The following is a 54,429-nucleotide window of genomic DNA, read 5'->3' as shown; positions in this document are numbered from 1 at the left end:
GGATGTTACGGCTGGGTGACGCGATCGCGCCTGTCGCGGTGGGTGAACAGGCCCTTGAATGGAAGCGTGTTTCCGGCCCACCCCCACGAGCCCCCATGCCTGCTGCCCACGCCCCTGTGCTGAACACTCTCGCCGTCCTGATCGCCAGCGTTCTGGCCGCATCGCCTGGCCATGCGGCTGACGCCGATGCGGATCCTGCTGCCACCGCTGCAACGGCCAACGTGGCAGCGTCCACGCTGGATGCGGTGGTCGTTACCGGGTCGCGCACCAGCACGCGCACGGTGAAGAACAGTTCCACCCCGATCGATGTGATTTCCGCAGAGGACCTTGCTGCGACCGGCCAGGCCAACCTGCTGGAAGCGTTGCAGCGCAGCCTGCCGTCGCTGAGCCAGATCGGTGGCTACCAGAGCGACCAGGAGAGCCTGATCCGTGGCTACCAGCTGCGCAATCTCTCGCCGGGTTACACGCTGGTGCTGGTGAACGGCAAGCGCCGCAATGCCAGTGCCTATGTGAGCGGTGCCAACGGCGGCGGTTTCCCCGGCCATGCCTGGGCTGACCTGGCGTTGATTCCAGTCTCGGCGATCGACCATGTGGAAGTGCTGCGCGATGGCGCGTCGGCCATCTATGGTTCGGACGCGATCACCGGCGTGGTCAACGTGATCCTGAAATCGCAGGCACACGGTGGCGAGCTTTCCGTGGAAAGCGGGCAGAGCATTGATGGCGATGGCGCGCGCACCAGCGTGCGTGCCAACGTGGGCCTGCCGTGGGGCGCCGATGGCTTCGTCAACCTGTCGGGCGAAACCACGCGGCAGCACCACGCGATCCGTACCCGCCGCTACATCGATGGCTATCTGAGCTATCCGGCGGTAGATGCCAACGGCAATCTGGTCGCGCTGCGACCGAACAACCGGTTGCCGGCCGGCGCATCGCCGAACCCGGCCGAGGCCAACCGCGATGCCGAGGCCAACACCATCCTCAGTTCGCCATCGTATGCGCTGAAGGCGTTTGCGGTGAACGTGGGCCATGGCCTGGGCGAGAGCGCCCAGTTCTACGCCAATGCCACCGCCAGTGATCGAACCGCGCAGGCGATCCAGAATTTCCGCCTGCCGGCGACCATCTTCACCACCTACAAGGCGCCGGGTGTGCTGAGCGTGTTTCCCGATGGCTTCCTGCCGGTGCTGGAAACCAAGGAGAAGCAGTACACCGGCACCGCAGGTGTCAAAGGCCAGATCGCGGGCTGGGATTACGACGCCAGCCTGACCGGCAATCGCAGCACGGTACGCACCTATACCCGCAACTCGGTGAACTACTCGCTGCCGTACCCCGGTTCGCCCACTGATTTCTATGATGGCAAGCTTGATTACCAGCAGGGCATCGCCAACCTCGACCTGCGCCGTGGCTTCGAGGTGGCGGCATTCGCTTCGCCGCTGGAAGTGAGCGCAGGTGCCGAGTACCAGCATGAACAGTACGAGCGCGGGGCGGGGCAGTGGGAGTCGTACACCGGCTTTGGTGCTGCAGCGTTCGTCGGCTATTCCACTGCGGACGCGGTGAAGGCCACCCGCAACAGCAAGGCGGTGTACGTGGGTGCGGCCGCCAACATCACCTCACGCTGGTATCTGGATGCGGCCGCGCGCTGGGAGGACCATTCCGACTTCGGCAGTGTCTCGACCGGCCGCCTGACCACCCGCTTCGATTTCACCGATGCGCTGGGTGTGCGCGCTACGGTCAGCAATGGCTTCCATGCCCCCAGCCTGGGCGCGCAGTTCTACCAGGCCACCGGCAGCTGCCCGTGCGGTACCACGCTGGTGGCGCAGGTGTCTTCGCCGGCGGCGGTCGCACTGGGTGCCACACCGCTGAAGCCTGAGAAGGCCACCAACTACAGCCTCGGCGTGACCTGGGATCCGAGCCCGGCCTTCCACCTGGCCGTGGATGCGTACCAGATCGATATCCGTGGCCAGCTCGGGCAGTCCAGCCAGATCGGCTACAACGCACAGGATCCGGCGCGCATCACCGACAACAGCGGCACGGTGCTGAGCGCAGCGCAGAAGAACACCATCGATGCGCTGCTGGGGTCGGCCGGCATCAGCATCCTGCCGGGTGATGCGTTCTACGCCAGCTACTTCACCAATGTGGGCAATACCCGCACACGCGGTGTCGAGCTGACCCTGGAAGCGAACCAGGAAACGGCGTGGGGCAAGCTGCGCTGGAGCTATGCGGCCAACGTCGGCCGCACCACGATCCGGAAGGTCAGTGATATTCCGGCGGCGCTGCAGGGGCTGCCCAATATCAACCTGCTGACCAAATCCAGCGAGTACGCACTGCGCTTCCGCACGCCCAGCTACACCCAGGTGGCGGGCTTGGGCTGGCAGAACGGGCGCTGGCGCTCGAATGTCGACTTCACCTACTACGGCCCGATCAAGCGCCTGAACAACGGCGTGGAATACAGGCAGCCGCCGGTGCTGGTGACCAACCTTTCAGGTGCGGTGGAGCTGGGTGCGGGCTGGAGTGCGGCGCTGGGCATCAACAACGTGTTCGACAAGCGCACGCGCAAGGTGCCGGCGTACGCGCGCAGTGCTACCGATGTGGCCAGCATCGAGACGACGTGGGATTCGGGCGATGTGCTGAGCCGGATCGGGACGTTCTGGTACGGGCGGATCAATTACCGGTTCTGATCTGGAGCAGTCGAGCATGGCTCGACTCCACAAAGGCGAAAGCAGCCGAGCATGGCTCGGCTCTACACAAGGCGAAAGGCGGCCGGCGGTAGTTCGGCATCATCGAGGAGCAGTTCATGTCTTCTGCATTTAGGGTGGTTGCAGTGGTGGGGTCGCCGACCAGTTCGGCGACGTCGCGTACGTTGCTACTGGTGCGGCACCTGTTGGCGTCGCTGCAGCAGCGGGTGCACGCCAGCGTGGAGGTGGTGGAGCTGGCGCCGATCGCGCGCTCGCTGGGGCAGTCGTTGTCGCGCGATGAGGCGGAGCCTGCGGTGGAGCAGGCGCTGCAGACGATCGAGGCGGCCGAGCTGCTGGTGGTGGCCGCGCCGGTGTATCGGGGGTCGTATCCGGGGCTGTTCAAGCACCTGGTCGACTTCATCGGGCTGGAGGCGCTGGTGGATACACCGGTGCTGCTGGCGGCGACCGGTGGCAGCGAGCGCCATGCACTGGTGATCGACCACCAGTTGCGGCCGTTGTTCAGCTTCCTGCAGGCGCACACGCTGCCGATCGGGGTGTATGCCACGCCGGCCGACTTTGATGGCGAGCACCTCAACAGTGCAGCGTTGCAGGCCCGCATCGCGCTGGCGACCGAGCGTGCGGCCGGGCATCTGGCTACGCAGGCGCTGGCGGTAGCGGCGCCACTGCGACGCATCGCCTGATGCCATAACCGGCGGCGCTTTGCATATGGCCAAGGCGCATCTGCGTGGCCGGATCTGACCGCCGATTGTCGCCTGGCACCGCCACCGCAAGCACCGGCATCCCTAGCATCGAAATCGAAGCGGCATCGCATTGCCGGCCCTGATGAGGACACTCCCGTGGCGTTGGACGCAGCAAGCAAACCCATCCTGTTCCTGCTCGACCGCGAGTTCGAGGATGGCCAGATTCCTGGCCAGCGCTTCTTCTGCCGGCACAGCCTGCTGCTGGAAGGGGCGCTGTCGAGCATCGACGGCCTCGACGCGCAGCTGGACGTACGTCGCATTGGTTTCGCGCGGCCACGCCGCGAGGTGATCGCCGAGATCGGCGAGCAGGACCAGTCGTTGCCCAAGCTGGTGCTGCCGCAGGGCGTGCGCAGCGAGCTGGCCAGTGGCGCGCATCAGGACCGCCAGTACATCTCCGGTGCCGAGCCGATCCTGGCTGCGCTGAACGGATTGCTTGGCATTCCCGTGGCCCACCCCTGAGCGAGGACACGACCTTGAGCTATCTGATCAGCGTCTTGGACAAGAGCCCGGTGGCCGAAGGCGCCTCGCCAGAGCAGGCGCTGCGCAACAGCCTGCAGTTGGCGCAGCGTGCCGAGCAGCTGGGCTATCACCGGTACTGGTTTGCCGAGCATCATGCCGCGCCGGCGCTTGCCAGCCCGGCGCCGGAAGTGCTGGCCGCCTGGGTGCTGGCGCAGACCCGTCGCATCCGCATCGGCAGTGGCGGAGTGATGCTGCGCCACTATGCGCCGTACAAGGTGGCCGAGAGCTTCAACCTGCTGGCGGCGTTGGCACCGGGGCGCGTGGATCTGGGCGTGGGCAAGGCGCCCGGTGGCCTGCCAGCATCGACCGCCGCGCTGGCGGCGGGACGCCCGGCATTCGCCGATTTCGACCAGCAGCTGCGCGACCTGGAGGGCTATCTGTCCGGTGCCGCAACCGAGGCGCTGGCGCGCCCGATTCCACAGCAGGCGCCGGAGCGCTTCCTGCTCGGTGCCAGCCCGCAGAGTGCGCAGCAGGCGGCCGAGCTCGGCTGGCGCTTCGTGTATGCCGCGCACTTTGATGGCGACCCGAAACACATCGAGGCCGCGTTCGACGCCTACCGCGGTGTCTCCACGCAACCGCCGTTGCTGGCCACGGTGGCCTTCGCCGCGCCGACTGCCGAAGCAGCCGCACGCCATATCGGTGCGCTGCGCGTCTACAAGCTGCATCTTGGCCCGGGGCAGACAGTGAACCTGCCCAGCCCCGAGGCAGCTGCCGAGTATGCACGCCAGGTAGGTGTGGCGGACTTCCGCATCGAGGAAACACGGCCAAGCGTGCTGTCCGGCGATGCGCAACAGGTACGCGGCGAACTGGATGCGCTGCACCGACGCTTCGGCGTGGGTGAGTTCATCCTCGACGCGCCGGTGGCCGACCTCGACGCACGCCTGACATCCCTCGAACTGCTGTCGCCCGCGCCGCGCGCGGCGGTGGCCTGACCTGCAGGAGCGATCCCCAATGAGCACGACCGCGCGCCACATTCCGTTCGGCATCATGCTGCAGGGCCCCGGCAGCCACATGCATGCCTGGAAGCATCCGTCCAATCCGGCTGATGCCAGCGTCAACCTGCAGTTCTACATCGACATCGCGCGCACCGCCGAGGACAACGGCATCGCCTTCGGCTTCGTGGCCGACGGCCTGTACATCAACGAGAAGTCGATCCCGCACTTCCTCAACCGCTTCGAGCCGATCTCGCTGCTGTCGGCACTGGCCACGGCAACGAAGAAGATCGGCCTGGCCGGCACGCTGTCGACCTCCTACAGCGACCCGTTCACCGTGGCCCGCCAGTTCGCCTCGCTGGATCTGCTCAGCGGCGGCCGCGCCGGCTGGAACGTGGTGACCTCGCCGTTGGAGGGTTCGGGCCGCAACTATGGCCGGCCACACCCGGAACATGCGCTGCGCTACCAGATCGCCGATGAGTACCTGGACGTCGTGCAGGGGCTGTGGGATTCGTGGGACGACGACGCCTTCGTGCGCGAGCGCGACAGCGGTACATTCTTCGCGCCGGAAAAGTTCCGCCGCCTCGACCACAAGGGCCGCTTCTTCCAGGTGGAAGGGCCGCTCAACATCCAGCGTTCGCCACAGGGCCAGCCGGTGATCTTCCAGGCCGGTTCGTCCGACGACGGCATCGCGCTGGCCGGCAAGTATGCCGACGCGGTGTTCACTCATTCGCCGTCGCTGGAAGAAACCCGCGCGTTCACCCAGAAGGTGAAGAACTCGGCGATCGCGCATGGCCGCAGCGCCAACGATGTGAAAATCTTCCCGGGCATCGGCCCCATCGTCGGCCGCACGGCCGAAGAGGCCGAAGCCAAGTACCAGGCGATTGCCGCACTGGCCACGCTTGAGGATGCGCTGGCGTACCTGGGGCGCTTCTTCGATCACCATGATTTCAGCCAGTACGATCCGGACGCGCCCTTCCCGGAGTTGGGTGACATTGGCAGCAACTCGTTCCGTTCCACCACCGATCGCATCAAGCAGGATGCGCGAGAAAAGGGGCTGAGCCTGCGCCAGGTGGCACTGGAAGCAGTGAGCCCACGGCCGAACTTCATCGGCACACCGGAGCACGTGGCCGATGAGCTGATCCGCTGGTTCGATGCCGGTGCCAGCGATGGCTTCATTCTCGGCTTCGCCGCGCAGCGCGAGGGCCTGGACGATTTCGTGACCCAGGTGCTGCCGATCCTGCAGGCGCGCGGCTACCACCAGCGCGGGCTGGAAGGACAGACCCTGCGCGAGCATCTGGGTCTGCCGTACAAGGCCAGCCGCTATTCGACCGACGCCGAACCGGCGCGGAAGGTGGGGTAGGGCGATGAGCGGAGAAACTGCGGCAGCACCGGGCCACGCCCGGCGGAATCCCGCGTCCATCGGCGTGCTGCCGGAAATTGCAGCACGCGCCGAGGCCGCCATCGCGATCCGCCATGACCTGCACCAGCACCCGGAGCTGGCCTTCGAGGAGCACCGCACCAGTGCCCGCGTGGCCGAGCTGCTGCAGCAATGGGGCTATGAGGTGACCACCGGCCTCGGTGGCACCGGCGTAGTCGGCACGCTGCAGCGCGGGCAGGGAAGCCGTCGCCTGGGCCTGCGTGCCGACATCGATGCGCTGCCGATCCGCGAGGACTCCGGCCTGGCCTACGCCAGCCAGACCGAGGGCCTGATGCATGCCTGCGGCCACGATGGGCATACCGCGATCCTGCTGTCCGCTGCGCACTATCTGGCCCATCACGGCAATATCGACGGCACCCTGCAGCTGGTGTTCCAGCCTGCGGAAGAAACCGGTTCGGGTGCATCGAAGATGCTTGCCGACGGCCTGTTCGAGCGCTTCCCGGTGGATGCGATCTATGGGCTGCACAATTGGCCCGGCGTACCAGTCGGCCACTTCGGCTTCGTCGATGGCCCGGCGATGGCGTCGGTGGACTGGGCGCGGCTGAAGGTGATCGGCAAGGGCGGCCACGGTGCCGAGCCGCAGGGCAGCGTGGATCCGATCCTGGCGGCAGCGCACATCGTCACCGCGCTGCAGAGCGTGGTGTCGCGCAATGTCGATCCGCGGCAGATGGGCGTGGTCACCGTCGGCTCAATCCACGGTGGGCAGGCTGCCAATGTGATTCCGGATGTGGTCGAGCTGAAGCTGACCGTGCGCGCCTACCTGCCCGAGGTGCGCGACACGCTGCGACGCCGGGTCACGGAACTTGCCGAGCAGACCGCCGCCGCGTTCGGCGCGCGCGCCGAGATCGAGTTCCCGCGCGGCTTCCCCAGCGTGATCAACCACCCGCAACAGACGGCCTATGTCCGCAAGGTGGCGGTGCAGTGCTTCGGCGCCGAACAGGTGGTGCCCGGCTTCGCACCGCGCACCGCCAGCGAGGACTTTGCCTTCCTGCTGCAGGCGCGGCCCGGCAGCTTCGTGTTCGTCGGCAACGGCGACAGTCCACCGTTGCACAGCCCGCGCTATGTGTTCAACGACGCCGCCATTGCACCCGCTGCCAGCCTGTGGGCGCGGCTGGCCGAAGACTACCTGGTGAAGGACGTGGCATGAGCAACAACGAACGCTTCCTCTATACCTCGGTCGATGACCCGCTGGCGCGGCCGCTGTTCGCTGGCCTGGAACAGGAGTACGACCGCCGTTACGCCGACGTGCGCCGACGCATCGGTGGCAGCGCCCGCGAGGAGCTGCAGCGCTATCCGGCGCAGGCCTTCGCGGCGCCGGTAGGGGCCTTCGTACTGTTGCTGCGCGACGGTGTGGCGATCTCTGGCGGCGCCTTCATGCCGCACCGCGATCCAGACACCGCCGAATTCAAGCGCATCTGGACGCTGCCGGGGTTGCGACGCCAGGGCATCGCGCGGCGCGTGCTGCAGGAACTGGAAGAACAGGCGGCACGCCAAGGCTATCGGCGTGTGTTCCTGACCACCGGCTTCCGCCAGCCCGAAGCTGTCGGCCTGTACCTCAGCCATGGCTACACCGCGCTGTTCGATCTGGATGCAGATCCGGAAACCGTCGCGCACCTGCCCTTCGAGAAGCACCTGCGGGCGACGACGCCTGTCGTTACCCCTGCACAGGCACTGCTGCACGGAGCCCACGCATGAGCACACCGTCGACCGCGCTGGAGGGCATCGCCGCTCGTCCGGCGCCCGGACAGGCACTGAAGATCGTGCCGGCCCGGCATCCGCTGCAGGTCTTCGGCACGGTGCTGGCACTGGCGCTGATCCTGATCGGGCTGCAGTCCGTGCTGGGCAATCCGCGCTGGGGTTGGGGCACCTTCGCCGAGTGGTTCTTCGCACGCCCGGTGCTGGAAGGCCTGGGTCGCACGCTGCTGCTGACCGCGCTTGGCACCGGCCTCGGTTTCGCGCTGGGTACGCTGCTCGCGCTGGCACGCGTCTCCGGTTCGCCGCTGCTGTCGGCGGTGTCGTGGGGCTATGTGTGGCTGTTCCGCTCGATCCCGCTGCTGGTGCTGTTGCTGCTGCTGAACAACCTGGGCTATCTATACAGCACCATCGAGCTGGGCGTGCCGTTCACCGGCATCAGCCTGTTCTCGTACCCGACCACGCAGCTGATCGGCGTGTTCACCGCCGCGGTGCTGGGCCTGACCCTGAACCAGGCAGCGTTCTCGGCCGAGGTGATCCGCGGTGGCATCCTCTCGGTCGACCACGGCCAGTACGAGGCCGCGGCCGCGCTCGGCCTGCCGCGTGGCCGCCAGGTGCGCCGCATCATCCTGCCGCAGGCGATGCGTTCGATCCTGCCGGCGGCGTTCAACGATGTGATCGGCCTGGCCAAGAGCACCTCGGTGGTCTACGTGCTGGCGCTGCCGGAGCTGTTCTACACCGTGCAGGTGATCTATCGGCGCAACCTGGAAGTGGTGCCGCTGCTGATGGTGGCCACGGTCTGGTACCTGGTGATCCTGACCGTGTTGTCGCTGCTGCAGCGGCGCGTGGAACAACGCTTCGCGCGCGGCCAGCTGCAGCGCGAGCGCTCGGTGTCGCAGGTGTCGTCACCGGTGCGGACACCCAGTGATGCTGCGCCGCGCGTGGCCAACCGCCCGCGCATCGCCGCGCAGGTGGATGCCGGCGAGGGCGCGGCGGTGTCGCTGCACGGCGTAGGCAAGGTGTTTGGCGACCAGCCGGTGCTGGAGGATGTGAACCTGGACCTGCGCGCCGGCAGCGTGACGGTGCTGATCGGCCCATCGGGCGCCGGCAAGTCCACGCTGCTGCGGCTGATCAACCACCTGGAGCGTGCCGACAGCGGCTACGTGACCGTCGGCGGCCAGTTGATCGGCTACCGCCGTGACGGTGACACCCTGTACGAACTGCCCGAGCGTGAGATCCGCCGTCGGCGTGCCGAGGTGGCCATGGTGTTCCAGGGCTTCAATCTGTTCCCGCACCTGACCGCGCTGGAGAACATCATCGAGGCACCGATCGCGGTACGTGGCGTGCCACGTGCGAAGGCCGAACAACAGGCGCGCACGCTGCTGGAGCGGGTCGGCCTGGCCGACAGGGCCGATGCCTTCCCGCGCCAGCTGTCCGGTGGCCAGCAGCAGCGCATCGCGATTGCCCGCGCGCTGGCGCTGCAGCCGAAGGTGCTGCTGTTCGACGAACCCACGTCGGCGCTGGATCCGGAACTGGTGGCCGAGGTGCTGAGCGTGATCGAAGAACTGGCCCGTTCCGGTACCACGCTGGTGATCGTCACCCATGAGCTGAGCTTCGCCCGCCGCGTGGCCGACCACGTGGTGATGATGGACCAGGGCCGGGTGATCGAGCAGGGCACGCCCGACGCAGTGTTCGAGCAGCCGCGCCAGCAACGCACGGCCGATTTCCTGGCCAAGACCCTGTAACCCCGGAAGGAGCACCATGAGTCGTGCAGCATCGCGTCGTCCCTCGCGCAGCACCCTGTTGATCGTGGCGGTGCTGGTCATCGGCATTGCCGGTATCGTCTACTCGCGCGTGCGCCAGGCACCGGATGCAGGCACCGTGGTAGCGACCAGCCTGGCCGGCGCGAACACGGCCGTCCTGAAGGGCACCTTCGACTCGAAGGCGAAGGCGTTGATCCCCGCCGGTTATCAGTTCGTCACCCCTGGGGCGTTTACCGTGGCCACCCATCCGGGGCAGCTGCCGCTGGCCGACTACGGCGCCGACAGCAAGGACGTGGTCGGCATCGAGCCGGACATCGCGCGGCTGATCGCCGATGCGTTGGGCCTGAAGCTGGTGATCGTGCCGGTCGCGTGGGCGGACTGGCCGCTGGGGCTGGAATCGGGCAAGTACGATGCGGTGCTGTCGAACGTGACGGTGACCGAAGAGCGCAAGAAGAAGTTCGACTTCTCCAGCTACCGCTACGATCTTCTGGGCATCTATACGCGCAGCGACGGGCCCATCCAGAAGATCGAAAAGCCCGCTGATGTGGCCGGGCTGAAAGTGGTGGTGGGTGCCAGCACCAACCAGGACCAGATCCTGCGGCAGTGGGACCGGCAGAACATTGCGGCCGGGCTGAAGCCGGTGGAGTACCAGTACTTCGACGACGCCGTGGTCGGCCGCTTGGCGGTGATCACTGGCCGCGCCGATGTCTCGTTCGAGCCCAATGCCACCGGCGCCTACTCGGCACGCGATGGCAAGGTGCGGCGCGTGGGCCTGTTCCCCGGTGGCTGGCCGAACGCTGCGGCGATCTCGGTGACCACGCGCAAGGGCAGCGGCCTGGCCGATGCGGTGACGCAGGCGTTGAACACCCAGATCGGCAGCGGCACCTATGCGCAGGCATTGGCGCGCTGGAACCTGGCCGAGGAGGCGGTGCCGCAATCGCAGACCAATCCGCCGGGGTTGCCGACGCTGCAATGACACCGGGCGTGGCCCGGCGCTACCGCTGCTTCTGTAAAGCCGAGCCATGCTCGGCTGCAGTTCGCGCGGTGCGCGATGAGTCGAGCATGGCTCGACTCTGCAGGAGCATCCACCCATCGCGTGGATCTACTGGTGGAGTCTGCTTTCCGTAGAGCCGAGCCATGCTCGGCTGCTCTACCAACGCGCCTCCAGCGTTCTGAATGGTCTTGCCAGGCGCACGCCCTCCGCATCGAACGCGGTAACGTCGCGCCCATCCACACGCACGGTCTTCGGCATCGTCCGCGCCGGCCACCAGACCTTCACCGCCGTCCCACTGCGCAGGCCCTTGCCCAGCGTGATCGATAGCGTGCCGTCGCGTTGCCGTGCCTGCATCTGCAACGTGCCATACGCGGTGGGCAGGCGTTCCACCGCCAATCCATCGCCCGCCACCCACGAGGGGGGCGTGCCCGGCAGCAGTGAGAGCGCATCATCGTCTTCGCGCATCAGCATGCCGAACAGCGTGCGGCCGTATTCGGCACCGATCCAGGTGTGCGGCATGTCGCCCAGGTAGCGAGGAAAGCGCAGGCGTGAGTGCACGACCTCGGCCAGCACCTGCCACTGAAGCGGGCGCCGGTCATGCAGCAGCCCCTGCAGCAGCTCATCGGCGACCTGCGGCTGGCCCAGGTGTACGTAACTCAGCACGTTGCGGATCTCGTACGGTGTGTACGCGTACAGCGCACCGGGCTGGCTGCGCTTGCGCACGTCCTCCAGATAGCGCGCAAAGGTTGTCCGCAGCGCGTCGGCGGGCAACACGCTCTGTGCGCCGGTCGGGTCCAGTGCGATCGAAACGCCGGTGGGATCGCCATCGCCCAGGTCGGCCGAAGAGGGAATGAAGTCGATGCCCTTCCACGCCATCGTCGCCCGGATCGAGGCATGCAGTGCGTCGTAGAGCAGCTTGTATTGTTCGCGCGCCCAGGCTGCGGTCTCGTGGTCGCCCAGCGATTCGGCCAGCCAGGCACCGTCGTGCCAGCCCTTCAGGCCCCAATAGTCATCCCAATAGCTGTGGGTGGGTGACGGGTAGCCCTCATGGCTGATCGACGGCGCAAGAATGCCCGCGAACCGTTCCGGCGAAGGCTGGTCAGCCTTGTAACCGGGCACCAGCGTGCGTTCGCGCAGTTCCTGCAGGAAGCGCAGCGCTGCTTTCACTTTCGGCAGATAGCCACGCACAGACTCGGGGCCGCCGTCCAGGCGCGCGACATCGGCCACCAGCGCGACGTACTGGCCCTGACTGTCGTACTCGATGTCTGATCCAAAGCCGGTGTTGACGCTGCCATCGTCGTTGAGGATCGGTGAGACCAGGCCGTTGGGATGCACGCCGTGCTCGCTGTACCAGGCTAGGTAGTCGCGCGCCACGCGGGCTTCCCCCATGCGCAGCAGCACCGCCGAGGTGGCCATGCCGTCGCGGATGAAGGAACGGTTGTAGTTGCGCGGGCCGGGCTGCATGGCTGGACCGGTCTGGTTGATCAGCATGTAGGCGGCCTGCGCGCGCAGCATGTCCACCAGCGACGGATCGGGCAGGCGCAGGCCGACCTGGCCCAGCCGTGCCTGCCAGTCCGCAGACGCCTGCGTGGCCAGTGAATCAAACGCCGCACTGGCATCGTGGGGCAGCGTGGCCAGATCCAGCGCAGGCGCTTCGGGCAGCACGCCATTGGCATCGGCGGCGGCGGTGCCCAACGGGAACGCGACCACGACGGCATCACTGGTTCCCGGCGCCAACGAGACGCGGTAGTTCAATGCAGCCGAGGCAAGCCCCTGATCATCACGCACCTGTTGCGTGGAAGGCAGCTGGCCGGCAGCGAGGGTCGCGGTGATCTCCGTTGCGCCATCCTTGCCGAATGGCGCCGCACCCGACGCAGCCACCGGCGTGAGCGACTGCAGCAGCGTGCGGCCATTGATACGCAGGGCTTGCCCGTCGATGGTGACCTCGCGGATCGGGGACAGCCCGCCGTTCTGCCACGGTGGATTCATCTGCATCGGGCGCACCACCAGGCTGAGCGTGCCTTCGATCTTGGTGCTTCCCGTGTTCTGCAGCCGATGCCGCAGGAAGGTCACCGGCTGGCCATCGCGCTCGATGGCAAATACTTCACTGCGCAGCTGCAGGCCGGGTTGCGGTGACCAGGTGGCAGAGGGCATCGGCTTCCAGCCGTCGCGCAGGGCATGCTGCATTGCCTGCCCGGCGGCACCTGCGGCGCGCCCGTCAGCGCTACGCCAGATCGGCTGCACCAGTGGCGCGCCCTTGAAGGCTTCCAGGTTGCCGTACTCGTCGAAGATCGATTTCTGTCGTCCTGCATGCACACCCACGGCCGTCCAGTAGGTCTGCTGCATCTGCAGCGAGGCCGGGAACAACGCGCGCTGGGCGCCGCTGGCAACGATCTGATACTGCTTCATCGGCGTCATCACGGCTTTAGGACCGAGCAGGCGCAGGCGTGCGATCCGTGGCGCAGCGCCGTCCACGCTCAGGCGGAAAGCACGCAATGGCTGTGCTGCAGTGGCGGCCAGCCAGCTTTGCCGGTGACTGGCCGCCTGTGCATCGTGTGCGAGGTCCTGCCAACGGCCCTGTGCATCCTGCGCCTGTAGTCGGGCGGCGCCTCGTGCGCCATCGGCCCAGTCGACCACCAGGCCAGCCGTTGATTGGGCCTGCGGCAGCGTGATCTCGAACGTATGGGATCCATTTGCCCCGGCCGGCATCGCGACGGTGCCGCCGCCTTGCCAGAGCGCCGCCGCCTGCGCTGCATCGATACCGCTGACGCGTGCGCTGAGCGTGCTGTCCAGCGGCTCCATATCGAAGATCGACACGCCCCAGTCGGAAGTGCGCTGCGGGCTGGCCAGCCGCAGGTAGCGCGCCTGCCGTGGCGCGAAGTACAGCGTTTCCACGTCGCCAAGCGAATCGGCCATCGTGTACGCGGTCTGCCACTGCCTGCCATCCATTGAGGTCTGCAGTGAATAGCCTTCCGGGTTCGATACGTCCCAGGTGAGGCGTGCGCCGGCCAGCAGGGTGGGCGCGCCCAGGTCGATCTGGAACCAGTGGCCCGGACTGAACGCGCCGCCGGTAACGGTCTTCGGGTTGCCGTCGATCAGGTGGCTGATCGCCATCGCCGGCACTTGCTGCGAGGAACTGCTGGCCTGCCATTGGCTGCGCGGGGGAAGGGTCTGTGCCTGTGCGCTGGAGGCCAGGGCGGCCAACAGCAGGGCAGCGGCAGGGCGCAATGGGAAGAACGGTGTGGAAACCTTGTAGCGTTCGGCGCGCAATGTCATTACGGACAGCCTCGCAGGTTCGACCGGAATCGGGCGAGCGCTACGCTAGCAAGGGATGTAAACGGTTACATGACGCACTGCAGCGCCGCTGGACGCTGGCGCTGCCATCACGGGAGGGCTGACGGATGTGGCTCTGGACGTGTAGCGCGGATTGGCTAGGGCACGTCGAAAGTCCGTCCACGTGGTTGTCATTTGACAACCAACGTGAGCCGTGTGCAGACTATGGAGAACAAGGAATGTCTCGAGCGCGTCATCCAGACAAGGACATCGAAGCGGCGTTGCAGTTCGCGGAGGATCGTGGGTGGAGGCTCCGTATGGCGGGCGGCCATGCGTGGGGCCGGATGTATTGCCCTTACAACGACACCGATTGCCGATGCGGGGAGTTCTGCATCGTCAGCATCTGGAGCACACCGCGTAGCGGCAGCCATCATGCAAGGGCCTTGCGGCGTGTGGTCGAGAACTGCAGTCGTGAGCAATGAGATCTCGCTTCGTCAGAAGCGAAGGGGTCAATCATGGAATTCAACTTCACCCTGAAGTACCGCTTGCCGGACACAGGTATTGAAATCGGTGTCCTCGAGCAGCGCCTGGCCGAAGGCGGCTGTGACGACGCGCTTGTGGGCCTTGGGCTGCCGGGACGGCTGGCCTTGGCGTTCTGCCGCGAAGCAGATAGCGCAGGGGCTGCCCTGCGTTCGGCGCTGGACGATGTGCAGCGGGCCGTGCCCGGTGCCGAACTGGTTGAAGTGAGCCCCGATCTGGTTGGGCTCACTGACGTCGCAGACCTGCTCGGAATGTCGCGCCAGAACATGCGGAAGCTCATGCTGGCCAACCCGCAGTCGTTTCCATCCCCCGTGCATGACGGCTCGACCTCGATCTGGCATCTCGTCGACATTCTCGGTTGGCTGCGAGCGCGCGGCAGCGGGAAAGTCACGACGGAAATGACCGAGCTCGCCGCCGCTGCGCTACAGATCAATCTGGCCCGGGAAGGGCGCAGGCTTCACCCGAAGACGTAGCGGCGGCCAGAATTGTAGCCCACCGCATTACAGCTCCACCGTCTCCCACCAGCGCGTACCTGCCTGCGGCGCCTGCATGTCCAGTGCTTCGCCCATCATCGGCGTAGCCACTGCAACATTGTTTGCAGCGGCCAGCGCGGTGATGCGTTCGAATGGCTGCTGCCATGCGTGCAGGGCCAGGTCGAAGGTGCCGTTGTGGATCGGCAGCAGCCACTTGCCGCGCAGGTCCAGGTGCGCCTGCAGGGTCTGTTCCGGCTGCATGTGCACGAATGCCCAGCGTCGATCATAGGCGCCGGTCTCGATCATGGTCAGGTCGAACGGACCGTATTTCTCGCCGATGGCCTTGAAGCCGTCGAAGTAGCCGGTGTCGCCGCTGAAGAAAATGCGGAAGTCACCGTCCTGGATCACCCATGAAGCCCACAGGCTGCGGTCGCTGTCACCCAGCCCGCGGCCGGAGAAGTGCTGGCCCGGGGTCGCGGTCAGGCGCAGGCCGTTGGCTTCGGTGGATTGCCACCAGTCCAGCTGCTCGACTTTGCGCGCATCCACCCCCCACGCGATCAGCTGGTCGCCGACGCCGAGCGGTGCAATGAAGCGCGCGGTCTTGCCGGCCAGCTGCATGACCGCGGCATGGTCCAGGTGGTCATAGTGGTTGTGCGAGAGGATCACACCGGCGATCGGCGGCAGCGCGTCGATGCTGATCGGCGGTGCATGGAAGCGTGCGGGCCCCATCCACTGCACCGGCGAGGCGCGCTCGGAGAACACCGGATCGGTCAGCCAGTACTGGCCACGCAGCTTCAGCAGGATCGTGGAGTGCCCCAGCCGGAACAGGCTGCGATCCGGTGCGGCGTCCAGCGTGGCGCGGTCCAGCGGCTTCACCGGAATCGGGTGCGCGGGCACGGTGCCCTTGGGCTTGTTGAACAGGAACGTCCACCAGATCTCCGCGCCGTCGCGCAGGCCCATCGCCGGACGGGGCAGGGCATTGCGGAACTTGCCATCACGGTACCGCGGCGAATCGGGGAAGTCGGGAAGGGACCAGGATTTGCAGAAGGTGTAGGCGGTCACGGCGAGGATTCCGAGCAGGAGGACAAGGAGCAGGCGCTTCATGGGTGACGTCCGCTGGGTACACTGAACAGTGTAGTTTCGTGTTGTTCAAAAGTACACTGTCGAGTGTAAAATGGAGGCATCCGTTCAGTTATCCGGTTCCCGCCATGTCCCGTCCCCCGCAACGCCTGACCGACCGCAAACGTGACGCCATCGTGCGCGCGGCGGTGGAGGAGTTCCGTGCATCGGGCTACGAGGCGACCAGCATGGACCGCATCGCCGAGGCGGCGGGGGTCTCCAAGCGCACCGTCTACAACCATTTCCCGAGCAAGGAAGCGCTGTTCTCGATGATCCTGGAGGAGCTGTGGGAGCGCAGCGTGGCCAGCGACGCACTGCCATACCGCGCCGACCAGCCGCTGCAGACGCAGTTGCTGCAGTTGCTGGGCCAGAAGCTGGACCTGCTCAGCGATGGGAATTTCATCGATCTGGCGCGGGTCGCGATGGCCGAGATCATCCATTCACCGGAGCGCGCGCAGGCCATCGTCTGCCGCATGGGCGAGAAGGAAAGTGGCGAGAGTGCCTGGATCCGCGCAGCAATTGCCGATGGCCGTCTGCGCGAGGTGGATCCGGACTTTGCCGGCCACCAGTTGCATGGGCTGGTGAAGAGCTTCGCGTTCTGGCCGCAGGTCACGATGGGGCAGCCACCGTTGACCGCGCAGGAACGTGCGCGCGTGGCCGAATCGGCGGTGGCGATGTTCCTGGGGTTCTACGCGGTCTAGCTGGCTGCGAAGCGACGGAACTCGTCGGCCGGCAGTGCCGCCGAGTACAGGTAGCCCTGGCCGACATCCACCCCGAGTGCGCGCAGCTTCTGTTCCTGGGCGAGGGTCTCGGTACCCTCGGCCACCACGATCGCGCCGCAGCGGTGCGCGACCTCGACGATGAAGCGAACGATCGACTGTGACTTGGCGTCGGACAGCGTGGCGATCAGTGCCTGCTCGATCTTGACCTCGGCGATGGCCAGCTGCGAAAGCAGGATCAGGGTTGAATAGCCGGCGCCGAAATCATCCAGCGACAGGGTGACCCCGGCTGCCAGAAGCTGTGCGATGTTGGCATCGACCACGTCGCGCTCGACGATTTCGGTCCATTCGACGATCTCCAGGCGCAGCATCGCACCGGGGATGTCATGCAGCTGCAGCAGCTCCTGCAGGCGCAGGCCGAAGTCGTGCAGGCGCAGCGATTCGGCTGAAACATTGACTGCAATTGTCAGCGCCGCGCCGTCCCGCCGGCAGTGCTGCAGGAAGTGCACCGCCGACCGCAGCGTGGCCCATTCCAGGTCTGCCAGCCGCCCCTGCCGGCGCAGCAGCGAGATCACCCGCATCGGGGCAATCGGCCGGCCTTCGCCGTCGCGCATGCGCAGCAGTGCTTCGGCGCCGACCAGTTGGCGGTCCTGCAGACGATGCTTGGGCTGGTAGCACAGCGGCGCATTGCCCTGCTGCAGCCAGTGCTCGAGCGCAGCCTCGATCAGGGCGTCGATCTCGCTGTCGCGCTGGATCGGGTCATCGAAGAACACCACGCCCGACTCGATCGCGCTCAGTGCCAGGGTTATGGCGCGGAATGGAAGATGTCCTTCGTCGGCATCAGCGGGGGGCTTCAATTCAACCACTGCACAGCGGAACAGTGGCCGGAAGCCCGGCCAATCGCGGCCGACCCGATCGGCCAGGTTGCTGGCCAGCTCGGTGATCTGCGGTTGCGTGCGCAGTGTGGACAAGGTCAGGCCGCGCACCAGGATCGCCAGCGCGGCATCACCGAACTGATAGATCTCCAGCTGCGCAGCCGACAGCGAGGGCAGCAACCGATGCACTTCTTCGGTGCTGTCGCGCTGCCACAGGCCGTTGTCCTGCAACGGCCCGTAGCGCAGGCGCAGATCGCGCAGGTTGCCCATCTCGGCCACGATCAGGCAGGCCTTGCCGGTGCCGTCGTTATCCCGCCAGTACTGTTGCAGGCGTTCACCGAGCGCACGCATGTTGGGCAGCCCGCTGATCGGATCGATGCGGAGCCAGGCCTGTTCGCGCTGGCGTTGCGCATCGATCTGGGCATCGTTGTAGACCAGCGCGAACACAGCGCCGAGCACGAGCAGCGAGACCGGCAGTGCCAGCACGCGCTGGATCGCCAGCTCGGCCACCGGCAGTTGATCGGCGCCAATGATCGCCACACCCAGCGCCAAACCCAGAGCGGTTACCCCGATACGCACGCCCCAGGCCTGCAGGATCATGCGCGGCGAGAGCTCGTTGAGCATGCGCGGGTACAGGTGCCTGCGCAGCCAGACGCCGGCCACCATCTGCAACACGGCCTCAAGGCTGGCAGGCAGGAAGAACGGGATGCCGACGAACTGGTAGCGGGCCAGCAGGGCGGCGGTCAGGCAGGCCAAGCCCCCGCGCCAGCCGCCCAGCAGGCCACTGACCAGCAGGATGTCGAAGCCGAGGTGCAGCTTGACCACACCCTGGGAATAACGGGCCACGAACCAGGAATTGAACAGGTAGATCAGGCCCAGCGCTACGCCGACATACAGGCGACGGCCTTCAATGGCGTGCCCGGCGCGACGGGTGGCGATCAGCAGCACGCCGATCATGCCGATCACTGCCGTGGCCTGCAGCAGATACAGCGGCAGGCTGGGCAGGGCGCTGTCCAGGACCTGGGTCGAGACCCGTGAAAGCGCATCCATAGCAGGTTCCCGCCTGTGACCGACGGCCAGTGACGAGCAGGGTAAACCACGACCGCGCGCGCGGCCACTGAGCGTGCTCTGCGGCGGCCGGCAAGGTCAGTAGCGCGGGTCGGCGATGGCGGGCAGCACCAGTTCGCGCACGAAGCCGGAGGATGACAGCTGCAACAGGGCGCTTACCATGGCCACGACATCGTGGACCGGCACCTGCTCACCGTCGCCGCGCGCTGCGGCCTCGGCCACCGGCACCGACAAGGCGTCGTCGGTGTTGAGGTAGCCCAACTGCAGGCTGGTCACCGCCAGCCGGCGATCGCGGAAGCCTTCGCGCAGCGCATCGGCGATGCCGTTGAGGGCGAACTTCGAGGCGCCGAACGCCACTTCCGGGCGGCCACTGCGAGGCAGGGCCGAGGTCGAACCGGTCAGCACCAGCTGCGGGCGCGCTGCGCCCAGTACGCGGGGCAGCAGGCGTTGCAGCAGTAAAAGGGTCGCGGTGATGTTGACGTCGACCAGCTTCGTGAGTGCAGCATCGCTTTCATCGAGGAAGGCGTACTCGTCGCTGAAGGCCTTGTCTTCCCAGATGCCCAGGTTGTGGATCAGCACATCGATATCGGTCGGTGCCTGCGCTGCGATGTGGTCGGCAGCCACGGTCGGCCGGGACAGGTCTGCTTCGATCCATTGCAGGGTGACGCCGTCAGCGCAGGCGATGCCGCACGGGCGGTTGCGCGAGACACCAATCACAGTGTCACCCATGGCACAGAGGCCTTCCACGAACGCGCGCCCCAGGCCCTTGCTGGCGCCGATGACCATCAATTTCATGTTGCTTCCTCGTTGTACTGCGGCAGCCACGATCGGCTGCCAGAACGGTGCTCCACTTGGCGAACGCGCGCAGGCCGCCGCGTTCGGCGGTAAGGGTCGAGGCCGTGTCGTCGAACTGGCACCGGTACCGTGGCAGCAGCCGTCGCTGCTGCAGGCGCTGGGACGCGGTGGCCGCCGACCGCCCGGTCAGCGCGCACATCGCCTCCCGCACGGGGGGCGATGTGCGCCAGGATGAGCGAGAATGCGTAGGGTCACCGGCAACAGGAATCTCCTGGCATGGACGAGCACAACGCCACCACTGATGGCATGCCGCTGCCGTTGGCGTGGCAGAAAGCGTTGGCCGACGCGCGCATCGAGCGGCAGTCGATGGGTGTTTCGCGGGCCGACGTTGCCCGCGTGCTGCGGCCAGGTAGACCCGACGCCTTCCTCAAGTCGGAACTGATCGATGCCTTCAGTGAGCTGGGCGATGAGATCGCGCGCCTGCGCTGGCTCCAGGCACAGGGACAACCGGCGCCAACGGTGATTGCCACGGCCGAAGAAGCGGGCCGGCACTGGTTGCTGATGAGCGCGCTGCCTGGCCGCGATCTGGCTTCGTCGCCGGAACTCGCGCCGCAGCAACGGGTGGAGATACTGGCCGACGCGCTGCGCGGGCTGCATGCGTTGCCGGTAGCAGCCTGTCCGTTCGATCAGCGGCTGGCCTCGCGCCTGCCGGCCGCGCAGGCACGGGTCGAGGCGGGGCGCGTGGACGCCGATGACTTCGATGACGAACGCCTGGGACAGAGTCCACAGCAGGTCTTCGCCCAACTGTGCAGCAATCGTCCCGATCATGAAGATCTGGTGGTCAGTCATGGCGATGCCTGCCTTCCGAATCTGATGGTGGCCGAGGGGCGTTTCAGCGGTTTCATCGACTGTGGGCGGCTGGGCGTGGCCGACCGTTACCAGGACCTGGCGCTGGCCGCGCACAGCCTGGTCCACAACTTCGGTGATACGCGTTGGGTCACGCCGTTGTTCCAACGCTACGGCGCTGTAGCGGACGAGCGCCGGTTGGCGTTCTACCGGCTGCTCGACGAGTTCTTCTGAGCCCGCGCGCGGCTGGCGATGGCCGCGCAGATCAGCCCACCGATCACGCTCAGGTGTTCCAGTGCGAAGAACAGGGCCAGCTGCTGTTCCGCGCCGTGCTTGGTCCAGAAGGCATGCACGATGGCGATGGTCAGCAGCATGAACACCGCCAGCGCGCCGCTGCCCAGCCAGAGCAGGCGATCAAGTAGCAGGCACAGTGAGCCACCCAGCAGCACCACGGCGCTGGCGAGGTTGAACAGCACAGGCGGTTGCAGCCCGGCCGCCTGCATTTCGGCCACGCTGTTGTCCCACGCCAGCAGCTTGGCCAGACCCGATGACAGGAACACCACGGCCAGCAGCAGTCGGGCCAGGAACCACAGCACGCGGCTGTCGAGCAGGGCGGTGATCATCCGCGGCATGAAGTCTCTCCGGGTTGGGCTTGGAACGGGCCGCGCAGCATCGGGCCTCAACCGCAGTTGAGGTCAAGGGCCGGCTGAACGGAACTCGCTGGTTGGCCGGGTTGCCATCTTCCATGTGGACGAACGTTCGTTCATTATTGGCGCCATGAACCGAGCCGACCGCAACGCGCAACGCAACGCGCAGATCCTGCAGGCCGCCCTGCAGTGCTTCCTCGCCAAGGGATTCCACCAGACCAGCATGCGTGACATCGCGCAGGCGGCCGACGTCAGCCTGGGCAATCTCTACAACCACTTCCCTGGCAAGGAAGCGATCATCCTTGCAGTGGCCGTGGCCGAGAGCGAGGAATTGGCGCCGTTGCTGCAGCGGCTGGCCGTGGCCGACGGTGATCGCACGCAGGTGCTGGCGTTCCTGCAGGACTTCCACACGCTGTGCAGCCATCCGGAATGGGCGACGCTCGCCGTCGAAGTGCTGGCCGAGAGCGCACGCAATCGGGCCGTGGCCGAGGCATTTGCGGCCAATCGCAGGCAGTTGCAGGCTGTGCTGGCCGAAGCGCTGCAGCAGGTGGCACAGCGTGAACGTCGGCGTCCCGTGCTGGCCCCGGCACTGCAGGCGCAGGTGCTGCTGGATGCCATCGAAAGCGATGCGCTGCGTCGCGGGCTGGGCGAAGCCGGTGGCACCGATGAGGCTCCGCTGGACCCTGGCCTGCTCGCGCTGCTGCTCGGTGCACGCGCATGAGCGCGGTTGAGCGGCGATTGCACGGCCTCGATCTGGCACGGTATCTGGCGCTGGCAGGCATGGTGCTGGTCAATTTCCGCCTGGCGATGGCCGTGCCGGCAGAGGGTCAGGGTTGGCTGGCCGGCTTCTTCCATCTGCTGGAAGGCAAGGCCTCTGCGACCTTCGTCACCCTGGCCGGACTTGGCCTGGTACTGGCCACACAGCGCCTTGGCTGGATGCCGGCCGGCGCGCAGACCTGGCGGCGCGCGCTGTTCCTGCTGGTACTGGGCCTGCTCAACCTGACCCTGTTCCCGGCCGACATCCTGCACTACTACGCGGTGTATTTCGCGCTGGCGGTGCTGTGGCTGCGTGCGTCGTCACGGGTGCTGCTGGCCAGCATCGCCGGCCTGGCGGCCGGGTCGTTCTGGGCACTGCTGCACTGGAATTACAGCCAGGGCTGGAACTGGCAGACGCTGGAGTATGCCGGTCTCTGGCAGTGGCCGGGTGCCGCGCGCAACCTGCTGTTCAACGGCTTCCATCCCTTGCTGCCCTGGATGTGCTTCTTCCTGCTGGGCATGCTGCTGGCGCGCCTGCCGTTGTCACAACCGCGGGTGCAGCGTGCGTTGCTGCTGGTGGGCCTGCTGCTGATCGGCGCAGGCCAGGCCGTGCAGCACCTTGCGCAGGGAACGCCCTGGCAGCCGTGGCTGGGAACGCAGCCGATGCCGCCGGGACCGGCCTACGTGTTGACCGGTGCGGGCGCAGCCTGCAGCGCGATTGCCGCGTGCCTCTGGATCAGCCGCCGGTATCCGGGGGATTGGCTGGAACCGCTGACTGCAGCAGGGCGAATGACCCTGACCCTCTACGTCGGCCACATCCTGCTGGGCATGGGTACGCTGGAATGGTTGGGGCTGCTCGATGGCAGCGCGTCGCTACCGACCGTGCTGCTGTGGGCGCTGTTGTTCTTGATGCTGGCCACGGGCGCAGCGTGGCTGTGGTCGTGGCGGTTCACGCGGGGGCCATTGGAAGCGGTGATGCGTCGCGTCGCCGGCTAGCACGTTGGTCGCGCAGGCACGATGTTGTGACGGACATGTCTGTGTCATGGCGGGCACATCTGCGATAGTTGTCGCAGATAACACTTTCCGCTTGCATCCATGTCATCCGCTTCGGCGCAGCATCTCGGCGAAGTCCTCCAGCAATCCTATGGCATCACCGCGACCGCCGTGGTGCCACGCCCGGTTGGCGCCGATGCCAACGCCAGCGTGTATCGCATCGATGCACGGCGCGGGCAGTGGTGGTTGAAATGCCGCAGTTATCAGGTGGCCCCTGCCGTCTGGGACACCCTGCATTGGCTGCGCGGCACGCTGGGTATCGAGGAGATCGTTGCGCCCTGGCCGGCGTTGACCGGCGGGGCATCGGTGCAGCGCTGGGGCCTGCAGTTCACCCTGTTCCCGTATGTGGAAGGCCAGTCCGGTTTCGAGGCGGCATTGAGCCGCACGCAATGGCAACGGTTGGGCGAGGTGCTGCGGCGCCTGCACGAGGCGTGCCCGCCACCGGCGCTGCAGGAAGCGCTGCCAAGCATCCGGATGGAAACCGCGGCGCTTGATACCGTCGGGCAGTGGCTGGCCGGCGAAGGCCTGGCGGCTGCCAAGGATGGGCTGGGCCGTGCCTTCGTTTCCGTCTGGGACCAGCAGCACGCGCGCATCGCGGCGCTGCACGCGCAGGCACTGCAGCTGCACGCGGCGTTGCAGGATGTGCCGGTGCGGCTGCACCTGTGCCACACCGACCTTCATGCCGGCAATCTGCTGATGGGCAATGACGGCGGCCTGCACCTGATCGACTGGGATGGCCTGTCGCTGGCACCGCGCGAGCGCGACCTGATGTTCATCGGTGGCGCTGTCGGCGGGCGCTGGGGCCGCGAGAACCCGTTGGGATTCGAGGAAGGCTATGGCAGTGACCGCGGCGACCCTCGCTGGATCGCCTGGTACCGTCACTGGCGCATCCTGCAGGACCTGACCGAGTTCCAGCAGGTCCTGCTGGGCAGCGATGGAGAGGACCGGTCGCCGCAGCTGCGCCGGCAGTCGCTGCATTTCCTCAGCGAACAGTTCGCACCGGGCAATGTGTTCGACGCGGCCGAGCGGGTGTATCGCGCGCTGTAGATCCACGCCATGCGTGGATGAACCCTGCGCGCTCAGTCAACGGTGGAGGCGCGAAGAGCAGCCGAGCGTAGGCTCGGCTCTACAGAGGAGTGCAGCGTCATCCACGCGTGGCGCGGATTTACTCGGCGGGCTTCGCCGCTGATGAGGCGGCTGCGCTGGCGGCGCGGCGCGACAGCACGGCCTCGCGGTGGGCAATGTAGGCGTTGGCGGCGAGGATGATGCCGGCGCCGATGATCGTCCAGCGGTCCACGCTTTCGTTGAACAGCAGCCAGCCGAACAGCGTCACCAGCGGCAGCTGCAGGAAGCTGATCGGGGTCAGCGCCGAGACTTCACCCAGGCGCAGCGCCCGCGTCCACAACAGCTGGCCGATGGTGCCGAGCACGCCGGTGGCCAGCAGCCACAGCCAGGCCATGCCGCTCGGCCAGACCCAGACGAACAGCGCCGGAACCAGCGACAGCGGCACCCAGAACACGTAGGTGTAGAGCACCACGGTATCGGCGCTGTCGACGCGGGTGAGCTGCTTGATCTGGATCGCCACCAGCGAACTGAGCACTGCGGCGGCCACGGCGACCAGGCTGCCCGCGGTGAAGCCGGCGGTACCGGGTCGCACGATCACCAGCACACCGATGAAGCCGACCACGACCGCGGCCCAGCGGCGCACGCGCACGGTTTCACCCAGCCACAGCACGGCGGCGATGGTGACGAACAGCGGCGTGGAGTATGAGAGCGACACCGCCTGCGCCAACGGCAGGTGGCCCAGTGCCCAGAACGCGCACAGCATCGAGCCCAGGCCAATCGCACTGCGCACGAAATAGCGCGGCAGCTGTTGCGTCTTCAGCGGAGCACGGCCCGGCCGCAGCAGCATCGGCAGCAACGCCAGCAAGCCGAAGGCATTGCGGAAGAACGCGACTTCCTGGGTTGGCACGTACCGGGTGGCGTAGCGGATCGCGACCGCCATCAGGCCGAACGCCATCGTACTGCCGAGCATCAACAGCGCCGCCCGCATCGGGGCGGCGCTGGGGGAGAGGGCGGGAGTGTTCACCACTGTGCGCCGAGCAGGCGGGGCTCCGGTTCGATCGGCACGCCGAACTTCTCCAGCACCGAGGCCGAAATGCGGCGCGCCAGCGCCAGCAGCTCAGCACCGCTGGCATTGCCGTGGTTGACCAGTACCAGCGCGTGGCTGGGGGCCACGCCGGCATCGCCTTCGCGGAAGCCCTTCCAGCCGCAGGACTCGATCATCCATGCCGCCGAGACCTTGCGCTTGCCGTCCTGCTCGGCCGGGAACACCGGCAGGTCGGGGAAGTGCTGCAGCAGCACGTCGACCTGTTCCAGCGGCAGCACCGGGTTCTTGAAGAAGCTGCCGGCGTTGCCCAGTACATCCGGGTCGGGCAGCTTGCGGCGGCGGATCGCGATCACGGCATTGGCAACGTCCACTGCGCTCGGCAGCTCCACGCCCTGTGCCTGCAGTTCCTCGCGGATGCCGGCGTAGTCCATGCGCAGATCGTGCAGCAGTGGCAGCTTCAGTTCGATGGCGGTGATCAGGTAGCGATCCGGTTGCTGCTTGAACACGCTGTCGCGGTAGGCGAAGCCACACTGTTCGTTGTCCAGCCGTACCCAGGCCTGTTGCTGGCAGTCCCAGGCCTCGACGGCCTGGATGAACTCGCCGACCTGCGCGCCATAGGCGCCGATGTTCTGGATCGGCGCGGCACCGGCGGTGCCGGGAATCAGCGCCAGGTTCTCCAGCCCGGACAGGCCTTCCTGCAGCGACCACATCACCAGGCCATGCCACGGCACGCCGGCGCCGGCACGGATCACGGCATGGTCGGCGCGGTGTTCAAGGAAACTGATGTCACGGTTGCCGAACACCAGTACGGTGCCCGGCAGGTCCTCGGCGATCAGAACGTTGCTGCCGCTGCCCAGCACCAGCAGTGGGTCGCTGGCCACCTCGGGCAATGCCAGCACCTCCGGCAGCAGCGCGGCATCGTGCAGTTCCAGCAGCTGCGCGGCGCTGGCCTGCACGTGGAAGGTATTCAGCGCCTGCAGCGGCGCATTGCGGGTGAGCGTCCAGCGCAGCGGGGCGTTGCCGTCGATGGTATCCATAGGCGCGCTCACAGCGGGGCCACCGCGCCGCGGCTCGGCGCTTCGCGGCGGCGACGGATCGCCTCGACGCATTCGGAAACCAGCGCCGGTCCACGGAAGATCAGGCCGCTGTAACACTGCACCAGTGCGGCACCGGCCGCCATCTTGGCTACCGCATCGGCGCCGGACAGGATGCCGCCGACGCCGACCAGCGGCACCGATTCGGGCAGGCGCGCGCGCAGGCGGCGCAGCACCAGCGTGGACTGCTCCAGCACCGGTGCACCGGACAGGCCGCCAGCCTCATTGGCCAGCGGATCGCCGGCCACCCTGCTGTGGTCGATGGTGGTGTTGGTGGCGATCACGCCGTCCACCTGCAGTTCGCCCAGCACGCGGGCGGCGGCGTCGATATCGCGTTCGCTGAGGTCCGGCGCCACCTTCACCAGCATCGGCACGCGTCGGCCGTGGCGGGCAGCAAGGTCTTCCTGGCGGTCGCGCAGCTGGCTGACCAGCTGGCGCAGCGCGGTCTCTTCCTGCAGCTCACGCAGGCCTGCGGTGTTGGGCGAGGAGATGTTGACGGTGATGTAATCGGCCAGCGGGTACACCTTGTCCAGGCAGGCAATGTAATCGTCCACGGCCTGTTCGTTGGGGGTGTCCTTGTTCTTGCCGATGTTGATGCCGAGCAGGCCGCGGCGGTTGCGCGCGCGCTCGACGTTGCGCACCAGCGCGTCCACGCCCGCATTGTTGAAGCCCATGCGGTTGATGATCGCGTTGTGTTCCGGCAGGCGGAACAGGCGCGGTTGCGGATTGCCGGCCTGCGGGCGCGGGGTGATGGTGCCGATTTCGACGAAGCCGAAGCCGAGCGCGAACAGTGCATCGATGTGCTCGCCGTTCTTGTCCAGGCCGGCGGCCAGGCCGACCGGATTGGGGAAGGTCAGCCCGAACACCGTGCTGGGCATCGGCGCGATGCGTGCGGCCAGCAGCGGCGTGGTGCCGGTGCGATAGGCCAGGTCCAGTGCGGACAGGCCGAGGCCGTGGGCGCGCTCGGCGTCGAGCGAGAACAGGAAGGGGCGGGCAAGCGAATACATGCGTCGGTTCAGTCCAGCGTGCCGAGGAAGGCTCGGGTTCGATATTCAAAAGCGACCTGGCCGTCCACCGCATGGGCGGCGAACAGGTCCTGCAGAGCGTCGATCATCGCCGCGTGGCGGGGATGACCGGATTGGGGTGCGTAGGAGGAGGACAGCAGGCGCCCGCGCAGGGCGTCGAAGTCCAGATGCTGCACGTTTGGCAGCTCTACCCTGCCGCGCAGGCCGGGGCCGAACCAGGCCTGCATGGTGGCATCGTCCTGGTAGCGCTCGGCCACAGCGGTGTAGTCGGTGCCATAGTCCAGCAGCAACTGTTCGTAGCCGATCAGGAACGGGCTGGCATCGAGCAGGCGCGAATTCCAGTAGATCAGTGCCTGGCCACCGGGGCGCAGGATGCGCTGCCACTCGGCGCGCACCGCCACGGTGTCGAACCAGTGAAAGGCCTGCGCGACGCTGACCAGATCGATGCTGGCGTCCTCCAAGCCGGTGGCCTCGGCACGGCCATCGACAGCGGAGAAGTCCGGATACTGCGGCGCCAGCCACTGTTCGGCGGCGGCGCGCATGGCAGCGTTGGGCTCGACCGCCACCAGCGGATGACCGCTGGCCAGAAACAGGCGACTGGAAATACCGGTGCCGGCGCCGATGTCGGCGACCACGGCCTCGCGGCTGACGCCCATCGGGCCATGCAGCCACTCCAACAGGGCGGGCGGATAATCGGGCCGGTAGCGGACGTAGTCGGCGACGCGGCTGCTGAAGCGTTCAGTGCTGTCGGAGGCGGTCATGGCGTCAGTTCGACACTGCCGCCAGCCATGCCAGGCCGCCGAAGAACAGGATGAAGACCAGGATGGCGGCAAGCACGGCGCCGACCATGACCCAGCCCAGCACCAGGCCGGTAACGGCCAGGCCGTCGCCTTCCAGTTCATGCGGGCGGCGGCGGATCTCGGCGCGGGCCATGTGGCCGGTGATGATGGCGACGATGCTGGCCACGAAGGGCAGGACGGTCCAGCTGGCGATGCCCATGACCAGGCTGACCACGGCCAGGGCGCTTGTCTGTCGGGGTGCCACGCTCATCGGGTCCTCCTTGGCAGTGTGCACATGATAGTGCCTCTGCCCGGGCAATCCCATGGGCAGTGCCCTGTAGAGCCGAGCCCATGCTCGGCTGCCCCCTTGGGCTGATGCGGGATCGACCGCGTCTTGCGTGCAAGCCGAGCATGGGCTCGGCTTTACAAATTCAGCCCATCAACACCTGGCCGCCATCCACGTTGAGCACGCTGCCGGTAACCCAGCGCGCCAGTGGCGAGCACAGGAACAGGGCGGCGTCGGCGATCTCACGCGGGTGGCCAAAGCGACCGAACGGGATCTTCGCCAGGGTGCCGTGGTACAGCGCTGGATCCTCGACGCGGCGACGGTCCCAGAGCCCGGCATCGAACTCGATCGAGCCCGGTGCGATGGCGTTGACCCGGATCCGGTCCTTGGCCAGCGCCAGCGCCTGCGAGGTGGTGTAGTGCGAAAGCGCGGCCTTGGCAGCGGCGTAGGGCGCGCCACCGGGGCGCGGCTGCTGCGCGGCAATCGACGACAGATTGAGGATGCAGGCATCGCTGGATGCGCGCAGCCAGGGCAGGGCCAGGCGTGAGGCACGCACCGCCGCCATCAGGTCGATCTGCAGGCTCGCGGCCCAGCCCTCCTCATTGTCGGCCATGCCGTAGCCGGTGGCATTGTTGACCAGCACATCGATGCCGCCGAAGGCATCGGCGGCGGCCTGCAGCCAGGCCTGGATCTGGCCGGGATCGGCCAGATCGGTGGAAAACGCATGCAATGGCGTGCCCTGCGCCTGTGCATCGGTGCGCAGGGCCTCCAGGCCGGCCTGGCCGCGCGCGCAGACCGAGACCTGCGCACCGGCACCAGCAAAGGCCAGTGCCATTTCACGACCAATGCCCTTGCTGCCGCCGGCAATGAGCACGCGGCGGCCGCTGAAATCGAGGATCGGAGCCCCTGCGGGGATCCGACCCTGGGCATGGCTCAGATCCCCGGAGGGGCTCTGACCCACAGACGTGTCTGCGTCGCTTGCCATCACAGGTCGAACTTGATGCCCTGCGCCAGCGGCAGCGAATCCGAATAGTTGATGGTGTTGGTCTGGCGGCGCATGTAGACCTTCCAGGCATCCGAACCGGACTCGCGGCCACCGCCGGTGTCCTTCTCGCCACCGAAGGCGCCGCCGATCTCCGCACCGGACGTGCCGATGTTGATGTTGGCGATGCCGCAGTCGCTGCCGGCGGCCGACAGAAACTTCTCGGCGGTCTTCAGGTTCTGGGTGAAGATCGAGGACGACAGGCCCTGGGGCACGCCGTTCTGCATGTCGATGGCTTCGTCGAGGGTGTCGTACGGCATCACGTACAGGATCGGTGCGAAGGTCTCGTGCTGGACCACGGCGTCGCTGTTCTTCAGGCCCGTGACGATTGCAGGCAGCACGAAGTTGCCGGCGCGGTCGATGCGGGTGCCGCCGGTCTCGATGGTGCCGCCGGCCGCCTTGGCCTGGGCAATGGCATCGAGGAACTGCTGCACGGCGCCTTCGCTGTTCAGCGGGCCCATCAGGTTGGCGGCATCGGTCGGATCGCCGATCTTGCCTTCCACCTGCTTGTAGGCCTTGACCAGGGTGGCCAGCACGTCGGCGTAGATCGAGCGGTGCACGATCAGGCGGCGGGTGGTGGTGCAACGCTGGCCGGCAGTGCCGACCGCACCGAACACGATGCCCGGCACGGCCAGCTTCAGGTCGGCGGTTTCGTCCAGGATGATCGCGTTGTTGCCGCCCAGTTCCAGCAGGCAGCGGCCGAGGCGGCGTGCGACCTTCTCGTTGACGGTGCGGCCGACCTGGGTCGAGCCGGTGAAGCTGATCAGCGGCACGCGGCGGTCATCGACCATCTTTTCCGACAGCGCGGTGCCGGCATCGTTGATCAGGAAGAAGATGTCCGGGAAGCCCGCTTCGCGCAGGGCATCGTTGCAGATCTTCAGCGAGGCGATGGCGGTCAGCGGCGTCTTGTTGGACGGCTTCCAGATGCACACGTCGCCACAGATCGCCGCCAGGAACGAATTCCAGCTCCACACCGCGACCGGGAAGTTGAAGGCCGAGATGATGCCGACCAGGCCCAGCGGATGGTACTGCTCGTACATGCGGTGGCCGGGGCGCTCGGAATGCATGGTGTAGCCGTACAGCATGCGGCTCTGGCCCACGGCGAAATCGGCGATGTCGATCATCTCCTGCACCTCGCCATCGCCTTCCGGCTTGCTCTTGCCCATTTCCAGGGCAACCAGCGAACCCAGGGCGTCCTTGTGCCTGCGCAGTGCTTCACCGCACAGGCGCACGGCTTCACCTCGGCGCGGCGCCGGCGTGGTACGCCAGACCTTGAAGGCTTCCTGGGCGCGGGCGACGACGGTCTCGTACTCGGCCTCAGTGGTGGCGCGGACCTGCGCGATCGGCTCGCCGGTGGTCGGGTTGACCGGGGTGATCAGCTCACCGCTGGTCGCGCTCGACCACTCCCCGTTGCCCAGGTACGTGCCAGCGTTGATCGCGTCCAGGCCAAGGGACTTGAGCAGCTCGGAAGACATGCAGACTCCTGTGTTTCGTTACGTTGTTTGGCGCCATCGCGGGCAGGTGGGGGACGCGATGAACTGAATCGCCGATGGTAGCAGAGCGGCCCGACCGGCCATGGTGCAACGCGCCAGGGGAACCGGGTGGAACATGAATGCTTGGAGGGCAGGGCACGTTGCCTGTAAACTTCCGGGCTGCATGGCCCCGTAGCTCAGCTGGATAGAGCGTCCCCCTCCTAAGGGGAAGGTCGCCCGTTCGAATCGGGCCGGGGTCACCAGAATCAACGACTTGCGAAGCGCTCTAGATCGCAATAGGACATATAAGGCCATCAGAAAGCACCACTTGGTCACAGTGGTCACAACGGCGGATCAATAGGTGAGCTTGGCCGTCGCGCCATCATCACCCTCAGGGATGAGGTGTGCGTGGTACTTCTCTCTACCGGCGGTGTCGCCGGGCCCAGGCTTCGAGCTGCACACACCCGCGCACTACCGCTACATCCGGCATCAGGCGTTCGCGTGGATGCGCGCCGAGGCAGTAGAGCGCGGCTACGACAGCATCGGGTCGTGCGCCAGCTACTACACAGCGGCGTGGAGCGGTATCGCCTGGAGGCGCGCGCGATGGTGGCGTGGCGCGATGCTGTGAACCAGGCGCTGGAGCAGCTGGTGCTGGCGCCGCCGGAAGGCATCGAGTCCTGGGAGCAGGTGCGCGCGCTGTTGCCCCAATCGGAGACGTTCGCTTGGCCGGAGAAGGCGGAGCTACCGCTGGATGGACTGGCCCCGGTGCACGCGCGTTCAACGGCGCCTGCTGCCAGATTGCGCCCATGTGCTATTCCGCCCAGAACACCGCCGCCTATCAGGAGCTGGTCCGCATGACCGGCGCTACCCTGTCGCTGCAGGAGTTCGCCGTCCCGCATTGTCCCTGACCCGAGAATGTGGTTCCAAGGACGTGGTTACTATACGGTTGAAGAACGGGTCAGATGGACAGAGAGAGGCGCCTGCGAGCGTAGTGACCGTCAGGCGCCTGGGCGGTAGGCAAGAGGAAAGCTACCTCTTGTTCTGCCTGCTTTTCGTCACTTGGTTGAGTATGCCTCGCCAGGCGAAGGGCGCGGAGCAGACTGCAATTGCACCTGAAACGACTATCCCGTTGTACATCCAGGGAGTCAGCCTGGGGGTCCCGTTCGCAGGTGCCCACAAGTGTGGAAGGATGAAACCCAAAAGTACAACGGTCAGAAGGGATACGGCGAAAACAATTGCACTGCCTAGCCCAGGAGTGAACTTCATTGTCATAGTCATAGCCATCCGCATGAAACAGTAACCTTGCCGCCGATGATTGAGCTAGAGCAAATCATGATCTTCGGATCGGTCGGCGCACTGCCGCCGCTACCTCCGCTCACCGAAATACCAAGATTGTTTAGCTGGTTGATCAGGGATGCGATGTCAGCCGGATCCGCTCCCCCTGGGAACTCAAACTTGGTCGTTACGCCTCCCCTGTTCTCCGAGAGTTGCTCAACGCTCACTGGAACCAAGTTCCCGAAGCGATCTTTGTAGGAGACCGCAATTGGTACATATTTTTGTGTTGCGGCATTCCAATTGTACTGAGACTCTCCTCCGTCCGCGTATTTGATGATGAAGGGGGCCCAGACGGAGAACCCCAGTGCTGCGGCGCCATTTGCAGCATATGTGTATATTTCGAAACGCGCCTTCAGGTATTCGTCAACCTTATCTCGCTTTTGAGGGTTTTGGATGTCGTCATAAGGCGTGGTCGGATAGCCGGGCTCTGTAACCCAAAGAGGGCCGGCTGCCATGAGGGCAGGTAGAGAGCAGCTGTCCCGACCTCGAATCTGATCCCCCGTTCAGGGGAGGCGGTCGACGTTACTTGCTCGTCGGACTTGCCCTTTCACCAGAGAGAGCAACGATGAGCGCCAGCAATCGCAAGACCGCCAGCTTCGGAGTCCCGTGGGAGTCCGCTTACGGGTACGTTCAAGCGGTCCGCGTCAACAACACGATTTTCGTGTCCGGACAGCTGTCCCATACACCGGAGCGGCAGTTGGTCGCACCCGCAGAGCTGGGGGCGAATGGCAAGCCCGCCAACTTCGACACCATGGAAGCCCAGATGAGGCGCACCTACGAGAACGCGCAGGTGCTGCTGGCAGAGTTGGGTGGGTCGCTGGCTGACGTGGTCGAGGAAACGCGGTTCGTTATCGACGTTCCGGCCGCGTTCGCGGCCAGCGGCAAGGTCCGGCCGGCCATGTACGGTCAGCCGGTGCCGCAGGTTGCCAGCAACCTGATTGGGGTCTCGGCGCTGGCGTTCCCGGAGCAGCTCATTGAGATTGCGTTCCGGGCCGAAGTGCAGAGCTGAACACACGGGCGGGGTCGAGTCCGCCCGCTGGTGTCGCAACGCCCAAGTCGAAGCGACTGATGACGCGCCGGGAATGTGGGCCCCGCGCGGCCCTTCCAAGGGCGTAAGCGCCTGCCGCAGGCCCTGTTTTGGCACACGATTGGCACGGATGCCACCGGACCCCTTGATACTCTTGGCCCCGTCGCCCCCTCCTAAGGCAAGGTCGCCCGTCCGAATCGGGCCGGGGTCACCCTGTATGCGGCGCCACGTCCGCACGCTGCCCGCGAGGCCACTCGGATATGCTGGCGCCTCGCCACGCGATCCGCCCGCCATGGACCACCGCCTGCAGCCCGTGCAACCCCAGGACTACGCGCTCATCGCCGGGTGGCTGGATTCGGCCGCAGCCACGCGGCGCTGGGCCGGACCGGGCGTGCCCTATCCACTGCGACCCGAGCAGTTCGAGCAGGTATTGCAGCTGCGCGAACGCCCGGGATGGCTGCTGCTGGCAGAAAACGGCCAGCGCGTGGGTTTCGGCCAGACCTGGTGCACCGAGCCGGGTGCGATGCATCTGGGCCGTCTGCTGGTTGCCCCGCAGGCGCGGGGCTGCGGCCTCGGGCGGAGGTTGGTACACGCGCTGATCGAGCAGGCGTTCCAGTCTGATGCTGTCCAACGGCTGACCCTGCGCGTCTACCGGAACAACGCCGCCGCGCTTGCGTTGTACCGGACCCTCGGCTTCGAGCCGGTGGACACTGCATCCACGCCGGCGCTGCTGTTCATGCAGCGGGCCCGGCGCTGAGCATGGCCACGCAGGCCGGTACGCCTTCAGTCCTGCTTGAGCAGTTCAACCAGCTGGCGCAAGCGATAGGGCTTGGGCAGGAACTCCACCTGCTCAGGAAGCGGCGGCAGCTGCGAACGCGCATAGCCGGAGGACAGGATCATGCGTGCATGCGGCTGCTCACGCGCGACGTGCTCGCTGAGCTCGATGCCGGACATGCCATTGGGCATGCTGACATCGCTGAACACCACGTCGAAGCGTGCGTCGCCCTTCAGCAACGCAGCGGCTTCATGCCCGTCGGCGGTGGTGGACACCTCGATGCCGAAATCGCGCAGGGCCATGCCGATCATCTCGCGCAGATCGTTCTGGTCCTCCACCATCAGTACGCGGATCGGGTCATCGGTCATGGGTTGCATCCTCGGTTGCGGGGAGCAGCAGGCTGACCGTGGTGCCGACACCGGGCGTGGTGGACACATCGACGAAGCCGCCGCTCTGGGTAGTGAATCCGAACACCTGGCTCAGGCCCAGGCCGCTGCCCTTGCCGATGTCCTTGGTGGTGAAGAAGGGCTCGCTGGCCCGCTCGGCGATGTCGGCGGCCATGCCGTGGCCTTCGTCGCAGACGCTGAGGGTGACATAGCCGCGTTGCAGCGTGGTGTCCGCATCCGGGTCGAGGCGATGTTCCAACGCGGTGCCGATCAGGATGCGGCCGCCATCGGCGGTGGCCTCCACGGCATTGGCCACCAGGTTCGCCAGGGCGGTCTGGAGCTGCATCGCATCGGTGCTCACCAGCGGCAGGCCCGGGGTGAGATGGGCTTCCAGTACCACCGTGGGCGGGCAGGCGCGTTGCAGGTCCGGCAGCCACTGTCGTACCAGCGCATTGATGTCCACCGATTCCCGGATCAGGGTCTGGCCGGTGCTGAAGGCCAGCAGCTGGCGGGTCAGCAGCGCGCCGCGGTCGGTGGCTGCCTGCGCGGCATCCAGCAGCTCGGCTGCGCGTGCATCGTCACTGCTGACACGCAGCGAAAGCAGGTCAAGGGCGTTGCCGATGGTGGTCAGCAGGTTGTTGAACTCATGTGAGAGGCCGCGAGTGAGCCGGCCGACCGTCTCGAACTGCTGCGTATTGCGCAGCGCACGCTGGGCATCGCGCAGCAGCCGCTGCGCCTGCCACTGCTCGGTGATGTCACGGGTGATCTTGACGAAGCCGAGCAGTTCGCCGGCTTCCACGACCGGTTCGATGACCACGCTGGCGCGGAACGACGAGCCATCGCGGCGAACGCGCCAGCCCTCACTGGCGGCATGACCCTGCTGCGCTGCCACGCGAAGCAGGCGCTTCGGTTCACCGGCCTCGCGGTCGGCGGCCAGGTAGAAGCGGCTGAAGTGCGTTCCCACCACTTCATCGGCTGAATAGCCTTTGATACGTTCGGCGCCCGGGTTCCAGCTGCACACGATGCCTTCAGGATCAAGCAGGTACAGCGCATGGTCGCGCACGCTGTCGATCAGCAGTCGCAGTTGTCGGGAAGGGTCCGTCAGCACGGACGTCGTAGAGGCGGCTGCGTCCACGTGTAAATAAGTGTTACCCCTGTGAGGGACGTGAAGCTAGGCACTCAAGTGTGAAGGATGCGTGCACACCTGACACGTGCCATTTGTCCTGTGCGGCTGAATGCGACACGGAGTACCATCTTCCACCCTTTGCCTTCTGGAACCGACCTGCATGCGTCCTGGTGCGACTACGCGTGACCGCTGGATCTGGATGACGTCCGCCGTGCTGCTGGCCGCGACCATCGCGTTGGAACTGGTCGTCCCGCTCGGCTACGCGGTATGGCTGGCCTACTTCCTCGCGGTCGGCGTGACGGTGTTCCAGCGCAGTGCACGCGCGCCGTTCGTGGTCGCGGTGATCGCCTGTGTCCTGCTGGTGATCGGCTTCAACGTTGCGCCAGCCAGCAACAATTCGTCCTTCTCGCTTGTCAACCGTACCGTCGGTGGCTGCGCCTTCCTGATGATCGCACTGATCGTGTCGCGCGCGATCCAGGCCCGGCGCCAGGCGATGCGCGCGCTCTGGCTGCAGGAGGCCGAGAACGCGGTGGCGATGAGCCTGCGCGGTGACCTCGGGCCGGAGCAGATCGCCGAGGCGGCAGCAGTAAGCCTGGCCGGGCAGCTGGATGCAGAGGTCGGTGCGGTCTATCGCCTGGACGGCGGCCGGCTGCAGCTGACCGGTGGCGTGGCGCTGCCCTCTGGGACGCCGGCCTCGCTGGCCCTGCACGAAGGACTGGCCGGGCAGGTTGCCCGGGACGAACGCATCCGCCACCTGCACGGCGAAGATGCTGCCGTGCTCGAACTGCAGACCAGCCTGGGCCGGCTGCCGGTGCGCGAGCGCATCCTGGCGCCGATCAGCAGCGATGGTGCGGTGGTCGGTGTCATCGAGCTGGGCCGCGCGCGGGCGGGTGAACAGCGTGACCTGGATCGCGAGCTGCTGGAGCGCTGCGCCGACACCATCGGCATGGCACTGCGCGCATCGCTGCTGCGTGCGCAGCTGGTGGTTCTGCTGGAAGAGTCGCAGCGCCAGGGCGAGGAGCTGCAGGCCCAGCAGGAAGAGCTGCGCGTGGCCAACGAGGAACTGGAAGAGCAGAGCCGCAGCCTGTTGCAGTCGCAGAGCCACCTGGAAGAACAGCAGGCTGAGCTGGAACAGAGCAACGTGCAGCTGGAAGAGCGCACCCACGAGCTGGAGGCGCAGAAGCAGGCACTGCTGGTTGCGCAGAGCCAGCTGGTGCGCAACAGCAACGAGCTGGCGGCGACCTCGCGCTACAAGTCCGAGTTCCTGGCCAACATGTCGCATGAGCTGCGCACGCCGCTGAACAGCTCGCTGATCCTGGCCAAGCTGCTGGCCGACAACAAGGACGGCACGCTGACCGAGGAACAGGTGAAGTACGCGCGAGCGATCCTGTCGTCCAACAACGACCTGCTGGCGCTGATCAACGACATCCTCGACCTGTCGCGCATCGAGGCCGGCCATGTCGAACTGTCCGATGAAGTGGTGGTGGTCGAGAGCGCGCTGCAGCGCCTGCGCGAGACCTTCGAGCCGATGGCGCGGCAGAAGGGCCTGGCCCTGCAGATCGAAGCCGACGCCCTGGCACCGACCCAGATGGTGGTTGACAGCCAGCGGCTGCAGCAGATCCTGAAGAACCTGCTGGCCAACGCGGTGAAGTTCACCGAGCATGGCAAGGTCAGCCTGCACGTGCGTGCCGGCGGCAACGGCCGCATCCGGTTCGAGGTCTGTGACACCGGCATCGGCATTGCCCGCGAGCAGCTGGATGTCATCTTCGAAGCGTTCCGCCAGGCCGATGGCAGCACCCGCCGTCGCTACGGCGGTACCGGCCTGGGCCTGTCGATCTCGCGCGATCTGGCCGAGCGCATGGGCGGCGGCATCCAGGTCGACAGTGAGCCCGGGCGCGGCAGCTGCTTCATCCTGGAGCTGCCGCTGCAGGGAGCGCCCACGGCGAGCGCAGCCGTCGCTGCCGATGTCCCCGTGGCAGCGCCGCCGACGGCGCCGGCCGTGCTGCCGGCCGCGCCCGTACGCGCTGCGACCGCAGCAGCGCCGGTTACTGCGATGGCCGGCGTAGCCGACGACCGCGGTCGCCGCCAGCGCGCCGGGCGCCTGATCCTGGCGGTCGAGGACGATGCCACGTTCGCCGAAGCACTGGTGGCGCTGGCCCATGAACTGGACTTCGACTGCGTGGTAGCGGGCACGGCGGAAGAGGCGCTGGCCCTGGCCAGTGAACTGCGCCCGAACGGCATCCTGCTCGATATCGGCCTGCCGGACGTGTCGGGCCTGAGCGTGCTGGAACGCCTGAAGCGCAACCCGGACACCCGCCACATCCCGGTGCATGTGGTCTCGGCCACGGACCGCAGCCAGGTGGCGCGCGAGCTGGGCGCGATCGGTTTTGCGATCAAGCCGACCACGCGCGAGCGGCTGGTGACGGCGATCGAACAGCTGGAACAGACCAGCCAGCGCGACATGCGGCGGCTGCTGATCGTGGAAGACGACAACGAGCTGCGCCACAACCTGGAACTGTTGCTGGGCCGCGACCAGCTGCAGATCGTCGCTGTAGGCACCCTGGCCAGCGCACTGGAACAGCTCAGTACGGTCACGTTCGACTGCATGGTGATGGACCTGTCGCTGCCCGACGGGAGCGGCTACGACCTGCTCGAGCACATGGCCGGCAACGACGATGTCGGTTTCCCGCCGGTGATCGTCTATACCGGCCGCGCACTCAGTCGCGAGGAAGAGCAGCGACTGCGCCGCTATTCCAAGAGCATCATCATCAAGGGCGCGCGTTCGCCCGAGCGCCTGCTGGACGAGGTGACCCTGTTCCTGCACAGCGTGGAGGCCAGCCTGCCCAGCGACCAGCAGCGCCTGCTGCGCGAGGCCCGCCGTCGCGACACCGTGCTCGACGGTCGGACGGTGCTGCTGGCCGAGGACGACGTTCGCAACATCTTCGCACTGTCCAGCGTGCTCGAACCCCTCGGCGTCACGCTGGAGATCGCGCGCAATGGCCAGGAAGCGGTGGATCGCCTGGCCGAGCGCGAGGTCGACCTGGTGCTGATGGACATCATGATGCCGGAGAAGGATGGCCTTGCTGCGATGCGCGAAATCCGCGCGCAGCGCCACCTGCAGGACCTGCCGATCATCGCGCTGACCGCCAAGGCCATGCCGGACGACCGTGAGCGCTGCCTGCAGGCCGGCGCCAACGACTACATCGCCAAACCCATCGACGTCGACAAGCTGGTCTCGCTGTGCCGGGTCTGGTGCTCGCGGCAATGAACGAGCAGGCCCTGTTCGACCTGGAGCTGAAGGTGCTGCTGGAAGCGCTTTACCAGCGCTACCACTACGATTTCCGCAGTTATGCGGTGTCGTCGCTGCGCCGGCGGATCCGCCAGGCCATGCAGCGCTATGAGTGCGAGCGGCTGGCCGACCTGCAGCACCGCCTGCTGCACGAGCCGGACCTGTTCGCGCAGGCGATGCAGTTCTTCACCGTGCAGGTCTCGGAGATGTTCCGTGACCCGGCCTATTTCCGCGAGCTGCGCGAGCAGGTGGTGCCGGTGCTGCGCACCTACCCGTCGGTGAAGCTGTGGGTGGCCGGTTGCAGTACCGGCGAGGAAGTGTGGTCGCTGGCGATCCTGTTGCACGAGGAAGGCCTGCTGGAGCGCAGCATCGTCTACGCCACCGACATCAATCCGGCAGCCCTGGCCACCGCCGAGGCCGGCGCCTATGGCATCGACCGAATGGCCCAGTTCAGCCGGAACTACCTGGCGGCCGGTGGCACCGCCTCGCTGTCCGACTACTACGCCACGGCCTACGATGGCGCGGTGTTCGATCGCCAGCTGCGCCGCAACGTGGTGTTCGCCGACCACAGCCTGGCCACCGACACCGTGTTCTCCGAGGTGCATCTGGTGTCGTGCCGCAATGTGCTGATCTATTTCAACCGCGATCTGCAGGACCGCGCGGTGGGCCTGTTCCGTGAAGCGCTGGTGCATCGCGGCTTCCTTGGCCTGGGCAGCAAGGAGTCGCTGCAGTTCGGGCGCCACCACGGCGCATTCGAGACCTGCTCGCGGGAGCATCGCCTGTACCGGAAGGTTGCCTGATGGCAGTGCCGACACGACCGGCCGTGCTGGTGATCGGGGCCTCTGCGGGTGGGGTTGCGGCGCTGCAGGCGGTGCTCGGCGCGCTGCCCGCGGCTCTACCGGCGCCGGTGCTGGCGGTGCTGCACCTTCCGCGCGACCGCAGCAGCCGCATCGCCGAAGTGCTGGCGCCGTACTGCGCGCTGCCGGTGCGCGAGGCCGAAGACAAGCAGCCGCTGCAGCCAGGCACGGTGACCTTTGCGCCACCGGACTATCACCTGCTGGTGGAAGACGCCGGTTCGCTGGCGTTGTCGGTGGACGCGCCGGTGCTGTTTTCGCGCCCGGCCATCGATCCATTGTTCGAGTCGGCTGCGGCCGTGTTCGGCGCGCAGGTGCTGGCCCTGCTGCTGACCGGTGCCAGCAGCGATGGTAGTGAAGGGGTGGCCGCGGTGCGCGCCGCCGGTGGCCGCGCCTGGCTGCAATGTCCCGAGGAGGCCGAGGCATCGATGATGCCGGCCTCCGCCCTGCAGCACGCCGGCGCCGATGCCGTGCTGCCCCTCGAACTGATGTGCCGTCGCCTGAAGGAGTTGTTTGCATGAACCTGCTGCCACCGGACCCTGCGCAGTCGCAGACCCCGGTCAACCTGCTGATCGTCGATGACGTGCCGCAGAACCTGGTGGCCATGCAGGCGCTGCTGCAGCGCGAAGGCGTGAACCTGCTGCTGGCGGGCTCGGGCGCGCAGGCGCTGGAACTGCTGCTCGAGCATGAGGTGGCGCTGGCGCTGCTGGACGTGCACATGCCGGAGATCGATGGCTTCACCCTGGCCGAGCTGATGCGCGGATCACACCGCAGCCGGGATGTGCCGATCATCTTCCTGACCGCCTCGCCGGACGACCCGCTGCGCGCGTTCAAGGGCTACGAAACCGGCGCGGTCGACTTCCTGCACAAGCCGGTGGCGCCGCAGGTGATCCTGAGCAAGGTCAATGTCTTCATCGAGCTGTACCAGCAGCGGCAGCTGCTGAAGGCGCGCAACGAGGCGCTGGAGCGCTCGCTCAAGCTCAACGAGACGATGGCGGCGGTGCTCACCCATGATCTGCGCACGCCGCTGTCGGCGATCCTGCTGTGTGCCGACAAGCTGGCGCTGGAGCTTCCTGCGGGCAATGACGGCGCGCAGCAGACCCTGAAGCACCTGGAGGCCAGCACGCTGCGCATGGCGCGCATGGTCGAGCAGCTGCTGGACTTTTCGCGGATCCGCAGCGGCGGGCTGCGCCTGCAGGCCAGCGCCTGTGATCTTGCCGAGGTCACGCGTGCGGTGGTGGCCGAAGCGGGCAGCGCCCACGGCCACGCACGGGTGCATCTGGATATGCTGGGCGATACCCGCCTGCAGGGTGATCTGGATCGGCTGGGACAGGTTGCCGCCAACCTGATCGGCAATGCGCTCACCCATGGCGGTGAGGCGAGGGTGGAGGTGGACGGCCGTGATCCGCGCAGCGTGCTGCTGCGGGTGAGCAACGCGGGACGGATCGACGACGCGCTGCTGCCGCGCCTGTTCGAGCCGTTCAAGGCCAGCTTCCATCCCAGCAATGGCCTGGGGTTGGGCCTGTATATCGTCGATCAGTTCGTGCGCGCGCACGGCGGGCACATCGCAGCGCGCAATGAAGCCGGTCAGGTGGTGTTCGAAGCCCGGTTGCCGAGGCGCACAGAGGGGCTGCCGGCGGCCGCTACCTGAATTCTTCAGGGAACACCTGCGGGCACCGAGACGGACTCGTCCGCAGCTGCTACCGTGGGTGTACATCTTGTCAAGGAAGCGCCATGCCACTGCGTGCCATCGCCTACGTCAGCCAGGCGCTGCCGGATCTTTCCGCTGAACGGCTGCGGGCGCTGGTCGATGATGCAGCCCGTTTCAACAAGATGGCGGGCGTGACCGGTGTGCTGCTGCATGACGGCGGGCGATTCCTGCAGTACATCGAAGGGCCGCCGGATGGTATCGATTCGGTGTACGAACGGATCCTGCAGGCCGGTAGCCATATCGACATCATCGAACTGGCGCGTGGCCGCCTTGGCCAGCGCCAGTTTCCGTACTGGTCGATGCGCGCGTTGCCGGTGGAGGAGGCGCTGCTGCGGCAACTGTCTTCCAGCGACTGGTCAGGTTTCACCCGCGCGTTGCATGGTGACCTGTCGGCGCCGACCCCGGTGGATCTGCTCGATCAGGTCGTGCAACCGGTGCTGCACGCAGGTTGAACCTGCGTGGAAGGTTCAGCGCGCTGCACTTCCGCAGTACGCCGCGTGCAACGCCTGCAATACGCCCAGCGCCGGCCCTTCCACTACCCGGTAGTGGATCGACTGCGCTTCGCGCCGGGTCGAGACGATGCCAAGTCCGCGCAGCACCGCCAGATGCTGGGACAGCGCTGATGCGCTGAGCCCGGTCAGTGCCTGCAGTTCCGGTACTGGCGCCTCGCCTTCGACCAGCCGGCACAGCACGCGCAGCCGTGCCGGATGGGCCAGGCTTTTGAGCAGCGCCGCGGCCTGGGCGGCATGCTCGGCCATCGCGGCACTGTCGAGCTCGATTCGGGCCATGGTTGACCTTTTGATTTAGAAGACGCTAATTTAGAAAAAGCTAATTCAAAAGGCAAGCGAATGAACGCGACAACTGGAGGCAGGTCATGACCGTGCCGTGGGCCGCCGTCGCGGGGGGCGCGTTGATCGGTGCGGCGGCGGTGGTCTTGCTGGCAACCACGGGCCGGGTAGCCGGCATCAGCGGCATCGCCGCTGGCAGCGTGCGCGCAACGCCCGGCGATCGAGGTTGGCGCTGGGCATTCCTGCTCGGCCTGCTTGCCGCTGCAGGGGGGGTGCTGTGCTGGCAGGCCGTGCCAGATCAAGCGCCCCGCGACCTGTTGCGTGACGCCTTGCCGGCGTGGCAGCTGGTTGGCGCCGGCCTGCTGGTCGGATTCGGTACGCGGTTGGGCAACGGCTGCACCAGTGGTCATGGAGTGTGCGGCATGGCCCGCGGCTCAATGCGGTCGCTGCTGGCGGTGCTGGTATTCATGGCCTGCGCAATGCTGACTACATTCCTGATCCGTCATGGCGGGGGCTTCGCATGAGCCGCATGATGGTGGCCGCCGGCGCGGCAGGGGCGCTGTTCGGCGCGGGCCTGGCGCTGGCCGGCATGACCGATCCGCGCCGCATCCTCGGTTTCCTCGACATCGCCGGCGATTTCGATCCCACCTTGGCCTGGGTGCTGGCCTCGGCACTGCTGGTCAGCGCGGTCGGCCAGCGCTGGGTGCTGCGGCGCCCGCGGCCGTCATGCGCAACGCGCTTCCAACTGCCCGCTGTGCGCGGTGTCGATGTACGCCTGGTGCTGGGCGCGGCATTGTTCGGAATGGGTTGGGGTTGGGCAGGCTATTGCCCGGGCCCTGCCATCGCCGGGCTGGCGGTGGGATCGCGCGAAGCGCTTTGGTTCGTGCCGGCCATGCTTGCAGGTTTCTGGCTGCACGATCGCCTGGTTCGCCGGGGCTTCACCGCTGTGTCACCCTGAATCGGGTCATATCCACGGATCACGGGGAAAGGAGCGCAACGACATGGCACGGATGAAGTGGAAGGAAAGGGCACTGCTGGCGGTCGCGCTGGCCGCCGCAGTGGCACCCGCGCTGGCCTGCACGCGCGCGGTCTACCTGGGCGACAACGGTGATGTGATCACCGCGCGCTCGATGGACTGGAAGGTCGATGTGGCGACCAACCTCTACGTGCTGCCGCGCGGCATCGCGCGCACTGGCCAGGCCGGGCCGAAGTCGCTGGCCTGGACGGCGCGCTACGGCTCGGTGGTGGCCACCGGTTATGACGTATCGACCACCGATGGCATGAACGAGAAGGGCCTGGTGGCCAACCTGCTGTGGCTGGTCGAATCGGAGTATCCGAAGCAGCGCGGCAAAAAGCCGGGCCTGGCCATCTCACTATGGGCGCAGTATGTGCTGGACAACTTCGCCACCGTAGACGAAGCGGTCGCGGCGCTGCAGCGCGAGCCGTACTCGATCGTCACCGACAAGGTGCCGGGCGAAGACCGCCAGGCCACGCTGCACCTGTCGCTGTCAGATGCCAGTGGCGACAGTGCCATCGTCGAATACATCGGCGGTCGCCAGGTGATCCACCATGACCGGCGCTACCAGGTGATGACCAATTCACCGATCTTCGAGCAGCAGCTGGCACTCAACAGCTACTGGCAGCAGATCGGCGGCACGGTGATGCTGCCGGGTACCAACCGCTCAGCCGACCGTTTCGCGCGCGCCTCGTTCTACATCAACGCCATTCCCAAGTCCGAAGACCCGGTGGTGGCGCTGGCCAGCGTGTTCAGCGTGATCCGCAATACGTCGGTGCCCTACGGCATTACCACGCCGGGCGAGCCGAACATCTCCTCCACGCGCTGGCGTACCGTGGCCGACCACAAGCGGCGCTTGTACTTCTTCGAATCGGCATTGACCCCGAACACGTTCTGGGTCGACCTCAACAAGGTGGATTTCGGCGGCAAGGTGCTCAAGCTCGATCTCGGTCCGGACCAGCGCAATACCTTTTCCGGCGACGCGCTGGGCCACTTCGTGCCCAGCGCACCGTTCGCGTTCCTCGGCGTCGACGGTTAGTTCGACGCCTGGCTGGAAGCCGGATAGACCGCCTGGATCGTGCAGCCGCCGCGGGTGTACTGCGGCAGCGGCGCCAGGGCGTCGTTGCGCAGGTCACCATTCTCGAATCCGGCGGTGAGGATGCGATCGCCCGGATTGCCACAGATCAGGCCGTTCTGCATGCCGGAGTGGAAGCTCAGCTGTGGCGCACGGTCGAGCTGGCGGCAGTGGCTGCCAAGCTCCACGCGATAGTAGCGGTGACCCCCATTGCGATGCGGATTGGTCTCCACCAGCATGCCCTGCGGGTCGGACGACCACGCGCGCACGTTGCGCGTGGCAAAGCAGTACGACGGCGAACCACCGAAACTGCGGCGGATGTCCCTGCGCTCGCGGATGGTCAGGGCGGGCAGGGTGGCCATGCGCAGGCGGTCGCTGTCGCGGGCCACGCTGGCGTAGTCGCGATCCTGCACGGGGGTCACCGCGCTGATCGCGCAGCTGCGGCCATCGACCACCACACGCTCGCTGGGGCGACCGCAGGCCCAGCCGGCGGGTGCTTCAAGTTTCAGCGTGGTGGCACCGCGGACGCCGGGGCACTCTTCGCTGAAGTCGATCCGATAGGCCTGGCCCGAGGCGGCTCGCAGAGCGATTGAACGCGATGAAGCCTGCTCCACTTCCTGGACGCCGACCGCGTCCATGCAGTGCGGGGCCGGTGGCGTACGTTCCTGCGCGGAGGCCGAGGCGGTGAGCGCCAGGCCGAGGCTGGTGGCAAGCACCAGGGACAGCTGCTGATGGGTCATGACCTGCACTCCCTGCGTTGGATGACGGATCGACTATAGCAGCGGTTTGCACGGCCGTTGTTACACGCGCACACTGCCCGGATGGGCGCCATCTTCCATCTGCGGCACTACGGGCAGGCCACCGGCCTGGACCGCCATGACTACGCGCAGTGGGTGCTGCCGCTGCAGGGGGAACTGCAGTTCGAGATGGAAGGGCGCGGCGGCCGGCTGGACCTGCTGCAGGGGGCATTTGTCGCCGCCGGCGAAGCACATGACCAGATGGCGGACGGCCCCAATGGTTTCGTGATCGTTGATTGTCCTCCAGGCGTGCTGGATGACGGCACGCAGGAGCATCTGTGCCGCCAGCGCTGGCTGCATCTGCCGCTGGCGTTGCGGCAGCGCCTGGCCGCCGTGCAGGCAGGGCAGCCGATGCCGGCGTTGCTGCCGCAGTTGCTGCAGGTATTTGCACCGGCGGGCAGTGGCGCGCGCATGCAGGGCCTGTGCGCGGCGGTGCAGGCCGATCCCGGCCGGGCCTGGCCGGTTGCCCGGATGGCCGGAGTTGTCGGTGTCAGCGAGAGCCGGTTGCACACATTGTTCCAGCGCGAGTTCGGGCTGAGCCCGCAGGCCTGGCTCAGCGCGTGCCGCTTGCGTTGGGCCAAGCATCAGCTGCGCACCACTGCCGCGCCGATCAGCGATATCGCACTGGCCGCAGGCTATTCCGAACAGAGTGCACTGACCCGTGCGCTGCGCCGCGAATGTGGCCAGACCCCCGCTGCGTGGCGCAGGGGGCCGGCTGATCTGTAGAGCCGAGCCCACGCTCGGTTGCCCTTATCTGCACAACGGTGAATCGCAGCCGAGCATTGGCTCGGCTCTACAGAGGTGACAAGGCAGCAGCTTGGGTCAAGAGCGCCCAGCGGCCAGCGCTTACACTGCGCGGCCCGTTCCATCCGCCCGGACAATCCGAATGCGCAACAACCCGATGGCCGTGGGCATCGCCAATGGCGTGGCCGCTGGCGCACTGTGGGGCGTGGTCTTTCTCGCGCCTGCGGTGCTTCAGTCGTTCAATGCGTTGCAACTGTCCGCCGGCCGCTACCTGGTCTATGGCCTGATGGCAGTCGCCCTGCTGCTGCCGCGATGGAAGCGGCTGGCACCGCGGCTGGGCCGTGCCGAATGGATCGGCCTGCTGTGGCTGAGCCTGGCAGGCAACCTGGTGTATTTCCTGCTGCTGGCGACCGCCGTGCAGTGGGCCGGTGGCGCTGCAGCATCGCTGATCGTCGGCCTGATTCCGGTGGTGGTCACCCTCGTTGGCGTGCGCGAGCAGGGCGCTGTACCACTGAAACAGCTGCTGCCGGCACTGGGGCTGTGCGTGCTGGGGGTCGCCCTGGTGGGGTGGGAAGCGCTGATGTCCGAGCACCTGGCCACCCCGTGGCGGCAGCGCCTGATCGGGCTGCTGTGCGCGTTCGGTGCGCTGTTCTCGTGGGCGCTGTATTCGATCGGCAACAGCCGCTGGCTGGCGCGCAGGCCGGACCTGTCCAGCCATGACTGGTCGCTGCTGACCGGCGTCACCACCGGCGGCCTGGCCCTGCTGCTGGTGCCGATGGCCTTCATCGGGCACACCGGCAGCCATACGGCGGCGCAATGGAGCGGGTTCTGGGCGATCAGCGCCGGCGTGGCAGTGGTGGCCTCGATCCTCGGCAACGCATTCTGGAACCGTGCCAGCCGCCTGCTGCCACTGACCCTGACTGGCCAGATGATCGTGTTCGAGACCCTGTTCGCGCTGCTGTACGCCTTTGCATGGCAGCAGCGCTGGCCCTCGCTGCTGGAAGCGCTGGCAATCGTGTTCCTGGTGGCTGGCGTGATGCTGTGCGCGCATGCGCATCGCACACCACGGGCGATTGCCGAACATGCCGGCTGAATGCAGTCGTCAAGCGTGCTGATGCCGGCTTTGTCTCAGTTGCAACCAAATGTCGGCACGTTGGCCGATGATCGCTGCATCGGTTTTTTGCATCGCAGCACTTGACAGCGGCAGGGCGCACGGTGTTTTCTGTGCGCCATGGTCCTTGATGCCGCCCACGCCAGCCTGATCGCCCCCGCCATTGCGGGCCGTTCGACTGCGCCGGTCGCGACCATCACCACCATTACCACCACCACCGTCACCACTGCCCTGGTGCGGCCCGTCGTCTTCGTGTAACTCCCGAAAACCACGGCCCCGCACCCTACAGGTGGCGGGGAAACTCGACACCTGCATGCGACGGGGCCTCCTACCGAGGTCTGCATGTCTTCCCACGCTCCCGCTCATTCCGTTGCCCCGGCCGACCTGGCTGCCCCGTTCACCGTCGTGCACAAGTTCGGCGGCACCTCGGTGGCCGATGCCGAACGCTATCGCCATGTGGGCGGCCTGCTGCTGGCCCGTCCTGAATCGCTGCAGGTCACTGTCGTCTCGGCGATGAAGGGCGTCACCGACGCGCTGATCGAACTGGCCCAGCTGGCGGCCAAGGGCGATCAAGGCTGGCGTGAGGCCTGGCATGCCCTGCGCGCACGCCATCGCGGCGCTGCCGTGGCGCTGCTGGGCGAGCAGGTGGGCGAGACGGTCGAATGGATCGACGCCCGCTTCGATCAGTTGGCCGAAGTGCTGGCCGCGCTGGCGGTGATCGGCGAGCTGCCGCGCGAGGTGCTGGACCGTGTGCAGGGCTTGGGCGAAGTGTTTTCCGCACAGCTGCTCGGCACGCATCTGCGCGCGCTGGGCGAAGACTGCGCGGTACTCGACGCGCGCGATGTGCTGGTGGTCGGGCATGGCGAACTCGGCGTGGATGTCGACTGGGAAGCCAGTGCCGACCGCCTGGCCAAGTGGCGCCTGCAGCATCCGCAGTCGCGCCTGGTTGCCACCGGATTCGTCGCACGCGATCGCGATGACCGCATCACCACCCTCGGCCGCAACGGCAGCGACTATTCCGGTGCGATCTTTGCCGCGCTGTTCAACGCTGACGAGCTGCACATCTGGACCGATGTCGATGGCGTGCTGTCGGCGGACCCACGGCTGGTGCCCGAGGCGGTGCAGCTGGAAGCGCTGAGCTACGACGAGGCCTGCGAACTGGCGTACTTCGGCGCCAAGGTGGTGCACCCGCAGACGATGTCGCCGGCGATCCGCCTCGGCCTGCCGATCTTCATCCGCAATACGTTCCAGCCGGCGCATCCGGGGACGCGGATCAGCGCCGAGCGCTCGCCGCGCGGGCCGGTGAAGGGCCTGACCCTGAGTCCCGGGCTGGCCCTGCTGAACCTGGAAGGCACCGGCCTGATCGGCGTGCCGGGTACCGCCGAGCGCGTGTTTGCCGCGCTGCGCCAGGCGCAGGTGTCGGTGGTGATGATCTCGCAGGGTTCCTCGGAACATTCAATCTGCTGCGTGGTGCGTGCTGCCGAAGCCGGCCGTGGCCGTGATGCACTGCTGCACGCATTTGCGCACGAGTTGTCAGCGGGACAGGTGCAGCGCGTACAGGTCAGTGAGGGCGTCAGCGTACTGGCCGCGGTCGGTGACGGCATGGCCGGGCAGCCAGGTGTGGCGGCGCGCCTGTTCGAGGCACTGGGGCGTGCGCAGGTGAACATCCTGGCGATTGCGCAGGGCTCGTCCGAGCGCAACATCTCGGTCGCCGTGGATAGCGCCGATGCCACCCGTGCGCTGCGCGCGGCGCATGCAGGCTTCTGGCTGTCGCCGCAGACCTTCGCGGTCGGTGTGATCGGGCCCGGCAACGTTGGCGCCGCACTGCTGGACCAGTTGCTGGCCGCGCGCCCGCAGCTGCTGGCCAAGGCCAATGTGGATCTTCGCCTGCGTGCGCTGGCCTCGCGTTCGCGCATGCGCCTGGAAGTGGACGGCCTGCACGCGGACTGGCGCGAGGCCCTGCGGGACGCGGGTGAATCCAGCGATCTTGATCGTTTCACCGAGCACCTGCTGGCTGCGCACCTGCCGCATGCGGTGGTGATCGACTGCAGTGGCAGTGCCGAGGTGGCCGAACGCTACGAGGGCTGGCTGGCGGCAGGCATCCATGTGGTCACCCCGAACAAACAGGCGGGCGCCGGGCCGCTGCCGCGCTACCAGCGCATCCGCGCCGCCGCAGCGGCCAGTGGTGCGCGCTTCCGCTACGAGGCCACGGTGGGCGCGGGCCTGCCGGTGATCACCACGCTGCGCGATCTGGTCGATACCGGTGACGAGGTGCTGACCATCGAGGGCATCTTCTCCGGCACGCTGGCCTGGCTGTTCAACCGCTTCGATGGCAGCCAGCCGTTCTCGCAGCTGGTCGCGCAGGCGCGGTCAATGGGCTATACCGAGCCGGACCCGCGCGATGATCTGTCCGGTGTGGACGTGGCACGCAAGCTGGTGATCCTTGCACGCGAGGCCGGTCACGCGCTCAGCCTGGAACAGGTACAGGTGGAAAGCCTGGTGCCGGCACTGCTGCGCGACGGCAGCGTGGATGACTTCATGGCGCGGCTGGGCGAGTCCGACGCCAGCTTGCTGCTGCGCCTGCAGGATGCGCGGGCGCGTGGCGCGGTGCTGCGCTACGTGGCACGGCTGGGCACCGACGGCGCCTCGGTGGGCCTGCAGGAACTGCCGGCCGACCATGCCTTCGCCAACCTGCGGCTGACCGACAACGTGGTGCAGTTCCGTACCCGCCGCTACTGCGACAACCCGCTGGTGGTGCAGGGACCGGGCGCTGGACCGGAAGTGACGGCGGCGGGCGTGTTCGCCGACCTGCTGCGGGTAGCCGCTGGCGAGGGAGCACGCCTGTGATCGCACGTGCATTTGCGCCCGCCTCGGTGGCCAATGTGGCGGTGGGCTTCGACATTCTGGGGCATGCCATTGCAGGCGTTGGCGATACGGTGAGCGTGCGGCGTATCGATGAGCCGGTGGTGCGCATCGAGGCGATCCGTGGCAGTGCGGTCGAACTTCCGCTGGAGGCGGCCGGAAACACGGCAGGTGCGGCGTTGATGTCGCTGCGCGCAGGGCTGGACCTGGACTTCGGCTTCGCGGTGGAGATCGACAAGGGCATTCCATTCGGCTCCGGCATGGGCGGCTCGGCAGCGTCGTGCGTCGCTGCGCTGGTTGCTGCCAACGCATTGCTGGATGCGCCACTCGCGCGCGAGGCGCTGTACCCGTTTGCGCTGGACGGCGAGGCCGTGGCCAGTGGGGGCCGCCATGGTGACAACGTGGGGCCGCTGCTGCTCGGCGGGCTGGCGTTGTGCACGGCCGACCGCCTGCTGCCGATCCCTGTGCCAGCCAGTTGGCACAGCCTGCTGGTGCACCCGCACGCGGTGCTGGAAACCCGTCTGGCACGCCAGGCGCTGCAAGGCAGCTATGCGCTGGGTGAATTCGTGGCGCAGAGTGCGAATCTTGCGCTGGTGCTCAGCGGCTGCCATCGCAGCGACGCGGCGCTGGTCCGCGCTGGCCTGCGCGATGTGCTGGTGGAGCCGCGACGGGCGGGACTGATCGGCGGCTTCGAGGCGGCTCGTGATGCGGCGTTGTCAGCCCGTGCAATGGGCGCAGGCATCTCCGGTGCCGGCCCCAGCGTGTTCGCCTGGTTCGAAGATGCCGACCAGGCCCACGCTGCCGCGGCGCCGGTGCAGGCGGCATTCGCTGCTGCCGGCTTCGACAGCGATGCCTGGGTGTCGCCGCTGGATGCGCCCGGAGCCCGGCTGTGCTGAATCCTTCTCCCTCTTTGGATACTGAACCCATGCAATTCGTTTCGACCCGCGGCCGGTCCCCGGCCGTTGGCCTCAGTGCGGCCATCGCTGCAGGCTTGGCGCCCGATGGTGGCCTGTACGTGCCCCAGGTACTGCCGGCGCCACGTGAGCTGGAAGCCGGTGCGACCCTGGCCGATACCGCTGCAGACCTGCTGGCACCGTTCTTCGCCGGAGATGCGCTGGAGGCCGGATTACCGTCGATCTGCCGCGAGGCGTTCGACTTCCCGGTGCCGCTGCGTGCGCTCGGCGACGGTGACCACGTGCTGGAACTGTTCCATGGGCCGACGGCGGCGTTCAAGGACATTGGTGCGCGTTTCCTGGCTGGTACGCTGTCGCGGCTGCAGGCCGGCAAGGACCGTGACCTGACCATCGTCGTCGCCACCTCCGGCGATACCGGCGCCGCCGTTGCCGCGGCCTTCCATCGCCAGCCAGGCGTACGCGTGGTGGTGCTGTATCCGGATGGTCGCGTATCACCGCGCCAGGCGCACCAGCTCGGCTGCTTTGGTGACAACATCCTGGCGCTGCGCGTGGCCGGTGCCTTCGATGACTGCCAGGCCATGGTCAAGCAGGCGCTGGCCGACCGCGAACTGCAGGCACAGGTGCCGCTGAGCTCGGCCAACAGCATCAGCCTCGGTCGCCTGCTGCCGCAGATGAGTTACTACGCACATGCGGCACTGAGCCACTACGCGTTGCATCGTCGCCGGCTCAACCTGGTGGTGCCGACCGGCAACCTCGGCAACGCGATGGCCGCGGTGCTGGCGCGCGCACTGGGAGTGCCGATCGGGCAGATCGTGCTGGCCACCAATGCCAATGCCGTGCTGCCCGCGTACTTCAGTGGCGGCGACTACCAGCCGCAGGCCAGTGTGGCCACCGTGGCCAATGCAATGGACGTGGGTGCGCCAAGCAACTTCGAACGCCTGCGCTGGCTCTACCAGGGCGACGATGCCGAACTGCGTGCTGCCTTCCGGGCGTTTGCGGTGGATGACGTGACCATCCGGGCCACCATTGCCGCCGCGCATGCCAGCACGGGCGAGCTGTTCTGCCCGCATACGGCTACGGCGGTGAAGGTGCTGCAGGACCTGCGCGCCCGTGGTGCCAAGGGCGACTGGGCGGTGGTGGCCACCGCGCATCCGGCCAAGTTCGAGGCCGTGGTCGAGCCGTTGATCGGCGAACCTGTGGCCGTGCCGCCGGCATTGGATGCGTTGTTGCAACGGCCGGCGCACGCCGAACCATTGGCGGCAGATTACGTGGCGTTGCGCGAGGTGTTGTTGCGTTGATCGGAGATGGATGTGGTTGCCGGCCGCTGGCCGGCAATCCCATCAACCGCAGTGCGGTCAGATCAACCCTTCACCAGCCAGTGTGCGCAGCCCGTCCTCGTCGAGGATCTCCACTACGTTCAGGTGGGGCAGGGCAATCAGCCCTTGCTGGCGCAGCTTGGTGAAGGTGCGGCTGACCGTTTCCATGGTCAGACCCAGATGGTCGGCGATGTCGCCTCGGCCCATCGGCAGCGACACGCGCAGGCCGTCGCCGCCCAGCCTGGCTTCACGCGCGGCCAGGCGCAGCAGGAAATCAGCCAGCTTCTCGGCCGGCTGCAGGCGTGCCAGCGCCAGTGCAGCGTCCTGCGCGGCATCCAGTTCCTGGCAGGCACGCTGCAGCAGCTTGCGCTCCAGGTGCGGGAAGCGGCTGCGGAGCGCCTTCATCTGTGGCAGCGCGACCCGGCAGACACGGCTGTCTGCGATGGCTTCGATGTCGTAGCGGTGATGGTCGCTGCCGCTCAGGCCCAGGTAGTCGCCGGGCAGCACGAAGCCGTTGATCTGGCGGCGGCCGTCGGCCAGGGTGCGTACCAGGCGCAGTGCGCCGGCAGTCAATGTATAGACATGGTCGCGTTCTTCACCCGTGCGGGCGAGCGTGCTGCCCATGCTGACCTGCTGCGAAACGGTGACCTGTTCCAGCGCCTGCACTTCATCGGGCGACAGCGCCGAGCACACCGCAAGGTGGCGAACCGAGCAGTGCAGGCAGTCCAGCGTGGTGCAGGACGGCGAGGCGGGATCGTTGGTGGCGGGCGGAGCGCCGGAAGGCCGTGACATGTTGCGGGGGCGTATCGCGGGCGGGGAGGGCCTTATGATACTTCAAGCGGCCGTTCGACCCTGCCCGAGGCGGGGGCGCTAGAATGTCGCCCCCTCCCACGTCCCGTTCCAGCAGGAGTTCCGCCCGTGATCAAGCCCCGTACCCCGCCCGGCACCCTTGAACTGCTGCCGCGCGAGCAGATTGCGTTCCAGCGCATGCTGGACGTGATCCGCCGCAACTACGAGCGCTTCGGGTTCCTGCCGGTGGAGACGCCGGTGTTCGAGCTGTCCGATGTGCTGCTGACCAAGTCCGGCGGCGAGACCGAGCGCCAGGTGTACTTCGTGCAGTCCACCGGTGCGCTGGCCAATGCGGCCGAATCGGGCGACCGTTCGCTGCCGGAGATGGCGCTGCGCTTCGACCTGACCGTGCCGCTGGCACGCTACGTGGCCGAGCACGAACACGAACTCACCTTCCCGTTCCGTCGCTACCAGATGCAGCGCGTTTACCGCGGCGAGCGTGCCCAGCGCGGCCGTTTCCGCGAGTTCTACCAGTGCGACATCGACGTGATCGGCAAGGACAGCCTGAGCGTTCGCTATGATGCCGAAGTGCTGGCGGTCATCCACGCCGTGTTCTCGGAGCTGCGCATCGGCGACTTCAGCATCCAGCTGAACAACCGCAAGCTCATGCGCGGCTTCTTCGAAAGCCTGGGCGTGGCCGAAGGCGAGCGCCAGCTGGCGGTGCTGCGTGAAGTGGACAAGCTGGACAAGCGCGGCGCCGATTACGTGCGCGAGACGCTGGTGGGCGAGGGCTTCAACATCCCGGGCGAGCAGGTCGAGAAGATCCTGGCCTTTGTGGCCGTGCGTTCGCAGGGCCATGCCGATGCGCTGGCGCAGCTGGCAACGCTTGAAGCCGACGCCGGTTCTTCGGAGATCCTGCGTACCGGCGTGGCCGAACTGCGCGAAGTGCTGCAGCTGGTGCAGGCGCTGGGCGTGCCGGAAACCGCGTACTGCCTGAACTTCTCCATTGCGCGCGGCCTGGACTACTACACCGGCACCGTCTACGAGACAACGTTGACCGACCACCCGCAGATCGGCTCGATCTGCTCGGGCGGCCGCTACGAAGACCTGGCCAGCCACTACAGCAAGTCCAAGTTGCCGGGCGTGGGCATTTCCATCGGCCTGTCGCGCCTGTTCTGGCAGCTGCGCGAGGCCGGCCTGATCGATGGCATCGAGGCCAGCAGCGTGCAGGCGCTGGTGGCGCTGATGGACGAGCAGGGCATGCCGCAGTCGCTGGACATCGCCCGCCGCCTGCGCGCCGGTGGCATCAATACCGAAGTGCAGATGGAGCCGAAGAAGATCGGCAAGCAGTTCCAGTACGCGGCCAAGGCGGGCATCCGCTTCGTGGTGCTGGCCGGTGAAGACGAGCTGGCGCGCGGCGTGGTGGCGGTGAAGGACCTGCTGCGCGAGCAGCAGTTCGAAGTGTCGCGCGATGAGCTGGCGAGCACCCTGCAGGTGGAGCTGGAGCAGTCGAAGGTGATGTAACGGCCGGTTGGCCGCATGCCAACACGCCACGAAAACGCCCACCACCCGGTGGGCGTTTTCGTTTCCGGGCCGCGTTCCGGGGTCAGAGCCGTTTTCCTTCAGAAAACGGATCCGACCCCTTGCTGTTCCAACAGCTCGCAGGAAACTGTCGACGGCGGGGTGGGTCCGGTGGCATGGGACGCCGTAAACCCGTCCATGGGGGCTTGTCCGCGGCATGCATGCCGCGGACAAGCCCCCATGGACGGGTT

General features: G+C 66.9%; 50 protein-coding genes, 1 tRNA gene and 1 pseudogene. 33 read left to right on the top strand and 19 right to left on the bottom strand.

Going from position 1 to position 54,429, the window contains the following annotated elements:
• Positions 1–95: 95 nt before the first annotated feature.
• From ACM0PB_RS06680 to ACM0PB_RS06640, 9 genes are all read left to right on the top strand, one after another.
• Positions 96–2,672, top strand: coding sequence for a TonB-dependent receptor plug domain-containing protein (locus ACM0PB_RS06680; protein ID WP_414604541.1), 2,577 nt, complete (start codon positions 96–98; stop codon positions 2,670–2,672).
• Positions 2,673–2,788: 116 nt separating this feature from the next.
• Positions 2,789–3,370, top strand: coding sequence for an FMN reductase (msuE, locus tag ACM0PB_RS06675; RefSeq protein ID WP_065177488.1), 582 nt, complete (start codon positions 2,789–2,791; stop codon positions 3,368–3,370).
• A gap of 156 nt (positions 3,371–3,526) precedes the next feature.
• Entirely contained in the window at positions 3,527–3,889 is a 363-nt protein-coding gene (locus tag ACM0PB_RS06670; protein WP_065197036.1) for a DUF3088 family protein, read from the top strand.
• 14 nt (positions 3,890–3,903) lie between these two features.
• Positions 3,904–4,881 (top strand): MsnO8 family LLM class oxidoreductase, encoded by a 978-nt coding sequence (locus tag ACM0PB_RS06665; RefSeq protein ID WP_005416278.1) that lies wholly within the window; start codon positions 3,904–3,906, stop codon positions 4,879–4,881.
• Between the two features lie 19 nt (positions 4,882–4,900).
• Positions 4,901–6,244, top strand: coding sequence for an LLM class flavin-dependent oxidoreductase (locus ACM0PB_RS06660; RefSeq protein WP_262219617.1), 1,344 nt, complete (start codon positions 4,901–4,903; stop codon positions 6,242–6,244).
• Positions 6,245–6,248: 4 nt separating this feature from the next.
• Positions 6,249–7,469 (top strand): M20 aminoacylase family protein, encoded by a 1,221-nt coding sequence (locus ACM0PB_RS06655; RefSeq protein ID WP_081280856.1) that lies wholly within the window; start codon positions 6,249–6,251, stop codon positions 7,467–7,469.
• Positions 7,466–8,017 (top strand): GNAT family N-acetyltransferase, encoded by a 552-nt coding sequence (locus tag ACM0PB_RS06650; protein WP_065177493.1) that lies wholly within the window; start codon positions 7,466–7,468, stop codon positions 8,015–8,017. The genes ACM0PB_RS06655 and ACM0PB_RS06650 overlap by 4 nt, the downstream gene beginning before the upstream one ends.
• The gene (locus ACM0PB_RS06645) at positions 8,014–9,759 is read left to right on the top strand and encodes an amino acid ABC transporter permease/ATP-binding protein (RefSeq protein ID WP_315973889.1); all 1,746 of its coding nucleotides are present in this window, start codon (positions 8,014–8,016) and stop codon (positions 9,757–9,759) included. Before ACM0PB_RS06650 ends, ACM0PB_RS06645 begins: the two co-directional genes overlap by 4 nt.
• Before the next feature lie 16 nt (positions 9,760–9,775).
• Complete coding sequence (locus ACM0PB_RS06640; RefSeq protein WP_065177494.1) at positions 9,776–10,753, top strand: ABC transporter substrate-binding protein; 978 nt, start codon at positions 9,776–9,778, stop codon at positions 10,751–10,753.
• Between the two features lie 174 nt (positions 10,754–10,927).
• Here ACM0PB_RS06640 and ACM0PB_RS06635 read toward each other — a convergent pair whose 3' ends face one another.
• Complete coding sequence (locus ACM0PB_RS06635; protein WP_414604542.1) at positions 10,928–14,047, bottom strand: discoidin domain-containing protein; 3,120 nt, start codon at positions 14,045–14,047, stop codon at positions 10,928–10,930.
• A 512-nt stretch (positions 14,048–14,559) separates the two neighbouring features.
• On the opposite strand from ACM0PB_RS06635, the gene ACM0PB_RS06630 reads away from it, so the two are divergent.
• A complete protein-coding gene (locus ACM0PB_RS06630) occupies positions 14,560–15,057 on the top strand; it encodes a helix-turn-helix transcriptional regulator (RefSeq protein WP_005416285.1) in 498 nt (165 codons plus the stop codon).
• Between the two features lie 27 nt (positions 15,058–15,084).
• On the opposite strand, the gene ACM0PB_RS06625 is transcribed toward ACM0PB_RS06630, so the two are convergent.
• Complete coding sequence (locus tag ACM0PB_RS06625; protein WP_414603876.1) at positions 15,085–16,161, bottom strand: MBL fold metallo-hydrolase; 1,077 nt, start codon at positions 16,159–16,161, stop codon at positions 15,085–15,087.
• Positions 16,162–16,265: 104 nt separating this feature from the next.
• Here ACM0PB_RS06625 and ACM0PB_RS06620 point away from each other — a divergent pair, with 104 nt between their 5' ends.
• Positions 16,266–16,877 carry a TetR/AcrR family transcriptional regulator gene (locus ACM0PB_RS06620; RefSeq protein WP_005416287.1) on the top strand — a complete coding sequence of 204 codons (612 nt, stop codon included), beginning with the start codon at positions 16,266–16,268 and terminating at the stop codon, positions 16,875–16,877.
• Here the strand turns inward: ACM0PB_RS06620 and ACM0PB_RS06615 are convergent.
• A complete protein-coding gene (locus ACM0PB_RS06615) occupies positions 16,874–18,820 on the bottom strand; it encodes an EAL domain-containing protein (RefSeq protein ID WP_414604543.1) in 1,947 nt (648 codons plus the stop codon). The two genes, ACM0PB_RS06620 and ACM0PB_RS06615, sit on opposite strands and share 4 nt — an antisense overlap.
• Before the next feature lie 96 nt (positions 18,821–18,916).
• Positions 18,917–19,633 (bottom strand): SDR family NAD(P)-dependent oxidoreductase, encoded by a 717-nt coding sequence (locus tag ACM0PB_RS06610; protein ID WP_164093020.1) that lies wholly within the window; start codon positions 19,631–19,633, stop codon positions 18,917–18,919.
• A gap of 276 nt (positions 19,634–19,909) precedes the next feature.
• On the opposite strand from ACM0PB_RS06610, the gene ACM0PB_RS06605 reads away from it, so the two are divergent.
• Positions 19,910–20,713 carry an APH(3')-II family aminoglycoside O-phosphotransferase gene (locus ACM0PB_RS06605; protein ID WP_414604544.1) on the top strand — a complete coding sequence of 268 codons (804 nt, stop codon included), beginning with the start codon at positions 19,910–19,912 and terminating at the stop codon, positions 20,711–20,713.
• Here the strand turns inward: ACM0PB_RS06605 and ACM0PB_RS06600 are convergent.
• Positions 20,686–21,111, bottom strand: coding sequence for a DoxX family protein (locus ACM0PB_RS06600; RefSeq protein WP_005416291.1), 426 nt, complete (start codon positions 21,109–21,111; stop codon positions 20,686–20,688). The two genes, ACM0PB_RS06605 and ACM0PB_RS06600, sit on opposite strands and share 28 nt — an antisense overlap.
• A 145-nt stretch (positions 21,112–21,256) precedes the next feature.
• On the opposite strand from ACM0PB_RS06600, the gene ACM0PB_RS06595 reads away from it, so the two are divergent.
• The 3 genes from ACM0PB_RS06595 (at position 21,257) to ACM0PB_RS06585 (ending at position 23,982) form a co-directional block, all read left to right on the top strand.
• A complete protein-coding gene (locus ACM0PB_RS06595) occupies positions 21,257–21,847 on the top strand; it encodes a TetR/AcrR family transcriptional regulator (protein WP_111129081.1) in 591 nt (196 codons plus the stop codon).
• The gene (locus ACM0PB_RS06590) at positions 21,844–22,878 is read left to right on the top strand and encodes a heparan-alpha-glucosaminide N-acetyltransferase domain-containing protein (RefSeq protein WP_053500027.1); all 1,035 of its coding nucleotides are present in this window, start codon (positions 21,844–21,846) and stop codon (positions 22,876–22,878) included. Before ACM0PB_RS06595 ends, ACM0PB_RS06590 begins: the two co-directional genes overlap by 4 nt.
• 99 nt (positions 22,879–22,977) lie before the next feature.
• A complete protein-coding gene (locus ACM0PB_RS06585; RefSeq protein ID WP_414604545.1) occupies positions 22,978–23,982 on the top strand; it encodes a phosphotransferase in 1,005 nt (334 codons plus the stop codon).
• A 118-nt stretch (positions 23,983–24,100) separates the two neighbouring features.
• Here the strand turns inward: ACM0PB_RS06585 and ACM0PB_RS06580 are convergent, their stop codons facing one another.
• The 7 genes from ACM0PB_RS06580 to amaB form a co-directional block, all read right to left on the bottom strand.
• Entirely contained in the window at positions 24,101–24,988 is an 888-nt protein-coding gene (locus ACM0PB_RS06580; protein ID WP_005416295.1) for a DMT family transporter, read from the bottom strand.
• Between the two features lie 32 nt (positions 24,989–25,020).
• The gene (gene murB, locus ACM0PB_RS06575) at positions 25,021–26,082 is read right to left on the bottom strand and encodes a UDP-N-acetylmuramate dehydrogenase (protein ID WP_065177504.1); all 1,062 of its coding nucleotides are present in this window, start codon (positions 26,080–26,082) and stop codon (positions 25,021–25,023) included.
• A gap of 8 nt (positions 26,083–26,090) precedes the next feature.
• On the bottom strand, positions 26,091–27,146 hold the full coding sequence (locus ACM0PB_RS06570; protein ID WP_005416297.1) for a quinone-dependent dihydroorotate dehydrogenase: 1,056 nt from the start codon (positions 27,144–27,146) through the stop codon (positions 26,091–26,093).
• Positions 27,147–27,154: 8 nt separating this feature from the next.
• Complete coding sequence (locus ACM0PB_RS06565) at positions 27,155–27,925, bottom strand: class I SAM-dependent methyltransferase (RefSeq protein ID WP_065197022.1); 771 nt, start codon at positions 27,923–27,925, stop codon at positions 27,155–27,157.
• A 4-nt stretch (positions 27,926–27,929) separates the two neighbouring features.
• A complete protein-coding gene (locus ACM0PB_RS06560; RefSeq protein WP_005413144.1) occupies positions 27,930–28,214 on the bottom strand; it encodes a DUF4190 domain-containing protein in 285 nt (94 codons plus the stop codon).
• 160 nt (positions 28,215–28,374) lie between these two features.
• On the bottom strand, positions 28,375–29,214 hold the full coding sequence (locus tag ACM0PB_RS06555; protein WP_414603881.1) for an SDR family NAD(P)-dependent oxidoreductase: 840 nt from the start codon (positions 29,212–29,214) through the stop codon (positions 28,375–28,377).
• Positions 29,214–30,746 carry an L-piperidine-6-carboxylate dehydrogenase gene (gene amaB / locus ACM0PB_RS06550; RefSeq protein ID WP_005416301.1) on the bottom strand — a complete coding sequence of 511 codons (1,533 nt, stop codon included), beginning with the start codon at positions 30,744–30,746 and terminating at the stop codon, positions 29,214–29,216. Before amaB ends, ACM0PB_RS06555 begins: the two co-directional genes overlap by 1 nt.
• 183 nt (positions 30,747–30,929) lie before the next feature.
• Here amaB and ACM0PB_RS06545 point away from each other — a divergent pair.
• A tRNA-Arg gene (locus ACM0PB_RS06545) sits at positions 30,930–31,006 on the top strand.
• Between the two features lie 98 nt (positions 31,007–31,104).
• Positions 31,105–31,371, top strand: coding sequence for a hypothetical protein (locus tag ACM0PB_RS06540; RefSeq protein WP_414604546.1), 267 nt, complete (start codon positions 31,105–31,107; stop codon positions 31,369–31,371).
• Between the two features lie 646 nt (positions 31,372–32,017).
• On the opposite strand, the gene ACM0PB_RS06535 is transcribed toward ACM0PB_RS06540, so the two are convergent.
• Positions 32,018–32,533, bottom strand: a complete 516-nt coding sequence (locus tag ACM0PB_RS06535) for a hypothetical protein (RefSeq protein WP_155760305.1) — start codon at positions 32,531–32,533, stop codon at positions 32,018–32,020.
• A gap of 110 nt (positions 32,534–32,643) precedes the next feature.
• Here ACM0PB_RS06535 and ACM0PB_RS06530 point away from each other — a divergent pair, with 110 nt between their 5' ends.
• Both ACM0PB_RS06530 and ACM0PB_RS06525 read left to right on the top strand, forming a co-directional pair.
• The gene (locus ACM0PB_RS06530; protein ID WP_065197020.1) at positions 32,644–33,087 is read left to right on the top strand and encodes a RidA family protein; all 444 of its coding nucleotides are present in this window, start codon (positions 32,644–32,646) and stop codon (positions 33,085–33,087) included.
• A 310-nt stretch (positions 33,088–33,397) separates the two neighbouring features.
• Positions 33,398–33,862, top strand: coding sequence for a GNAT family N-acetyltransferase (locus ACM0PB_RS06525; protein WP_414604547.1), 465 nt, complete (start codon positions 33,398–33,400; stop codon positions 33,860–33,862).
• 26 nt (positions 33,863–33,888) lie between these two features.
• On the opposite strand, the gene ACM0PB_RS06520 is transcribed toward ACM0PB_RS06525, so the two are convergent.
• Positions 33,889–34,248 (bottom strand): response regulator, encoded by a 360-nt coding sequence (locus ACM0PB_RS06520; RefSeq protein ID WP_049413819.1) that lies wholly within the window; start codon positions 34,246–34,248, stop codon positions 33,889–33,891.
• Positions 34,238–35,401, bottom strand: a complete 1,164-nt coding sequence (locus ACM0PB_RS06515) for a two-component system sensor histidine kinase NtrB (RefSeq protein ID WP_414604548.1) — start codon at positions 35,399–35,401, stop codon at positions 34,238–34,240. The genes ACM0PB_RS06520 and ACM0PB_RS06515 overlap by 11 nt, the downstream gene beginning before the upstream one ends.
• 151 nt (positions 35,402–35,552) lie before the next feature.
• Between ACM0PB_RS06515 and ACM0PB_RS06510 the strand changes: the two genes are divergently transcribed.
• From ACM0PB_RS06510 to ACM0PB_RS06490, 5 genes are all read left to right on the top strand, one after another.
• Complete coding sequence (locus ACM0PB_RS06510; RefSeq protein WP_414604549.1) at positions 35,553–38,660, top strand: response regulator; 3,108 nt, start codon at positions 35,553–35,555, stop codon at positions 38,658–38,660.
• The gene (locus ACM0PB_RS06505) at positions 38,657–39,481 is read left to right on the top strand and encodes a CheR family methyltransferase (RefSeq protein ID WP_005416310.1); all 825 of its coding nucleotides are present in this window, start codon (positions 38,657–38,659) and stop codon (positions 39,479–39,481) included. The genes ACM0PB_RS06510 and ACM0PB_RS06505 overlap by 4 nt, the downstream gene beginning before the upstream one ends.
• Positions 39,481–40,056: a chemotaxis protein CheB gene (locus tag ACM0PB_RS06500; RefSeq protein ID WP_065177566.1), complete on the top strand. Its 576-nt coding sequence runs from the start codon at positions 39,481–39,483 to the stop codon at positions 40,054–40,056. Before ACM0PB_RS06505 ends, ACM0PB_RS06500 begins: the two co-directional genes overlap by 1 nt.
• The gene (locus ACM0PB_RS06495; RefSeq protein ID WP_005416312.1) at positions 40,053–41,186 is read left to right on the top strand and encodes a hybrid sensor histidine kinase/response regulator; all 1,134 of its coding nucleotides are present in this window, start codon (positions 40,053–40,055) and stop codon (positions 41,184–41,186) included. Before ACM0PB_RS06500 ends, ACM0PB_RS06495 begins: the two co-directional genes overlap by 4 nt.
• An 83-nt stretch (positions 41,187–41,269) precedes the next feature.
• Complete coding sequence (locus ACM0PB_RS06490; protein WP_005416313.1) at positions 41,270–41,698, top strand: BLUF domain-containing protein; 429 nt, start codon at positions 41,270–41,272, stop codon at positions 41,696–41,698.
• A gap of 15 nt (positions 41,699–41,713) precedes the next feature.
• Here ACM0PB_RS06490 and ACM0PB_RS06485 read toward each other — a convergent pair whose 3' ends face one another.
• A complete protein-coding gene (locus ACM0PB_RS06485) occupies positions 41,714–42,034 on the bottom strand; it encodes an ArsR/SmtB family transcription factor (protein WP_005416314.1) in 321 nt (106 codons plus the stop codon).
• 83 nt (positions 42,035–42,117) lie between these two features.
• On the opposite strand from ACM0PB_RS06485, the pseudogene ACM0PB_RS06480 reads away from it, so the two are divergent.
• The 3 genes and pseudogenes from ACM0PB_RS06480 to ACM0PB_RS06470 form a co-directional block, all read left to right on the top strand.
• Positions 42,118–42,558: pseudogene (locus ACM0PB_RS06480) on the top strand (YeeE/YedE family protein); the annotation flags it as partial.
• Positions 42,555–42,992 (top strand): DUF6691 family protein, encoded by a 438-nt coding sequence (locus tag ACM0PB_RS06475; protein WP_065185005.1) that lies wholly within the window; start codon positions 42,555–42,557, stop codon positions 42,990–42,992. The pseudogene ACM0PB_RS06480 and the gene ACM0PB_RS06475, both read left to right, overlap by 4 nt.
• 43 nt (positions 42,993–43,035) lie before the next feature.
• Entirely contained in the window at positions 43,036–44,088 is a 1,053-nt protein-coding gene (locus ACM0PB_RS06470; protein ID WP_164093011.1) for a linear amide C-N hydrolase, read from the top strand.
• On the opposite strand, the gene ACM0PB_RS06465 is transcribed toward ACM0PB_RS06470, so the two are convergent.
• The gene (locus ACM0PB_RS06465; protein WP_005416318.1) at positions 44,085–44,864 is read right to left on the bottom strand and encodes a DUF6491 family protein; all 780 of its coding nucleotides are present in this window, start codon (positions 44,862–44,864) and stop codon (positions 44,085–44,087) included. The two genes, ACM0PB_RS06470 and ACM0PB_RS06465, sit on opposite strands and share 4 nt — an antisense overlap.
• 81 nt (positions 44,865–44,945) lie before the next feature.
• Here ACM0PB_RS06465 and ACM0PB_RS06460 point away from each other — a divergent pair, with 81 nt between their 5' ends.
• Together ACM0PB_RS06460 and ACM0PB_RS06455 are read left to right on the top strand one after the other, a co-directional pair.
• Positions 44,946–45,647 (top strand): helix-turn-helix transcriptional regulator, encoded by a 702-nt coding sequence (locus tag ACM0PB_RS06460; protein WP_065185003.1) that lies wholly within the window; start codon positions 44,946–44,948, stop codon positions 45,645–45,647.
• A gap of 160 nt (positions 45,648–45,807) precedes the next feature.
• Positions 45,808–46,758 (top strand): DMT family transporter, encoded by a 951-nt coding sequence (locus tag ACM0PB_RS06455; RefSeq protein ID WP_005416320.1) that lies wholly within the window; start codon positions 45,808–45,810, stop codon positions 46,756–46,758.
• Between the two features lie 9 nt (positions 46,759–46,767).
• Here ACM0PB_RS06455 and ACM0PB_RS06450 read toward each other — a convergent pair whose 3' ends face one another.
• Entirely contained in the window at positions 46,768–47,091 is a 324-nt protein-coding gene (locus ACM0PB_RS06450; RefSeq protein ID WP_204324508.1) for a hypothetical protein, read from the bottom strand.
• A 27-nt stretch (positions 47,092–47,118) separates the two neighbouring features.
• On the opposite strand from ACM0PB_RS06450, the gene thrA reads away from it, so the two are divergent.
• The 3 genes from thrA to thrC are packed head-to-tail and all read left to right on the top strand — an operon-like array spanning position 47,119 to position 51,850.
• The gene (thrA, locus tag ACM0PB_RS06445; RefSeq protein ID WP_262089651.1) at positions 47,119–49,623 is read left to right on the top strand and encodes a bifunctional aspartate kinase/homoserine dehydrogenase I; all 2,505 of its coding nucleotides are present in this window, start codon (positions 47,119–47,121) and stop codon (positions 49,621–49,623) included.
• A complete protein-coding gene (locus ACM0PB_RS06440) occupies positions 49,620–50,534 on the top strand; it encodes a homoserine kinase (RefSeq protein ID WP_065184999.1) in 915 nt (304 codons plus the stop codon). Before thrA ends, ACM0PB_RS06440 begins: the two co-directional genes overlap by 4 nt.
• 29 nt (positions 50,535–50,563) lie before the next feature.
• Positions 50,564–51,850, top strand: coding sequence for a threonine synthase (gene thrC, locus ACM0PB_RS06435; protein WP_065177573.1), 1,287 nt, complete (start codon positions 50,564–50,566; stop codon positions 51,848–51,850).
• A gap of 57 nt (positions 51,851–51,907) precedes the next feature.
• On the opposite strand, the gene ACM0PB_RS06430 is transcribed toward thrC, so the two are convergent.
• On the bottom strand, positions 51,908–52,660 hold the full coding sequence (locus tag ACM0PB_RS06430) for a Crp/Fnr family transcriptional regulator (protein ID WP_005416324.1): 753 nt from the start codon (positions 52,658–52,660) through the stop codon (positions 51,908–51,910).
• A 126-nt stretch (positions 52,661–52,786) separates the two neighbouring features.
• Between ACM0PB_RS06430 and hisS the strand changes: the two genes are divergently transcribed.
• Positions 52,787–54,181, top strand: a complete 1,395-nt coding sequence (gene hisS, locus ACM0PB_RS06425) for a histidine--tRNA ligase (RefSeq protein ID WP_065177574.1) — start codon at positions 52,787–52,789, stop codon at positions 54,179–54,181.
• The last annotated feature ends 248 nt before the right edge of the window (positions 54,182–54,429 follow it).

Source organism: Stenotrophomonas sp. AR029 (assembly GCF_047520695.2).
GTDB classification, from domain to species: Bacteria; Pseudomonadota; Gammaproteobacteria; order Xanthomonadales; family Xanthomonadaceae; genus Stenotrophomonas; species Stenotrophomonas sepilia.
This window is presented reverse-complemented; position numbering and strand designations above follow the sequence as displayed.

Excerpts from the sequence above, each read along its gene's own strand:
- ACM0PB_RS06680 (WP_414604541.1), top strand. The coding sequence starts at position 96 with ATGCCTGCTGCCCACGCCCCTGTGCTGAACACTCTCGCCGTCCTGATC.
- msuE (WP_065177488.1), top strand. The coding sequence starts at position 2,789 with ATGTCTTCTGCATTTAGGGTGGTTGCAGTGGTGGGGTCGCCGACCAGT.
- ACM0PB_RS06660 (WP_262219617.1), top strand. The coding sequence starts at position 4,901 with ATGAGCACGACCGCGCGCCACATTCCGTTCGGCATCATGCTGCAGGGC.
- ACM0PB_RS06655 (WP_081280856.1), top strand. The coding sequence starts at position 6,249 with ATGAGCGGAGAAACTGCGGCAGCACCGGGCCACGCCCGGCGGAATCCC.
- ACM0PB_RS06650 (WP_065177493.1), top strand. The coding sequence starts at position 7,466 with ATGAGCAACAACGAACGCTTCCTCTATACCTCGGTCGATGACCCGCTG.
- ACM0PB_RS06645 (WP_315973889.1), top strand. The coding sequence starts at position 8,014 with ATGAGCACACCGTCGACCGCGCTGGAGGGCATCGCCGCTCGTCCGGCG.
- ACM0PB_RS06640 (WP_065177494.1), top strand. The coding sequence starts at position 9,776 with ATGAGTCGTGCAGCATCGCGTCGTCCCTCGCGCAGCACCCTGTTGATC.
- ACM0PB_RS06635 (WP_414604542.1), bottom strand. The coding sequence starts at position 14,047 with ATGACATTGCGCGCCGAACGCTACAAGGTTTCCACACCGTTCTTCCCA.
- ACM0PB_RS06630 (WP_005416285.1), top strand. The coding sequence starts at position 14,560 with ATGGAATTCAACTTCACCCTGAAGTACCGCTTGCCGGACACAGGTATT.
- ACM0PB_RS06625 (WP_414603876.1), bottom strand. The coding sequence starts at position 16,161 with ATGAAGCGCCTGCTCCTTGTCCTCCTGCTCGGAATCCTCGCCGTGACC.
- ACM0PB_RS06620 (WP_005416287.1), top strand. The coding sequence starts at position 16,266 with ATGTCCCGTCCCCCGCAACGCCTGACCGACCGCAAACGTGACGCCATC.
- ACM0PB_RS06615 (WP_414604543.1), bottom strand. The coding sequence starts at position 18,820 with ATGGATGCGCTTTCACGGGTCTCGACCCAGGTCCTGGACAGCGCCCTG.
- ACM0PB_RS06610 (WP_164093020.1), bottom strand. The coding sequence starts at position 19,633 with ATGAAATTGATGGTCATCGGCGCCAGCAAGGGCCTGGGGCGCGCGTTC.
- ACM0PB_RS06605 (WP_414604544.1), top strand. The coding sequence starts at position 19,910 with ATGGACGAGCACAACGCCACCACTGATGGCATGCCGCTGCCGTTGGCG.
- ACM0PB_RS06600 (WP_005416291.1), bottom strand. The coding sequence starts at position 21,111 with ATGCCGCGGATGATCACCGCCCTGCTCGACAGCCGCGTGCTGTGGTTC.
- ACM0PB_RS06595 (WP_111129081.1), top strand. The coding sequence starts at position 21,257 with ATGAACCGAGCCGACCGCAACGCGCAACGCAACGCGCAGATCCTGCAG.
- ACM0PB_RS06590 (WP_053500027.1), top strand. The coding sequence starts at position 21,844 with ATGAGCGCGGTTGAGCGGCGATTGCACGGCCTCGATCTGGCACGGTAT.
- ACM0PB_RS06585 (WP_414604545.1), top strand. The coding sequence starts at position 22,978 with ATGTCATCCGCTTCGGCGCAGCATCTCGGCGAAGTCCTCCAGCAATCC.
- ACM0PB_RS06580 (WP_005416295.1), bottom strand. The coding sequence starts at position 24,988 with ATGCGGGCGGCGCTGTTGATGCTCGGCAGTACGATGGCGTTCGGCCTG.
- murB (WP_065177504.1), bottom strand. The coding sequence starts at position 26,082 with ATGGATACCATCGACGGCAACGCCCCGCTGCGCTGGACGCTCACCCGC.
- ACM0PB_RS06570 (WP_005416297.1), bottom strand. The coding sequence starts at position 27,146 with ATGTATTCGCTTGCCCGCCCCTTCCTGTTCTCGCTCGACGCCGAGCGC.
- ACM0PB_RS06565 (WP_065197022.1), bottom strand. The coding sequence starts at position 27,925 with ATGACCGCCTCCGACAGCACTGAACGCTTCAGCAGCCGCGTCGCCGAC.
- ACM0PB_RS06560 (WP_005413144.1), bottom strand. The coding sequence starts at position 28,214 with ATGAGCGTGGCACCCCGACAGACAAGCGCCCTGGCCGTGGTCAGCCTG.
- ACM0PB_RS06555 (WP_414603881.1), bottom strand. The coding sequence starts at position 29,214 with ATGGCAAGCGACGCAGACACGTCTGTGGGTCAGAGCCCCTCCGGGGAT.
- amaB (WP_005416301.1), bottom strand. The coding sequence starts at position 30,746 with ATGTCTTCCGAGCTGCTCAAGTCCCTTGGCCTGGACGCGATCAACGCT.
- ACM0PB_RS06535 (WP_155760305.1), bottom strand. The coding sequence starts at position 32,533 with ATGGCAGCCGGCCCTCTTTGGGTTACAGAGCCCGGCTATCCGACCACG.
- ACM0PB_RS06530 (WP_065197020.1), top strand. The coding sequence starts at position 32,644 with ATGAGCGCCAGCAATCGCAAGACCGCCAGCTTCGGAGTCCCGTGGGAG.
- ACM0PB_RS06525 (WP_414604547.1), top strand. The coding sequence starts at position 33,398 with ATGGACCACCGCCTGCAGCCCGTGCAACCCCAGGACTACGCGCTCATC.
- ACM0PB_RS06520 (WP_049413819.1), bottom strand. The coding sequence starts at position 34,248 with ATGACCGATGACCCGATCCGCGTACTGATGGTGGAGGACCAGAACGAT.
- ACM0PB_RS06510 (WP_414604549.1), top strand. The coding sequence starts at position 35,553 with ATGCGTCCTGGTGCGACTACGCGTGACCGCTGGATCTGGATGACGTCC.
- ACM0PB_RS06505 (WP_005416310.1), top strand. The coding sequence starts at position 38,657 with ATGAACGAGCAGGCCCTGTTCGACCTGGAGCTGAAGGTGCTGCTGGAA.
- ACM0PB_RS06500 (WP_065177566.1), top strand. The coding sequence starts at position 39,481 with ATGGCAGTGCCGACACGACCGGCCGTGCTGGTGATCGGGGCCTCTGCG.
- ACM0PB_RS06495 (WP_005416312.1), top strand. The coding sequence starts at position 40,053 with ATGAACCTGCTGCCACCGGACCCTGCGCAGTCGCAGACCCCGGTCAAC.
- ACM0PB_RS06490 (WP_005416313.1), top strand. The coding sequence starts at position 41,270 with ATGCCACTGCGTGCCATCGCCTACGTCAGCCAGGCGCTGCCGGATCTT.
- ACM0PB_RS06485 (WP_005416314.1), bottom strand. The coding sequence starts at position 42,034 with ATGGCCCGAATCGAGCTCGACAGTGCCGCGATGGCCGAGCATGCCGCC.
- ACM0PB_RS06475 (WP_065185005.1), top strand. The coding sequence starts at position 42,555 with ATGAGCCGCATGATGGTGGCCGCCGGCGCGGCAGGGGCGCTGTTCGGC.
- ACM0PB_RS06470 (WP_164093011.1), top strand. The coding sequence starts at position 43,036 with ATGGCACGGATGAAGTGGAAGGAAAGGGCACTGCTGGCGGTCGCGCTG.
- ACM0PB_RS06465 (WP_005416318.1), bottom strand. The coding sequence starts at position 44,864 with ATGACCCATCAGCAGCTGTCCCTGGTGCTTGCCACCAGCCTCGGCCTG.
- ACM0PB_RS06460 (WP_065185003.1), top strand. The coding sequence starts at position 44,946 with ATGGGCGCCATCTTCCATCTGCGGCACTACGGGCAGGCCACCGGCCTG.
- ACM0PB_RS06455 (WP_005416320.1), top strand. The coding sequence starts at position 45,808 with ATGCGCAACAACCCGATGGCCGTGGGCATCGCCAATGGCGTGGCCGCT.
- ACM0PB_RS06450 (WP_204324508.1), bottom strand. The coding sequence starts at position 47,091 with ATGCAGGTGTCGAGTTTCCCCGCCACCTGTAGGGTGCGGGGCCGTGGT.
- thrA (WP_262089651.1), top strand. The coding sequence starts at position 47,119 with ATGTCTTCCCACGCTCCCGCTCATTCCGTTGCCCCGGCCGACCTGGCT.
- thrC (WP_065177573.1), top strand. The coding sequence starts at position 50,564 with ATGCAATTCGTTTCGACCCGCGGCCGGTCCCCGGCCGTTGGCCTCAGT.
- ACM0PB_RS06430 (WP_005416324.1), bottom strand. The coding sequence starts at position 52,660 with ATGTCACGGCCTTCCGGCGCTCCGCCCGCCACCAACGATCCCGCCTCG.